The 47911-nt window shown below is 66.7% G+C and carries 48 protein-coding genes; 42 read left to right on the top strand and 6 right to left on the bottom strand.

Going from position 1 to position 47911, the window contains the following annotated elements; translation table 11 throughout:
* Window positions 1–204: 204 nt before the first annotated feature.
* The 30 genes from rpsJ (at window position 205) to bfr (ending at window position 16193) form a co-directional block, all read left to right on the top strand.
* Window positions 205–516: a 30S ribosomal protein S10 gene (gene rpsJ / locus LT948_RS31300; RefSeq protein ID WP_003103876.1), complete on the top strand. Its 312-nt coding sequence runs from the start codon at window positions 205–207 to the stop codon at window positions 514–516.
* Window positions 517–598: 82 nt separating this feature from the next.
* On the top strand, window positions 599–1234 hold the full coding sequence (gene rplC, locus LT948_RS31295) for a 50S ribosomal protein L3 (protein WP_003103877.1): 636 nt from the start codon (window positions 599–601) through the stop codon (window positions 1232–1234).
* Between the two features lie 13 nt (window positions 1235–1247).
* Entirely contained in the window at window positions 1248–1850 is a 603-nt protein-coding gene (gene rplD / locus LT948_RS31290) for a 50S ribosomal protein L4 (RefSeq protein ID WP_003093737.1), read from the top strand.
* Complete coding sequence (rplW, locus tag LT948_RS31285; protein WP_003093736.1) at window positions 1847–2146, top strand: 50S ribosomal protein L23; 300 nt, start codon at window positions 1847–1849, stop codon at window positions 2144–2146. Before rplD ends, rplW begins: the two co-directional genes overlap by 4 nt.
* A gap of 11 nt (window positions 2147–2157) precedes the next feature.
* Window positions 2158–2979 carry a 50S ribosomal protein L2 gene (gene rplB / locus LT948_RS31280; protein ID WP_003103878.1) on the top strand — a complete coding sequence of 274 codons (822 nt, stop codon included), beginning with the start codon at window positions 2158–2160 and terminating at the stop codon, window positions 2977–2979.
* A gap of 16 nt (window positions 2980–2995) precedes the next feature.
* Complete coding sequence (gene rpsS, locus LT948_RS31275) at window positions 2996–3271, top strand: 30S ribosomal protein S19 (protein WP_003093734.1); 276 nt, start codon at window positions 2996–2998, stop codon at window positions 3269–3271.
* 12 nt (window positions 3272–3283) lie between these two features.
* Complete coding sequence (gene rplV / locus LT948_RS31270) at window positions 3284–3616, top strand: 50S ribosomal protein L22 (protein WP_003103908.1); 333 nt, start codon at window positions 3284–3286, stop codon at window positions 3614–3616.
* 12 nt (window positions 3617–3628) lie between these two features.
* Window positions 3629–4315: a 30S ribosomal protein S3 gene (rpsC, locus tag LT948_RS31265; protein ID WP_003093727.1), complete on the top strand. Its 687-nt coding sequence runs from the start codon at window positions 3629–3631 to the stop codon at window positions 4313–4315.
* Between the two features lie 11 nt (window positions 4316–4326).
* Entirely contained in the window at window positions 4327–4740 is a 414-nt protein-coding gene (gene rplP, locus LT948_RS31260; RefSeq protein ID WP_003093723.1) for a 50S ribosomal protein L16, read from the top strand.
* Window positions 4740–4931, top strand: coding sequence for a 50S ribosomal protein L29 (rpmC, locus tag LT948_RS31255; protein WP_003093720.1), 192 nt, complete (start codon window positions 4740–4742; stop codon window positions 4929–4931). The genes rplP and rpmC overlap by 1 nt, the downstream gene beginning before the upstream one ends.
* 2 nt (window positions 4932–4933) lie before the next feature.
* Entirely contained in the window at window positions 4934–5200 is a 267-nt protein-coding gene (rpsQ, locus tag LT948_RS31250) for a 30S ribosomal protein S17 (protein WP_003093717.1), read from the top strand.
* 23 nt (window positions 5201–5223) lie between these two features.
* Entirely contained in the window at window positions 5224–5592 is a 369-nt protein-coding gene (rplN, locus tag LT948_RS31245; RefSeq protein WP_003093714.1) for a 50S ribosomal protein L14, read from the top strand.
* A 12-nt stretch (window positions 5593–5604) separates the two neighbouring features.
* Window positions 5605–5919, top strand: coding sequence for a 50S ribosomal protein L24 (rplX, locus tag LT948_RS31240; protein WP_003093711.1), 315 nt, complete (start codon window positions 5605–5607; stop codon window positions 5917–5919).
* A gap of 19 nt (window positions 5920–5938) precedes the next feature.
* Window positions 5939–6478, top strand: a complete 540-nt coding sequence (gene rplE / locus LT948_RS31235; protein WP_003093703.1) for a 50S ribosomal protein L5 — start codon at window positions 5939–5941, stop codon at window positions 6476–6478.
* A gap of 13 nt (window positions 6479–6491) precedes the next feature.
* Window positions 6492–6797: a 30S ribosomal protein S14 gene (rpsN, locus tag LT948_RS31230; RefSeq protein WP_003093701.1), complete on the top strand. Its 306-nt coding sequence runs from the start codon at window positions 6492–6494 to the stop codon at window positions 6795–6797.
* Window positions 6798–6986: 189 nt separating this feature from the next.
* Window positions 6987–7379, top strand: coding sequence for a 30S ribosomal protein S8 (gene rpsH, locus LT948_RS31225; RefSeq protein ID WP_003093700.1), 393 nt, complete (start codon window positions 6987–6989; stop codon window positions 7377–7379).
* A gap of 11 nt (window positions 7380–7390) precedes the next feature.
* Window positions 7391–7924 carry a 50S ribosomal protein L6 gene (gene rplF, locus LT948_RS31220; RefSeq protein WP_003093699.1) on the top strand — a complete coding sequence of 178 codons (534 nt, stop codon included), beginning with the start codon at window positions 7391–7393 and terminating at the stop codon, window positions 7922–7924.
* Between the two features lie 10 nt (window positions 7925–7934).
* The gene (gene rplR / locus LT948_RS31215; RefSeq protein WP_003093698.1) at window positions 7935–8285 is read left to right on the top strand and encodes a 50S ribosomal protein L18; all 351 of its coding nucleotides are present in this window, start codon (window positions 7935–7937) and stop codon (window positions 8283–8285) included.
* Between the two features lie 3 nt (window positions 8286–8288).
* Window positions 8289–8789 (top strand): 30S ribosomal protein S5, encoded by a 501-nt coding sequence (rpsE, locus tag LT948_RS31210; RefSeq protein ID WP_003093697.1) that lies wholly within the window; start codon window positions 8289–8291, stop codon window positions 8787–8789.
* Window positions 8790–8791: 2 nt separating this feature from the next.
* Entirely contained in the window at window positions 8792–8968 is a 177-nt protein-coding gene (gene rpmD, locus LT948_RS31205) for a 50S ribosomal protein L30 (RefSeq protein WP_003093696.1), read from the top strand.
* 3 nt (window positions 8969–8971) lie between these two features.
* A complete protein-coding gene (rplO, locus tag LT948_RS31200; RefSeq protein WP_003093695.1) occupies window positions 8972–9406 on the top strand; it encodes a 50S ribosomal protein L15 in 435 nt (144 codons plus the stop codon).
* Window positions 9407–10735, top strand: coding sequence for a preprotein translocase subunit SecY (gene secY, locus LT948_RS31195; RefSeq protein WP_003093694.1), 1329 nt, complete (start codon window positions 9407–9409; stop codon window positions 10733–10735).
* A 28-nt stretch (window positions 10736–10763) separates the two neighbouring features.
* On the top strand, window positions 10764–10880 hold the full coding sequence (rpmJ, locus tag LT948_RS31190; RefSeq protein ID WP_003093693.1) for a 50S ribosomal protein L36: 117 nt from the start codon (window positions 10764–10766) through the stop codon (window positions 10878–10880).
* 130 nt (window positions 10881–11010) lie between these two features.
* Window positions 11011–11367 carry a 30S ribosomal protein S13 gene (gene rpsM, locus LT948_RS31185; RefSeq protein WP_003093692.1) on the top strand — a complete coding sequence of 119 codons (357 nt, stop codon included), beginning with the start codon at window positions 11011–11013 and terminating at the stop codon, window positions 11365–11367.
* A gap of 18 nt (window positions 11368–11385) precedes the next feature.
* Window positions 11386–11775 carry a 30S ribosomal protein S11 gene (gene rpsK / locus LT948_RS31180; protein WP_003093689.1) on the top strand — a complete coding sequence of 130 codons (390 nt, stop codon included), beginning with the start codon at window positions 11386–11388 and terminating at the stop codon, window positions 11773–11775.
* Between the two features lie 16 nt (window positions 11776–11791).
* A complete protein-coding gene (rpsD, locus tag LT948_RS31175; protein WP_003093678.1) occupies window positions 11792–12412 on the top strand; it encodes a 30S ribosomal protein S4 in 621 nt (206 codons plus the stop codon).
* Between the two features lie 22 nt (window positions 12413–12434).
* Complete coding sequence (locus LT948_RS31170) at window positions 12435–13436, top strand: DNA-directed RNA polymerase subunit alpha (protein ID WP_003093675.1); 1002 nt, start codon at window positions 12435–12437, stop codon at window positions 13434–13436.
* A 43-nt stretch (window positions 13437–13479) separates the two neighbouring features.
* The gene (rplQ, locus tag LT948_RS31165) at window positions 13480–13869 is read left to right on the top strand and encodes a 50S ribosomal protein L17 (protein ID WP_003093672.1); all 390 of its coding nucleotides are present in this window, start codon (window positions 13480–13482) and stop codon (window positions 13867–13869) included.
* A 280-nt stretch (window positions 13870–14149) separates the two neighbouring features.
* Window positions 14150–15598 carry a catalase KatA gene (katA, locus tag LT948_RS31160; RefSeq protein WP_003103909.1) on the top strand — a complete coding sequence of 483 codons (1449 nt, stop codon included), beginning with the start codon at window positions 14150–14152 and terminating at the stop codon, window positions 15596–15598.
* Window positions 15599–15728: 130 nt separating this feature from the next.
* The gene (bfr, locus tag LT948_RS31155; protein WP_003093668.1) at window positions 15729–16193 is read left to right on the top strand and encodes a bacterioferritin; all 465 of its coding nucleotides are present in this window, start codon (window positions 15729–15731) and stop codon (window positions 16191–16193) included.
* Window positions 16194–16264: 71 nt separating this feature from the next.
* On the opposite strand, the gene uvrA is transcribed toward bfr, so the two are convergent.
* Window positions 16265–19102: an excinuclease ABC subunit UvrA gene (gene uvrA, locus LT948_RS31150; RefSeq protein WP_003093663.1), complete on the bottom strand. Its 2838-nt coding sequence runs from the start codon at window positions 19100–19102 to the stop codon at window positions 16265–16267.
* 213 nt (window positions 19103–19315) lie between these two features.
* Between uvrA and LT948_RS31145 the strand changes: the two genes are divergently transcribed.
* The gene (locus tag LT948_RS31145; RefSeq protein WP_003103910.1) at window positions 19316–20704 is read left to right on the top strand and encodes an MFS transporter; all 1389 of its coding nucleotides are present in this window, start codon (window positions 19316–19318) and stop codon (window positions 20702–20704) included.
* Between the two features lie 16 nt (window positions 20705–20720).
* Complete coding sequence (gene ssb / locus LT948_RS31140; protein ID WP_003114685.1) at window positions 20721–21218, top strand: single-stranded DNA-binding protein; 498 nt, start codon at window positions 20721–20723, stop codon at window positions 21216–21218.
* Between the two features lie 88 nt (window positions 21219–21306).
* On the opposite strand, the gene pchA is transcribed toward ssb, so the two are convergent.
* Genes pchA through pchD form a run of 4 tightly spaced genes read right to left on the bottom strand, consistent with a single transcriptional unit; the run spans window position 21307 to window position 25443 of the window.
* On the bottom strand, window positions 21307–22746 hold the full coding sequence (gene pchA / locus LT948_RS31135) for an isochorismate synthase (RefSeq protein ID WP_218816343.1): 1440 nt from the start codon (window positions 22744–22746) through the stop codon (window positions 21307–21309).
* Complete coding sequence (gene pchB / locus LT948_RS31130) at window positions 22743–23048, bottom strand: isochorismate lyase PchB (RefSeq protein WP_003106950.1); 306 nt, start codon at window positions 23046–23048, stop codon at window positions 22743–22745. The genes pchA and pchB overlap by 4 nt, the downstream gene beginning before the upstream one ends.
* The gene (gene pchC, locus LT948_RS31125; RefSeq protein ID WP_033996262.1) at window positions 23048–23803 is read right to left on the bottom strand and encodes a pyochelin biosynthesis editing thioesterase PchC; all 756 of its coding nucleotides are present in this window, start codon (window positions 23801–23803) and stop codon (window positions 23048–23050) included. The genes pchB and pchC overlap by 1 nt, the downstream gene beginning before the upstream one ends.
* Window positions 23800–25443 carry a pyochelin biosynthesis salicyl-AMP ligase PchD gene (gene pchD / locus LT948_RS31120; RefSeq protein WP_016852424.1) on the bottom strand — a complete coding sequence of 548 codons (1644 nt, stop codon included), beginning with the start codon at window positions 25441–25443 and terminating at the stop codon, window positions 23800–23802. The genes pchC and pchD overlap by 4 nt, the downstream gene beginning before the upstream one ends.
* Before the next feature lie 229 nt (window positions 25444–25672).
* Between pchD and pchR the strand changes: the two genes are divergently transcribed.
* From pchR to LT948_RS31070, 10 genes are all read left to right on the top strand, one after another.
* Window positions 25673–26563, top strand: coding sequence for a pyochelin biosynthesis transcriptional regulator PchR (gene pchR / locus LT948_RS31115; protein ID WP_003106955.1), 891 nt, complete (start codon window positions 25673–25675; stop codon window positions 26561–26563).
* Window positions 26564–26756: 193 nt separating this feature from the next.
* Entirely contained in the window at window positions 26757–31073 is a 4317-nt protein-coding gene (pchE, locus tag LT948_RS31110; RefSeq protein ID WP_073656891.1) for a pyochelin non-ribosomal peptide synthetase PchE, read from the top strand.
* Window positions 31070–36499: a pyochelin non-ribosomal peptide synthetase PchF gene (pchF, locus tag LT948_RS31105; RefSeq protein WP_096068205.1), complete on the top strand. Its 5430-nt coding sequence runs from the start codon at window positions 31070–31072 to the stop codon at window positions 36497–36499. Before pchE ends, pchF begins: the two co-directional genes overlap by 4 nt.
* Complete coding sequence (pchG, locus tag LT948_RS31100) at window positions 36496–37545, top strand: pyochelin biosynthesis thiazoline reductase PchG (RefSeq protein ID WP_003129320.1); 1050 nt, start codon at window positions 36496–36498, stop codon at window positions 37543–37545. The genes pchF and pchG overlap by 4 nt, the downstream gene beginning before the upstream one ends.
* Window positions 37542–39254, top strand: coding sequence for an ABC transporter ATP-binding protein PchH (gene pchH / locus LT948_RS31095; RefSeq protein WP_073657133.1), 1713 nt, complete (start codon window positions 37542–37544; stop codon window positions 39252–39254). The genes pchG and pchH overlap by 4 nt, the downstream gene beginning before the upstream one ends.
* A complete protein-coding gene (pchI, locus tag LT948_RS31090; RefSeq protein WP_073657134.1) occupies window positions 39251–40975 on the top strand; it encodes an ABC transporter ATP-binding protein PchI in 1725 nt (574 codons plus the stop codon). The genes pchH and pchI overlap by 4 nt, the downstream gene beginning before the upstream one ends.
* Window positions 40976–41066: 91 nt before the next feature.
* Window positions 41067–43229 carry a Fe(3+)-pyochelin receptor FptA gene (gene fptA / locus LT948_RS31085; protein WP_073657135.1) on the top strand — a complete coding sequence of 721 codons (2163 nt, stop codon included), beginning with the start codon at window positions 41067–41069 and terminating at the stop codon, window positions 43227–43229.
* Complete coding sequence (locus tag LT948_RS31080) at window positions 43229–43510, top strand: hypothetical protein (RefSeq protein WP_003129326.1); 282 nt, start codon at window positions 43229–43231, stop codon at window positions 43508–43510. Before fptA ends, LT948_RS31080 begins: the two co-directional genes overlap by 1 nt.
* 1 nt (window position 43511) lies before the next feature.
* Complete coding sequence (locus LT948_RS31075) at window positions 43512–45017, top strand: PepSY-associated TM helix domain-containing protein (protein WP_023111321.1); 1506 nt, start codon at window positions 43512–43514, stop codon at window positions 45015–45017.
* Window positions 45010–46254, top strand: coding sequence for a RhtX/FptX family siderophore transporter (locus tag LT948_RS31070; protein WP_003112118.1), 1245 nt, complete (start codon window positions 45010–45012; stop codon window positions 46252–46254). Before LT948_RS31075 ends, LT948_RS31070 begins: the two co-directional genes overlap by 8 nt.
* A 104-nt stretch (window positions 46255–46358) precedes the next feature.
* On the opposite strand, the gene phzM is transcribed toward LT948_RS31070, so the two are convergent.
* The gene (gene phzM / locus LT948_RS31065) at window positions 46359–47567 is read right to left on the bottom strand and encodes a pyocyanin biosynthetic protein PhzM (protein WP_003093633.1); all 1209 of its coding nucleotides are present in this window, start codon (window positions 47565–47567) and stop codon (window positions 46359–46361) included.
* Window positions 47568–47911 lie beyond the last annotated feature (344 nt).

Genomic DNA, 47911 nt, shown 5'->3' with positions numbered 1-47911 from the left:
AGGCGGCCGTACCGTTGGCGCCGGCGTGGTTGCCAAGATCATCGAGTAATCGCTGATCCTGCCATCAGAAAAGGGGCCCTTCGGGGCCCCTTTTTCGTTCGTTGGTTAAATATTGACACCCTGTGGGGGCATCCGTACAATTGCGCCTCCTTTTAACGGGCGTAGTCCGTCCGTTGGGAATGGTAAATTGGAGTCTGAGGTCAAATGCAAAACCAACAAATCCGGATTCGGTTGAAGGCTTTTGACCATCGCCTGATCGATCAATCAACCCAGGAAATCGTGGAAACCGCGAAACGTACTGGTGCTCAGGTGCGTGGTCCAATCCCTCTGCCGACCCGCAAGGAACGTTTCACCGTGCTGATCTCTCCGCACGTCAACAAAGATGCGCGTGATCAGTACGAAATTCGTACACATAAGCGTGTACTGGACATCGTCCAGCCGACGGATAAAACCGTCGATGCGCTGATGAAGCTCGATCTTGCTGCAGGCGTTGAAGTACAGATCAGCCTCGGCTAATGCCTTCGGCATTGGTCGTGTAACGCTCTGAAATGGGCGGCCATAGCGGGTGAAAGCCCCGTACACTCAAGAGGTTTACAACATGACAATTGGTGTTGTCGGTCGTAAATGCGGCATGACCCGCATTTTCACCGAGGAAGGTGTCTCTATTCCGGTTACGGTCATCGAGGTCGAGCCGAATCGCGTCACCCAGTTCAAGACTGAAGAAACCGATGGCTACCGTGCAGTGCAAGTCACCGCCGGCGAGCGTCGTGCTTCTCGCGTTACCAAAGCGCAAGCTGGTCACTTTGCCAAGGCGAATGTCGCCGCCGGTCGCGGCGTGTGGGAATTCCGTCTGGGCGAAGAGCAGTATGCCGCTGGTGACCAGATCACTGTCGATCTGTTCCAGGCAGGCCAGATGGTAGACGTTACCGGCGAGTCCAAGGGTAAGGGCTTCGCGGGCACCATCAAGCGCTGGAACTTCCGTGGTCAGGATAACACCCACGGTAACTCCGTTTCCCACCGCGTCCCGGGTTCCATCGGCCAGTGCCAGACTCCTGGTCGAGTGTTCAAGGGCAAGAAAATGTCCGGTCATCTGGGTGCGGAGCGGGTAACCGTTCAATCCCTGGAGATCGTGCGCGTCGATGCTGAACGCAATCTGCTGCTGGTCAAGGGTGCCGTTCCCGGCGCTACCGGCGGTGATGTGATCGTGCGTCCGGCAGCCAAGGCTCGCGGTTAAGGGGGAAGCTGAGATGCAATTGAATGTGAACGGCGCTCAGGCTATCGAAGTCTCCGAGCGTACCTTTGGTGGCGAATTCAACGAGACCCTGGTGCACCAGGCAGTCGTGGCCTACATGGCTGGCGGCCGTCAGGGCAGCAAGGCGCAGAAGACTCGCTCCGAAGTCTCTGGTGGTGGCAAGAAGCCGTGGCGTCAGAAGGGCACCGGTCGTGCTCGCGCTGGCACCATCCGTAGCCCCATCTGGCGTGGGGGCGGCACCACTTTCGCCGCTAAACCGCGTAGCCACGAACAGAAGCTGAACAAGAAGATGTACCGCGCAGCACTGCGCTCCATCCTTGCCGAGCTCGTTCGTCTGGACCGTCTGGTCGTCGTTGCCGACTTCGCTGTCGATGCACCGAAAACCAAGGGCCTGGTTGCCAAGCTGGACACCCTGGGTCTGAAAGACGTGCTGATCGTGACCGATGGTGTCGACGAGAACCTGTACCTCGCTGCGCGCAACCTGGCGCACGTCGATGTACGTGATGTCCAAGGTTCCGACCCCGTCAGCCTGATCGCCTACGACAAGGTGCTGGTCACCGTGTCCGCCGTGAAGAAGTTCGAGGAGCTGCTGGGATGAACCAGGAACGCGTATTCAAAGTGCTGCTTGGTCCGCACATCTCCGAGAAAGCCACGGGTCTCGCGGACGGCAAGAGCCAATTCGTTTTCAAGGTTGCCACCGATGCAACCAAGCTGGAAATCAAGAAGGCCGTAGAAAGCCTGTTCAGCGTGAAGGTACAGCGCGTCACTACCCTGAACGTCAAGGGTAAGACCAAGCGCACCGCTCGCGGTCTGGGCAAGCGTAACGACTGGAAAAAAGCGTACATCGCTCTCCAGCCGGGCCAAGATCTCGATTTCGCCACCAGCGCTGAGTAAAGGGGTGCATCATGGCAATCGTTAAGTGCAAACCGACTTCCGCTGGTCGTCGCTTTGTCGTCAAGGTGGTGAATCAGGAGCTGCACAAAGGCGCTCCCTACGCACCGCTGCTGGAAAAGAAATCCAAGTCTGGCGGCCGTAACAACAACGGTCGTATCACCACCCGTCATATCGGTGGTGGTCACAAGCAGCACTACCGTCTGGTCGACTTCCGTCGCAACAAGGATGGCATCCCTGCCATCGTTGAGCGCGTCGAATACGATCCGAACCGCACTGCACACATCGCTCTGCTGAAGTATGCAGACGGCGAGCGTCGCTACATCATCGCCCCCAAGGGCGTTGCTGCAGGTGACCAGCTGATCTCCGGTATCGGTGCGCCGATCAAGGCAGGCAACAGCATGCCTCTGCGCAACATCCCGGTGGGTAGCACTGTTCATGGTATCGAGCTGAAGCCGGGTAAAGGCGCTCAGATCGCTCGCTCCGCTGGCGCTTCCGCCCAGCTGGTCGCGCGTGAAGGTGCGTACGTAACCCTGCGTCTGCGCTCCGGTGAAATGCGTAAAGTCCTGGCTGAGTGCCGTGCGACCCTGGGCGAAGTCTCGAACTCCGAGCACAGCCTGCGTTCGCTGGGTAAAGCCGGTGCTACGCGCTGGCGTGGTGTTCGCCCGACCGTTCGCGGCGTGGCGATGAACCCGGTCGACCACCCGCATGGTGGTGGTGAAGGCCGTACCTCTGCTGGTCGTCATCCGGTATCGCCGTGGGGTCTTCAGACCAAGGGTAAGAAGACTCGCTCGAACAAGCGTACCGATAACATGATCGTCCGCCGCCGCAAGTAAATAGAGGGATACCACAGTGCCACGTTCACTGAAAAAAGGTCCGTTTATCGATCTTCACCTGTTGAAGAAGGTCGAAGTCGCGGTGGAAAAGAACGACCGCAAGCCGATCAAGACCTGGTCGCGTCGTTCGATGATTCTGCCGCATATGGTTGGTCTGACCATCGCCGTGCACAACGGCCGTCAACACGTACCGGTTCTCGTCAACGAGGACATGGTCGGCCACAAACTGGGCGAGTTCGCCGCTACCCGCACCTACCGCGGGCATGCTGCGGACAAGAAAGCCAAGCGTTAAGGGGTAAGGAAGATGGAAGTAGCCGCTAAGCTGTCGGGCGCTCGTATCTCCGCCCAGAAAGCCCGCTTGGTCGCCGACCAGATCCGCGGGAAGAAGGTGGGCGAAGCGCTCAACCTCCTGGCTTTCAGCAGTAAGAAAGCCGCCGAGATCATGAAGAAAGTGCTGGAGTCGGCCGTTGCCAACGCTGAGCACAACGAAGGCGCCGATGTGGATGACCTGAAGGTCTCCACCGTCTTCGTCAACGAAGGTCGTTCGCTCAAGCGCATCATGCCGCGTGCCAAAGGCCGTGCTGATCGCATCGTGAAGCGGTCTTGCCATATCACGGTCAAGGTTGCGGACAAGTAACGGAGTCGACAGATGGGTCAGAAAGTACATCCCAATGGCATTCGCCTGGGTATCGTCAAGGAGCACACCTCCGTTTGGTACGCAGACCGCAAGAACTATGCGGATTACCTGTTTGCCGATCTGAAGGTGCGTGAGTACCTCCAAGACAAACTAAAAAGCGCGTCCGTAAGCCGTATCGATATTCATCGTCCGGCTCAAACCGCACGCATCACCATCCACACCGCTCGTCCCGGCATCGTGATCGGCAAGAAAGGTGAAGATGTTGAGAAACTGCGCCAGGACCTGACCAAGCAAATGGGTGTGCCCGTGCACATCAACATCGAGGAAATCCGCAAGCCGGAACTCGATGCCATGCTGGTTGCGCAGAGCGTAGCCCAGCAGCTGGAGCGTCGCGTAATGTTCCGTCGCGCCATGAAGCGCGCCGTACAGAACGCCATGCGCATTGGTGCCAAGGGCATCAAGATTCAGGTCAGCGGTCGTCTGGGTGGGGCTGAAATCGCCCGTACCGAATGGTATCGCGAAGGTCGTGTGCCCCTGCACACCCTGCGCGCCGATATCGACTATGCCACCTACGAAGCGCACACCACTTACGGTGTGATCGGTGTCAAGGTTTGGATCTTCAAGGGCGAGGTCATCGGTGGCCGCCAGGAAGAGCTGAAGCCGGTAGCACCCGCTCCTCGTAAAAAAGCTGCTAGGTAAGGAGTACGCAAATGCTGCAACCCAAGCGTACGAAGTTCCGCAAACAAATGACCGGCCACAACCGTGGTCTGGCTCATCGTGGTAGTAAGGTCAGCTTCGGTGAGTACGCACTGAAGGCCACTAGCCGTGGCCGCCTTACTGCTCGTCAGATCGAGTCCGCGCGTCGTGCGCTGACCCGTCACGTGAAGCGTGGCGGCAAGATCTGGATCCGCGTATTCCCTGACAAGCCTGTCACCAAGAAGCCCCTCGAAGTTCGTATGGGTAAAGGTAAGGGTGGGGTCGAGTACTGGGTAGCCCAGATCCAGCCGGGCAAGGTCCTGTACGAGATCGAGGGTGTTTCCGAAGAGCTGGCGCGTGAGGCTTTCGCCCTGGCTGCTGCAAAGCTGCCCCTCGCCACCTCCTTTGTTAAGCGGACGGTGATGTGATGAAAGCGAATGAACTTCGTGAAAAATCCGTTGAGCAGCTGAACGAGCAACTGCTCGGCCTGCTGCGCGACCAGTTCAATCTGCGCATGCAGAAAGCAACTGGCCAGTTGGGGCAGTCTCACCTGCTCTCGCAGGTTAAGCGCGACATCGCTCGCGTTAAAACTGTGCTCAATCAGCAAGCAGGTAAGTGATCATGGCTGAAGCTCAGAAAACCGTCCGTACGCTGACCGGCCGCGTCGTCAGCGACAAAATGGACAAGACCGTCACCGTACTGATCGAGCGTCGCGTCAAGCACCCGATCTACGGCAAATACGTCAAGCGTTCGACCAAACTGCACGCACACGACGAATCCAATCAGTGCCGCATTGGTGACCTGGTCACCATTCGCGAAACCCGTCCGCTGGCCAAGACCAAGGCCTGGACCCTGGTTGATATCGTTGAACGCGCGGTGGAAGTCTAAGGACTAGGGGTCGGAGAAATTATATGATTCAGACTCAATCCATGCTCGATGTCGCTGACAACAGCGGCGCGCGTCGTGTGATGTGCATCAAGGTGCTCGGCGGTTCCCACCGCCGTTACGCCGGCATCGGCGACATCATCAAGGTCACCGTCAAGGAAGCGATTCCGCGCGGCAAAGTGAAGAAGGGCCAGGTCATGACTGCCGTGGTCGTTCGCACCAAGCACGGCGTACGTCGTACCGACGGTTCCATCATCCGCTTCGACGGCAACGCCGCCGTCCTGCTGAACAACAAGCAGGAGCCGATCGGCACCCGTATCTTTGGGCCAGTGACTCGTGAACTCCGTACCGAGAAGTTCATGAAGATCGTCTCGCTCGCCCCCGAAGTGCTGTAAGGAGTAGCCGTCATGCAAAAGATTCGTCGTGACGACGAAGTAATCGTCATTGCCGGCAAGGACAAGGGCAAGCGTGGCAAGGTGCTGAAGGTTCTCGCTGACGACCGTCTGGTCGTCGGCGGGGTGAACCTGATCAAGCGCCACACCAAGCCCAATCCGATGCTCGGCCAACAGGGCGGTATCGTCGAGAAGGAGGCGCCTCTGCACGTCTCCAACGTCGCCATCTTCAATACTGAAACCAGCAAGGCTGACCGCGTTGGCTTCAAGGTAGAAGACGGTAAGAAAATTCGTGTCTTCAAGTCGACCCAGAAACCGGTTCAGGCTTGAGGCTGCTAGGTAGATCACCATGGCACGATTGAAAGAAATTTATCGGAAGGAAATCGCGCCCAAGCTGAAAGAAGAGCTTCAGCTGGCGAACGTGATGGAAGTTCCGCGCGTTACCAAAATCACCCTGAACATGGGTCTTGGCGAGGCGGTCGGTGACAAGAAGATCATCGAGAACGCCGTAGCCGATCTGGAAAAGATCACTGGTCAGAAGCCGGTCGTGACTTACGCTCGTAAGTCCATCGCAGGCTTCAAGATCCGTGAAGGCTGGCCGATCGGCGTCAAGGTCACCCTGCGTAGCGACCGGATGTACGAGTTCCTGGATCGTCTGCTGTCCATCTCCCTGCCGCGCGTGCGTGACTTCCGCGGCCTGAATGCCAAGTCCTTCGATGGTCGCGGCAACTACAGCATGGGCGTGAAAGAGCAGATCATCTTCCCGGAAATCGATTACGACAAGATCGATGCGCTGCGTGGCCTGGACATCACCCTGACCACCACCGCTCGTACGGATGACGAAGGTCGCGCCCTGCTGCGTGCTTTCAAATTCCCGTTCCGTAACTGATTGGAGTAGGAACATGGCTAAAGAGAGCATGAAGAACCGCGAGCTGAAGCGTCAGCTGACGGTAGCCAAGTACGCCAAGAAGCGTGCCGAGCTGAAAGCGATCATCGCTAATCCGAACTCCTCTGCGGAAGAGCGTTGGAATGCCCAAGTCGCCCTGCAGAAGCAACCGCGTGACGCCAGCGCCAGCCGCCTGCGTAACCGTTGCCGCCTGACCGGTCGTCCGCACGGCTTCTACCGCAAGTTCGGCCTGAGCCGTAACAAGCTGCGCGAAGCCGCCATGCGCGGCGACGTACCGGGTCTGGTGAAAGCCAGCTGGTAATCGCAGCGAACGGTGTCGCCAGTCGGCACCGTTGATCGCGACATCGAATCAAGCCCCTCATGGGGCTTGATTCGTTTTGGCGCGATCTCTAGAATACCCGGCTCCCCTGAGCCTGGGTTTGTTTCGCCTGGCGTTTATGGGCGAATTGAAGTTGAAGGCTTATTCTTTTGTATCAGGAGCGTTAAGCCCATGAGTATGCAGGACCCGTTAGCAGACATGCTAACTCGCATCCGTAATGCCCAGATGGCTGAAAAGACCGTCGTAAGCATGCCGTCCTCGAAACTGAAAGCGGCGGTAGCCAAAGTCCTGAAGGACGAAGGCTATATTGCGGATTTCCAGATCAGCTCGGAAGTAAAACCCCAGCTGTCCATCGAACTGAAGTACTTCGAAGGCAAGCCTGTCATCGAAGAGGTCAAGCGCATCAGCCGTCCTGGCCTGCGTCAGTACAAATCCGTTGAGCAACTGCCGAAAGTTCGTGGCGGCCTCGGTGTGTCGATCGTCTCCACCAACAAAGGTGTGATGACCGATCGTGCTGCCCGTGCTGCTGGTGTTGGCGGCGAAGTGCTCTGCACTGTGTTCTAAGGGGAATCAGCATGTCTCGCGTTGCTAAGAACCCCGTCAAGCTGCCTGCCGGCGTTGAAATCAAACTGGCTGGTCAGCAACTGTCCATCAAGGGCGCCAAAGGTGCTCTGGAGCTCAAGGTCCATCCTTCGGTCGAAGTGATCCAGGACAGCGGTGAGCTGCGTTTTGCTGCGCGTAACGGCGACCAGCAGACTCGCGCCATGGCTGGTACCACCCGTGCTCTGGTGAACAACATGGTAGTCGGCGTCAGCCAGGGCTTCGAGCGCAAGCTCCAGCTGGTCGGCGTTGGTTACAAAGCGCAGGCCAAGGGCCAAGTGCTGTCCCTGTCCCTCGGCTTCTCCCATCCGGTTGATTACGAACTGCCGGCCGGCATCGTCGCTGAGACCCCCAGCCAGACCGATATCCTGATCAAGGGTATCGACAAGCAGCTGGTCGGTCAGGTTGCTGCCGAAATTCGCGACTTCCGTCCGCCGGAGCCTTACAAAGGCAAGGGCGTGCGTTACGCCGACGAAGTCGTCCGTCGTAAAGAAGCCAAGAAGAAGTAGGGCATAGCAAATGAGCGTCAAGAAAGAAACCCGTCTGCGTCGCGCTCGCAAGGCACGCCTGAAGATGCGCGAGCTGGAAACCGTACGCCTCTGCGTGTACCGCTCTTCCCAGCACATTTACGCCCAGGTCATTGCGGCCGACGGCGGCAAGGTCCTGGCCAGCGCCTCGACCCTGGACAAAGACCTGCGCGAAGGTGCCACCGGCAACATCGATGCAGCCAAGAAAGTTGGTCAACTGGTCGCCGAGCGCGCCAAAGCGGCCGGCGTCACCCAGGTGGCGTTCGATCGTTCTGGCTTCAAGTACCACGGCCGTGTGAAAGCGCTGGCTGATGCCGCTCGTGAAGGCGGACTGGAGTTCTAAGTTATGGCAAACAACGAGCAAAAGCGCGACGAAGGCTACATCGAGAAGCTGGTTCAGGTTAACCGCGTCGCCAAAACCGTAAAAGGTGGCCGTATCTTCGCTTTCACCGCACTGACCGTGGTGGGTGATGGCAAGGGTCGCGTTGGTTTCGGTCGTGGCAAGGCGCGTGAAGTGCCGGCCGCCATCCAGAAAGCAATGGAAGCCGCTCGCCGCAACATGATCCAAGTCGATCTGAACGGCACCACCCTGCAGTATCCGACCAAGTCCGCCCATGGCGCCTCCAAGGTGTACATGCAGCCGGCTTCGGAAGGTACCGGCATCATCGCCGGCGGCGCCATGCGTGCCGTTCTGGAAGTGGCTGGTGTGCAGAACGTCCTGGCCAAGTGCTATGGCTCCACCAATCCGGTGAACGTGGTTTACGCCACCTTCAAGGGCCTGAAGAACATGCAGGCTCCGGAAGCAGTAGCGGCCAAGCGTGGCAAGAGCGTCGAGGAGATTCTCTAACCATGGCAACTGTCAAAGTCACTCTGGTCAAGAGCCTGAACGGCCGTCTGGCCAACCACAAGGCTTGCGTCAAGGGTCTCGGCCTGCGTCGCATCAATCATACCGTCGAAGTTCAGGACACTCCTGAGAACCGCGGCATGATCAACAAGGCCTACTACCTGCTGCGTGTGGAGGGTTAATCCATGCAACTGAACGATCTGCGTTCCGCGCCGGGTGCCCGTCGCGAAAAGCACCGTCCGGGCCGTGGCATCGGTAGCGGTCTGGGCAAGACTGGTGGCCGTGGTCACAAAGGTCTGACCTCCCGCTCCGGTGGCAAGGTCGCTCCGGGCTTCGAGGGTGGTCAACAGCCTCTGCACCGTCGCCTGCCGAAGTTCGGCTTCGTTTCCCTGAAGGCCATGGATCGTGCTGAAGTACGCACCTCCGAACTGGCCAAGGTCGAAGGCGACGTCGTCAGCCTGCAGACCCTGAAGGATGCCAACCTGATCAACCAGCACGTACAGCGCGTCAAAGTCATGCTGTCCGGCGAAGTTGGTCGTGCGGTCACCCTGAAAGGTATCGCCGCCACCAAGGGTGCGCGTGCGGCTATCGAAGCAGCTGGCGGTAAATTCGAGGACTAAATGGCTAAGCAAGGTGCTCTCTCTGCGCTAAGCAACGGCGGTCTGTCCGAGCTCTGGGCACGTCTGCGTTTCCTGTTCCTGGCGATCATCGTCTATCGGATCGGCGCGCACATCCCAGTTCCGGGCATCAACCCCGATCGCTTGGCGGCACTGTTCCGGCAGAACGAGGGGACCATTCTTAGCCTCTTCAACATGTTTTCCGGCGGCGCGCTGGAGCGCATGAGTATCTTTGCACTGGGGATCATGCCGTACATCTCGGCATCGATCATCATGCAGCTCATGACCGCTATCAGCCCGCAGCTGGAGCAGTTGAAGAAAGAGGGTGAGTCTGGGCGTCGCAAGATCAGCCAGTACACCCGCTACGGTACTGTAGTCCTGGCACTGGTCCAGGCCATCGGCATGTCCGTTGGCCTGGGCAGCCAGGGCGTAGCCTTCTCCAACGACTTCGGCTTCTACTTCGTGGCTGTCACCACCTTCGTGGCTGGTGCCATGTTCATGATGTGGCTGGGCGAGCAGATCACCGAGCGCGGTGTCGGCAACGGCATCTCGATGTTGATCTTCGCTGGTATCGTTGCAGGCCTGCCGCGCGCCATCGGTCAGTCTTTCGAGTCTGCCCGTCAAGGTGACATCAACATCTTCGCCCTGATCGGCGTCGGCCTGCTGGCCGTGGCGATCATCGCGTTCGTGGTGTTCATCGAGCGTGGCCAGCGTCGCATCGCGGTGCATTACGCCAAGCGCCAGCAAGGCCGCAAGGTGTTTGCAGCGCAGACCAGCCATCTGCCGTTGAAGGTGAACATGGCGGGTGTGATTCCCGCGATTTTCGCCAGCAGTATCCTGCTGTTCCCGGCGTCCCTGGGCTCCTGGTTCGGTCAGTCGGAAGGCTTGGGTTGGTTGCAGGACGTCGCGCAAGCGATCGCTCCGGGGCAGCCGCTGAACATCTTGCTGTTCACTGCAGGGATCGTTTTCTTCTGCTTCTTCTATACAGCGCTGATGTTCAACCCGAAGGACGTGGCGGAGAACCTCAAGAAGTCCGGTGCATTTATTCCGGGCATCCGTCCGGGCGAACAGTCCGCTCGCTACATCGATGGCGTGCTGACCCGTTTGACCATGTTCGGTGCTCTGTACATGACGGCTGTCTGCCTGCTGCCCCAGTTCCTGGTGGTTGCGGCGCACGTGCCGTTCTATCTTGGCGGGACCTCGCTGTTGATCGTGGTCGTGGTTGTCATGGACTTTATGGCCCAGGTGCAATCTCACCTCGTTTCTCACCAGTATGAATCCCTGATGAAGAAAGCCAACCTGAAGGGCTACGGCAGCGGCATGCTGCGCTGATAGACCCGTAAGGTTCGAGGAGTTGGTGATGAAAGTTCGTGCATCGGTCAAGAAGCTGTGCCGTAACTGCAAAATCATCCGTCGCGATGGCATCGTGCGGGTGATCTGCAGCGCGGAACCGCGTCACAAGCAGCGCCAAGGCTGATTGTGATCCACGCGTGATAACCCGGCAGCTAGTGTGCTGCCGGGTTGATTATTTGCTATTACAGCGCTAATATCCGCGCCCTTTCTTGGCTTCCTGGGCGCAGGGTAGCTGTCAATTGGAGTTTTTCTGAATGGCCCGTATTGCAGGCGTCAACATTCCGGATAACAAGCACACTGTTATCTCGCTGACCTACATCTATGGTGTTGGTCGCACTACTGCTCAGAGCATCTGCGCAGCCACCGGCGTAAACCCGGCTGCCAAGATCAAGGACCTGAGCGACGAGCAGATCGATCAGCTGCGTAACGAAGTCGCGAAGATCACCACCGAAGGTGACCTGCGTCGCGAAATCAACATGAACATCAAGCGTCTGATGGACCTCGGTTGCTACCGCGGTCTGCGTCATCGTCGCGGTCTGCCGGTTCGCGGTCAGCGTACCAAGACCAACGCGCGTACCCGCAAGGGCCCGCGTAAGCCGATCCGCAAGTAATCGCGTAGGAATCTAGTCATGGCAAAACCTGCTGCTCGTCCCCGTAAGAAAGTCAAAAAGACAGTGGTCGATGGGATCGCCCACATCCACGCGTCTTTCAACAACACCATCGTGACCATCACCGACCGTCAGGGCAACGCACTGTCCTGGGCGACCTCCGGTGGTTCCGGTTTCCGCGGCTCGCGTAAGAGCACCCCGTTCGCTGCCCAGGTAGCGGCCGAGCGTGCCGGCCAGGCTGCCCTGGAATACGGTCTGAAGAACCTGGACGTCAACGTCAAGGGCCCGGGCCCGGGCCGCGAGTCCGCCGTTCGCGCTCTGAATGCTTGCGGCTACAAGATCGCCAGCATCACCGACGTAACCCCGATCCCGCATAACGGCTGCCGTCCGCCGAAAAAGCGTCGCGTGTAATAGGAGACAGTGAGAAATGGCTCGTTACATTGGTCCCAAGTGCAAACTGTCTCGCCGTGAAGGCACCGACCTGTTCCTGAAGAGCGGCGCCCGCGCCCTCGACTCGAAGTGCAAGGCTGAAAACGTTCCTGGCCAGCATGGCCAGCGTCGTGGCCGTCTGTCCGACTACGGTCTGCAGCTGCGTGAAAAGCAGAAAGTACGTCGCATCTACGGCGTGCTGGAGCGTCAGTTCCGCGGTTACTACCAGGAAGCTTCCCGTCGCAAGGGTTCTACCGGTGAGAACCTGCTGCAACTGCTCGAGTGCCGCCTGGACAACGTCGTATACCGCATGGGCTTCGGTTCCACTCGTTCGGAATCCCGCCAGCTGGTATCCCACAAGGCCATCACCGTCAACGGTCAGACCGTCAACATCCCTTCCTACCAAGTGAAGGCCGGTGACGTCGTAGCTGTTCGCGAAAAATCGAAGAACCAGCTGCGTATCGCTCAGGCTCTGGAACTCTGTGGCCAGCGCGGTCGCGTCGAGTGGGTCGAAGTCGACCTCGACAAGAAGGCTGGTACCTTCAAGAGTGCTCCGGCTCGCAGCGACCTGTCCGCTGATATCAACGAAAACCTGATTGTCGAGCTCTACTCCAAGTAAGGGCTAGAAAATAGGTGCATCCATGCAGAGTTCGGTAAATGAGTTCCTGACCCCCCGCCACATCGATGTGCAGGTGGTCAGTCAAACCCGCGCCAAGATCACGCTCGAGCCTCTCGAGCGTGGTTTTGGTCACACCCTGGGCAACGCGCTGCGTCGCATCCTGTTGTCCTCCATGCCTGGCTGCGCAGTGGTCGAGGCCGAGATCGACGGCGTACTCCACGAGTACTCGGCGATCGAAGGAGTGCAGGAAGATGTAATCGAGATCCTGCTGAACCTGAAAGGTCTGGCCATCAAGCTGCACGGTCGTGATGAAGTGACGCTGACCCTGGCTAAGAAGGGCTCGGGTGTTGTGACTGCTGCCGATATTCAGCTGGATCACGATGTTGAGATCATCAACGGTGACCACGTTATCGCCAACCTGGCAGACAACGGCGCGCTGAACATGAAGCTGAAGGTAGCTCGTGGCCGTGGCTACGAGCCTGCCGACGCACGTCAGAGCGATGAAGACGAAAGCCGCAGCATCGGCCGTCTGCAGCTCGACGCATCGTTCAGCCCGGTCCGTCGTGTCTCCTACGTGGTGGAAAACGCCCGTGTCGAGCAGCGCACCAACCTGGACAAACTGGTCCTGGACCTGGAAACCAACGGCACCCTGGATCCCGAAGAGGCTATCCGTCGCGCCGCTACCATCCTGCAACAGCAGCTGGCAGCGTTCGTGGACCTCAAGGGCGACAGCGAACCCGTCGTTGAAGAGCAGGAAGACGAGATCGATCCGATCCTCCTGCGCCCGGTCGATGACCTGGAACTGACCGTACGTTCGGCCAACTGCCTGAAGGCGGAAAACATCTACTACATCGGTGACCTAATCCAGCGCACCGAAGTGGAGCTGTTGAAAACGCCGAACCTGGGCAAGAAGTCCCTGACCGAAATCAAGGACGTTCTGGCTTCCCGTGGTCTGTCCCTCGGTATGCGCCTCGATAACTGGCCGCCGGCAAGTCTTAAGAAAGACGACAAGGCCACTGCCTGATCGTCGTAACTACCGAACGTAAAGTTTGGAAAGGAATTGAACCATGCGCCATCGTAAAAGTGGTCGTCACCTGAGCCGCACCAGCGCGCACCGCAAGGCTATGTTCCAGAACATGGCGGTGTCGCTGTTCGAACACGAACTGATCAAAACCACCCTGCCCAAGGCCAAGGAACTGCGTCGCGTTGCCGAGCCGCTGATCACCCTGGCCAAGGAAGACAGCGTCGCCAACCGTCGCCTGGCTTTCGACCGTACCCGTTCGAAAGCTGCCGTTGGCAAGCTGTTCAACGACCTGGGCAAGCGCTACGCCAACCGTCCGGGCGGCTACCTGCGCATCCTGAAGTGCGGTTTCCGCGCTGGCGACAACGCCCCCATGGCGTACGTCGAGCTGGTTGATCGTCCTGTCGGCGGTGAAGTCGTAGAAGCTGCCGAATAAGGCATCTGCTGCACAAGAAACCGGGCCTAGGCCCGGTTTTTTTATTACCTGCCTTAAAGTTTTTATCTATCGGATCGCTGTCTTTAATAAATTGGATTGCGGGAGGGCTGTCATTCATCCTTAACCTGCTTTTACGAAAAGCTACGTTCGGATAAGCGAGATCAATGCAAAGGCGCTTGGTTCAGCCGACAGGTTGTCCTCCGCCAATCCCTGGTCCACGCTGATGATTTCCGTGTAGCCGCTTCGCTTCATAGCACGTTAGCCGTTGAGGAGAGAGTAAATGGAAGAGAAGACCCGCCTGACCACTGCCGCTGGCGCACCGGTGGTCGATAACCAGAACGTGCAGACCGCCGGTCCGCGTGGCCCGATGTTGCTGCAGGACGTGTGGTTCCTCGAGAAGCTCGCCCACTTCGATCGCGAAGTGATCCCCGAGCGACGCATGCATGCGAAAGGCTCCGCGGCCTACGGCACCTTCACCGTCACCCATGACATCACCCCCTACACCCGGGCGAAGATCTTCTCCCAGGTCGGCAAGAAGACCGATATGTTCCTGCGCTTCTCCACCGTCGCCGGTGAGCGTGGCGCGGCGGATGCCGAGCGAGACATCCGCGGCTTCTCCATGCGTTTCTACACCGAGCAGGGCAACTGGGACCTGGTCGGCAACAACACCCCGGTGTTCTATCTGCGCGACCCGCTCAAGTTCCCCGATCTCAACCACGTGGTGAAGCGTGACCCGCGCACCAACCTGCGCAATGCGACCTTCAAGTGGGACTTTTTCTCTCACCTCCCCGAGTCGCTGCATCAGTTGACCATCGACTTCAGCGACCGCGGCCTGCCGAAGAGCTATCGGCACATCCATGGTTTCGGCAGCCATACCTTCAGCTTCATCAATGCGAACAACGAGCGCTTCTGGGTCAAGTTCCACTTCAAGACCCAACAGGGCATCGAGAACCTGACCAACGCCGAGGCCGCCGAAGTGATCGCCCAGGACCGCGAGAGTTCGCAGCGCGACTTGTACGAGAGCATCGAGAAAGGCGACTTCCCGCGCTGGAAGATGTACGTGCAGATCATGCCCGAGAAGGAAGCGGCCACCTATCGCTACAACCCGTTCGACCTGACCAAGGTCTGGCCCCACGGTGACTACCCGTTGATCGAAGTGGGCTTCTTCGAGCTGAACCGTAACCCGGACAACTACTTCGCCGAGGTCGAGCAGGCCGCTTTCACGCCGGCCAACGTGGTGCCCGGTATCGGTTTCTCGCCGGACAAGATGCTCCAGGGCCGTCTGTTCTCCTACGGCGACGCCCATCGCTATCGCCTGGGCGTCAACCACCACCAGATCCCGGTGAACGCCGCGCGTTGCCCGCACCAGGTCTACCACCGCGATGGCGGCATGCGGGTGGACGGCAACAACGCCCATCAGCGCGTCACCTACGAGCCGAACAGCTTCAACCAGTGGCAGGAGCAGCCTGACTTCTCCGAGCCGCCGCTGAGCCTGGAGGGCGCGGCGGACCACTGGAACCACCGGGTGGACGACGACTACTACAGCCAGCCCGCCGCGCTGTTCCATCTGTTCACCGACGAGCAGAAGCAGCGGCTGTTCGCCAACATCGCCGAAGACATCCGCGATGTACCGGAACAGATCCAGCGTCGCCAGATCGGCCTGTTCCTCAAGGTCGACCCGGCCTACGGCAAAGGCGTCGCCGACGCCCTCGGCCTGAAGCTGGACTGATGGCCTGATGAGGCCCCCGGCCCCCTTCCTAGGAAGGGGGCTTTTTTATCTGCATTGGCTTGACCCGGATCAGGCGGAGCCGGGAGCATATGCGGCTAGATTCCTAGTTTTCTCCAGGGAGAGCCCCCCGATGCAAGGCCATCCGGAAGTCATCGATTACCTCAACACGCTGCTGACCGGCGAGCTGGCCGCGCGCGACCAGTACTTCATCCACTCGCGCATGTACGAGGACTGGGGCTTCAGCAAGCTCTACGAGCGCCTCAACCACGAGATGGAGGAGGAGACCCAGCACGCCGACGCCCTGCTGCGCCGTATCCTCCTGCTCGAAGGTACGCCGCGCATGCGTCCCGACGATATCCACCCGGGCACCACGGTGCCGGAGATGCTCGAGGCCGACCTCAAGCTCGAGCGCCATGTCCGCGCCGCGCTGGCCAAGGGCATCGCCCTCTGCGAGCAGCACAAGGACTTCGTCAGCCGCGACATCCTCAAGGCCCAACTGGCCGACACCGAGGAAGACCACGCCTACTGGTTGGAGCAACAGCTTGGCCTGATCGCCAGGATGGGCCTGGAGAACTACCTGCAATCGCAGATCTGACCCTACCCCGCGGATACGAAAAAGCCCCTGCGCCTCACGGTCGCAGGGGCTTTTTCATGAGCGCCCGGCAATCAGGCGCGATCGCGTTCCAGCAGCGGCTTGAGGAAGTGGCCGGTGTGTGACTGGGGCATCTCGGCCACCTGCTCCGGCGTACCGTTGGCGATGATCTGGCCACCCTTGGAGCCGCCCTCGGGGCCGAGGTCGACCAGCCAGTCGGCGGTCTTGATCACGTCCAGGTTGTGCTCGATCACCACCACGGTGTTGCCGTGGTCGCGCAGGCGGTGGAGCACGTCGAGCAGTTGCTGGATGTCGGCGAAGTGCAGGCCGGTGGTCGGTTCGTCGAGGATGTACAGGGTCTTGCCGGTGTCGCGCTTGGACAGCTCGCGGGACAGCTTGACCCGCTGTGCCTCGCCGCCCGAGAGGGTGGTCGCGCTCTGGCCCAGCTTGATGTAGGACAGGCCGACGTCCATCAGTGTCTGCAGCTTGCGCGCCAGGGCGGGGACGGCGTCGAAGAACTCGCGGGCTTCCTCGATGGTCATCTCCAGCACCTCGTGGATGCTCTTGCCCTTGTAGCGGATCTCCAGGGTCTCGCGGTTGTAGCGCTTGCCCTTGCAGACGTCGCAGGGAACGTAGATGTCCGGCAGGAAGTGCATCTCCACCTTGATCACGCCGTCGCCCTGGCAGGCCTCGCAACGGCCGCCTTTGACGTTGAACGAGAAGCGGCCGGGACCGTAGCCGCGCGAGCGGGCCTCCGGCACGCCGGAGAACAGTTCGCGGATCGGCGTGAACAGGCCGGTATAGGTCGCCGGGTTGGAGCGCGGGGTACGACCGATCGGGCTCTGGTCGATGTCGACCACCTTGTCCAGGTGCTGCAGGCCGTCGAACGAGTCGTACGGCGCCACTTCCAGGGTAGTCGCGCCGTTCAGCGCGGTGGCGGTGATAGGGAACAGGGTGTTGTTGATCAGCGTCGACTTGCCGGAGCCCGAGACCCCGGTGATGCAGGTGAACAGGCCGACCGGGATTTCCAGGTTGACGTTCTGCAGGTTGTTGCCGCGGGCGCCTTTCAGCTTCAGCAGCTTCTTCTTGTCGCGCGGGGTGCGCTTGGCCGGAACCGCGATTTTCTTGCGCCCGGAAAGGTACTTGCCGGTCAGCGAGTCGGGGTGGTTCATCACCTGGTCGGGCGTACCTTCCGCCACTACCTGGCCGCCGTGCACGCCGGCCCCCGGACCGATGTCGACGACGTAGTCGGCGAGTCGGATCGCGTCCTCGTCGTGCTCGACCACGATCACCGTGTTGCCGAGGTTGCGTAGGTGGGTGAGGGTGCCGAGCAGGCGTTCGTTGTCGCGTTGGTGCAGGCCGATCGAGGGTTCATCGAGGATGTACATCACTCCCACCAGGCCGGCGCCGATCTGGCTGGCCAGGCGGATGCGCTGGGCTTCGCCGCCGGACAGGGTGTCGGCGCTGCGGTCGAGGGTCAGGTAGTCGAGGCCGACGTTGACCAGGAATTGCAGGCGGTCGCGGATTTCCTTGAGGATCTTCGCCGCGATCTCGCCACGGCGGCCGGTCAGGCTGAGTCCGGCGGCATACTCGCAGGCTTCGCCGACCGGCATCGCGGTGATCGCCGGCAGCGTCCGGTCGCCGACCCACACATGCCGCGCCTCGCGGCGCAGGCGGGTACCGTGGCAATCCGGGCAGGGCTGGGTGCTGAGGAACTTGGCCAGCTCCTCGCGGACCGTGGCCGACTCGGTCTCGCGGTAGCGCCGCTCAAGGTTCGGCAGGATGCCTTCGAAGGGATGCGAACGCTTGACGATGTCGCCGCGGTCGTTGAGATAGCGGAAGTCGACGTTTTCCCGGCCGGAGCCGTAGAGCACCACCTTCTGGTGCTCGGCGCCGAGTTCGTCGAAGGGTTCTTCCAGGCTGAAGCCGTAATGCTGGGCCAGCGAGCCGAGCATCTGGAAGTAATAGACGTTGCGCCGGTCCCAGCCGCGGATCGCGCCCTCGGCCAGGGTCAACTCGCCATTGACCACCCGGCGCGCGTCGAAGAATTGCTTCACGCCGAGGCCGTCGCAGGTCGGACAGGCGCCGGCCGGGTTGTTGAAGGAGAACAGCTTGGGTTCCAGCTCGCTGATCGAGTGGCCGCAGACCGGGCAGGCGAAGCGCGCCGAGAAGATGATCTCCTCGACATCCTCGTCCTCGTCCATCGGTGCTACCAGGGCGATACCGTCGGCCAGGGACAGGGCGGTCTCGAACGACTCGGCCAGGCGTTGCTGGAGGTCCGCGCGAACCTTGAAGCGGTCCACCACCACATCGATGCTGTGCTTCTTCTGCTTATCCAGCTTCGGCACTTCGTCGAGTTCGTAGAGCTTGCCGTCGACCCGGGCGCGGACGAAACCCTGCGCGCGCATCTCGTCGAACACCGCCAGGTGCTCGCCCTTGCGCTCGCGGATCACCGGCGCCAGCAGCATCAGCTTGCTGCCTTCCGGCAGGGCCAGGACCTGGTCGACCATCTGGCTGACGGTCTGCGCCTCCAGCGGGATGTCGTGGTCCGGGCAGCGCGGGGTACCGACGCGGGCATAAAGCAGGCGCAGGTAGTCGTAGATCTCGGTGATCGTACCCACGGTGGAGCGTGGGTTGTGGGAAGTGGACTTCTGTTCGATGGAAATCGCCGGCGACAGCCCTTCGATGGTGTCCACGTCCGGCTTCTCCATCATCGACAGGAACTGCCGGGCGTAGGCCGAGAGGGATTCCACGTAGCGCCGCTGGCCTTCCGCATAGAGCGTGTCGAAAGCCAGGGAAGACTTGCCGGAACCGGAAAGACCGGTGATCACGATCAGTTTGTCGCGTGGCAGTGTGAGGTCGACGTTCTTCAGGTTGTGGGTACGCGCCCCACGAATCAGGATCTTATCCACAGCGGCCTCGCATGGCGGGCGAAAACCGCTGATTATACGGCTGGCCGCTAGCGCGCGGCAAAGTGGCGCGCCTGTGCCGCGAGGGGGCGGACTGGTAGAATGCGCGGCATTTTTCCGGCGCGGGCATTGCCCCGGCCGCCCAGGAGCGGGCGGCGGCGCCATCGGCAGGGGCATGAGGCCTTGCCCTGCAGCGGTTTCTTCCATGAGGGTGTTATGCACGACTCACATACTGAGCGGATGAGCGGTACCGAAACGCGAGCGGCCGTCGGGCTGTCACTGGTATTCGCCTTCCGCATGCTCGGCATGTTCATGGTCCTGCCGGTGCTGGCCACCTACGGCCAGGACCTGGCCGGCGCGACCCCGGCGCTGATCGGCCTGGCCATCGGCGCCTATGGCCTGACCCAGGCGATCCTGCAGATTCCCTTCGGGACCATTTCCGACCGCATCGGCCGGCGCCCGGTGATCGTCGTCGGGCTGCTGATCTTTGCCGCCGGCGCGGCCCTCGCGGCCAATGCCGACTCCATCTGGGGGGTGATCGCCGGCCGCGTCCTGCAGGGCGCCGGGGCGATCTCGGCGGCGGTGATGGCACTGCTCTCCGACCTCACCCGCGAGCAGCACCGGACCAAGGCGATGGCGATGATCGGCATGAGCATCGGCGTCTCCTTCGCCGTGGCCATGGTGCTCGGCCCGGTGCTGACCCATCTGTTCGGCCTGCATGGGCTGTTCTGGTTCACCGCCGGGATGGCGCTGGTCGGCCTGCTGCTGATCCTGTTCTTCGTCCCGCAGCCCGACCACATGACCCAGCACCGCGAATCCAGCGTGGCGCGCCAGGCCCTGCTGCCGACCCTGAAGCACGGCGACCTGCTGCGCCTGGACGCCGGCATCCTGATCCTCCACGCCATCCTCATGGCCAGCTTCGTCGCCTTGCCGCTGGCGCTGGTGCACGAGGGCGGCCTGCCCAAGGAGCAGCACTGGTGGGTCTACCTGACCGCGCTGCTGGTCGGTTTCTTCGGCATGGTGCCGTTCATCATCTACGCCGAGAAGAAGCGTCGCATGAAGCGCGTGCTGACCGGCGCGGTGGCGACCCTGCTGGCCTGCGAACTGTTCTTCCTGGTCTTCGGTCACAGCCTGGCCATGCTGGTGGTCGGCACGGTGGTGTTCTTCACCGCCTTCAACCTGCTCGAAGCCTCGTTGCCGTCGCTGGTCAGCAAGGTCTCGCCGGCCGGCGGCAAGGGCACGGCAATGGGGGTGTATTCCACCAGCCAATTCCTCGGCGCGGCGCTGGGTGGCATCCTCGGCGGCTGGATGTTCCAGCACGGCGGGCTGAGCATGGTGTTCATCGGATGCGCGGTGCTCGCTGCCCTCTGGCTGGCGATTGCTGTTACCATGCGCGAACCGCCTTATGTGACCAGCATTCGCCTGCCGCTCGCGCCCGCCGCGCTGCAGGACGCGGTGCTGGTCCAGCGATTCAGGGCGTTGCCCGGTGTGGCAGACGCCGTGGTGGTGGCCGAGGAGGCCGCCGCCTATGTCAAAGTGGATACCCAACAAGTGGATCGCACCGCCCTCGAGCGCCTGGCCCAGGCCGCGCCGGGCGGATGCTGAACCTTAGGAGAACGTCATGGCCCGTGGGGTTAACAAAGTCATTCTGGTTGGTAACGTCGGTGGTGACCCGGAAACCCGCTACATGCCCAACGGCAATGCGGTGACCAACATCACCCTCGCCACCAGCGAGAGCTGGAAGGACAAGCAGACCGGCCAGCAACAGGAGCGCACCGAATGGCACCGCGTGGTGTTCTTCGGCCGCCTGGCGGAGATCGCCGGCGAGTACCTGCGCAAGGGTTCCCAGGTCTACGTCGAAGGCAGCCTGCGCACCCGCAAGTGGCAGGGCCAGGATGGTCAGGATCGCTACACCACCGAGATCGTGGTCGACATCAACGGCAACATGCAGTTGCTCGGCGGCCGCCCCTCCGGCGACGATTCGCAGCGCGCCCCGCGCGAGCCCATGCAGCGCCCGCAGCAGGCCCCGCAGCAACAGTCGCGTCCGGCCCCGCAGCAGCAACCGGCGCCGCAACCGGCCCAGGACTACGACAGCTTCGACGACGACATTCCGTTCTAAGCGACGCCCTTGCGGCGCGGCCCGTCCGCGCCACGGGCAGACCTTCGAAGACCCCCTGCCGCCCTCGGGCCGCAGGGGGTCTTCGTTTTCAGGCGACGCCGCGTTGCAAGGGCACTTCGTCCAGGCCGCCTATGGCGGACAGAGCGTCCCGCATGGCACTGAGCTTAAGGCAGGTTTCGCGATACTCGTGGGCCGGTTCCGAATCGCCTACCAGACCGCAGCCGGCGAACAGGTAGCCCCGGCCCGGCGTGAGCAGGGCCGAGCGCAGCGCCACCAGGAAATCGCCGTTGCCTTCGCCGTCGAGCCAGCCCAGCGGCGCGGCGTACCAGCCACGATCCATCCCTTCGTGCTGGCGGATGTAGTCCAGCGCCGCGCTGCGTGGGTAGCCGCCCACCGCGGGGGTCGGATGCAGCGCCTGCAGCAGCCGCAGGATGCCGCCTGCGTCGGCGAGGCGGGCGCGGATCGGCGTGTTCAGGTGCTGGACTCGCGCCAGTCGTTTCAGGCCAGGCGCATCGGGGATTTCCAGCGCCTCGCTGAAGGGTTCCAGGGCCGTACGGATCGCCTCCACCACCAACTGGTGTTCGTGCCTGTCCTTGGCGCTGTCCAGCAGGGCCTGTCCGAGCCACGCATCTTCCTGGGCGTCGCCGCCGCGGGCGATGGTCCCGGCCAGGGCATGGGTGAGTGCCTCGCCGGCGCGAATGCGGACCAGGCGTTCCGGGGAGGCGCCGAGGAAGCAGGCGTTGCCGCGGCGACAGGCGAACAGCTGGGCGTCGGCATGTTGCAGACGCAGGTGTTCGATGACCTGCCACGGCTCGATGTCGCCGAGAGGCCGGGCCTGGGTGCGGGCCAGCACGACCTTGCCGAAGCGTCCCTGGCGGACACTGCTTACCGCGTCGCTCACCTTGGCTTCCCATTGCCTGCGCTCCTGCGCCGAAGCGTCGCCCTGCGCGCCAGCGGTCGGCCCCGGGGGCCGGCGCCTGGCCGGCTGCCTCAGGCGCAGTAGCGCCGAGCAGTGGTAGGCGGCCAGGGCCAGGGCATCTTCGCCGGGCTTGGCCAGGTGTTGGCAGAGTACCCGGTAGCGTTCGCCCTCGCGCAGCACGGTGATGCCGGCGAGCATCAGGCTGGCATCGGCGAAGGCTTGCCAGTGTTCCTCGCGCGGGCCGCGCGGGCCGCGCGGATCGAAGCGGAATCCGCCGCACAGGCGCGGCGCCAGCGGGCCCTCGACCACGGCGTCGGCGCAGAGCAATTGCCAGTTTTCCTCGATCCGGGCGAAGCGCTGTTCGCCGTGGCCTTGCAGCTCCAGGGCGCAGCCCCAGGCGAAGAACGCCAGCTCGGGCTGTTCCCAGTACAGGCAGGGCGTTTGCCGGTCGTCCCAGGCACCGAATACCTGCAGCGGGTCCAATGGGTCGATCTCGAACGACGCCGCCACCAGCACCGGACGATCGAGCGCCTGCGCCTGGCCGATGGCGCGCTCGAAGGTGCCGCGCAAGGCGTGCAGGCACTGGCTCAGGGGCGCCAGCCGGCTCATGCGGCACCCCGTGTCTGGCGCCAGTACTTGATCTGCTCGGCGATGTACCAGTGGATGATCTGCGCGAACAGTCCCTCGACGAAGGGCGCGTCGAGTCCGTTTTCCTCGGCCCAGCGGGCGCGCTCGGGGAGCATCGCGGCGACCCGCTCGGGCGCCGGAATCGCCGCTTCGCTGGCCTTGAAGCGCGACGCCGCCTTGACGTAGTCCATGCGGCGGCCGAGGGCCTGGACGATATCCAGGTCGATCCGGTCGATGGCCTCGCGGATGTCCGCCAGGCCGGTGCAGTCTTCGGGAGTTTTCATCATGCAACCTCTCGGGAAAGGGCGTCGGGATGTGCGAGGCGGCGCAGCAGGTGCTCGATCACCGCGTCGCGCCTCTCGCTCAGGTAGAAGTGGCCGCCAGGAAAGCGCCGCAGCCTGGCGGGAGCCCGGCTGGCGTCGCTCCAGGCCTGCGCCTCGGCCGCGCTGACTTCCTCGTCGTGCTCGCCGAGGAGGACGTCGAGGGCGCAGGCCAGGGCGATGGGCTGCGCCCGTCGGTAGGTCTCGATTGCCTGGTAGTCGGCGCGCAGGATCGGCAGGAACAGCGCGCGCAGGTCGGCGTCCTCGAGTAGCTCGCTGGCGCCACCCTGGCGGCGGACGTCCTCCAGCAGCGCCGCCTCGTCGCCGCGGTGCAATGCGCCGCCGCGTTGCCGGTGCGGTGCCGGATGGGCGGAGACGAACAGGTTGCGCAGCGGCGCGCCGGCGCTTTCCAGGCGCAGGGCGGTTTCGTAGGCCAGCGCCGCGCCGAGACTGTGGCCGAACAGCGCCAGGGGCGCGTCGGCGAAATCGCGCAGGGCGAGGGCGGCGCCGTCGGCGAGGTCCTCCAGGCGGGTGGTCGGCGCCTCGTTGAAGCGGTCCTCGCGACCCGGGTACTGCAGGGCAAGCAGGTCGATGTCTGGTGGCAGGCGTTCGCTCCAGCTACGGAAGAAGCTGGCGCTGCCGCCTGCATGGGGGAAGCAGGCCAGGCGCAGGCGCGGCATCGGCGTCAGGCGGAACGGCCGGACCCAGGCGGCGCTCATGCGCGGGCCTCCAGCTCGCGGCGCAGGCGCTCGCGCAGGTCCTTCTTGCTGATCTTGCCGATGCCGGTCTGGGGGAAGGCCGGAACCAGCTCGATGCGGTCCGGCACCTTGAACGCGGCCAGCCCGCAGGCGTGCAGGTATTGCTTCAGCTTCAGCGCCGAGGGCGCCGGCTGGCGCGGGATGACGAAGGCGCAGGTGCGCTCGCCGAGCAGGCTGTCGGGCATCGCCACGACGGTGGCGTCGTGCACCTGCGGATGGGCGATCAGCAGGTTCTCCACCTCTTCCGCGGCGATCTTCTCGCCGCCGCGGTTGATCTGGTCCTTGTCGCGGCCCTCCACCACCAGGTAGCCGTCCTTGTCGCGGCTGACCCGGTCGCCGGTGCGGTAGAAGCCGTCCGCGCTGAAGGCCTTGGCGTTGTGTTCGGGCAGGCGGTAGTAGCCGCGGATGGTGTAGGGACCGCGCACGGTCAGTTCGCCGACCTCGCCGGGGCCGACCTCGCGGCCCTCGGCGTCGACCACCCGCACTTCGTCGTCCGGCGACAGCGGCCGGCCCTGGGTATGCAGCACGCGTTCGGGCGGATCGTCCAGGCGGGTGTAGCAGATCAGCCCCTCGGCCATTCCCAGCACCTGTTGCAACTGGCAGCCGAGCACCGGTGCGACGCGTTGCGCGGCACTGCTGCCGAGCCTGGAACCGCCGACCTGGAGCAGACGCAGGCTGGATAGATCGGCGCGGCGGCTTTCCTGGGCATCCAGCCAGAGCATCGCCAGCGGCGGTACCAGGGCGGTGTGGGTGACCCGTTCACGGGCGATCAGGGCGAAGCAATGCTCGGGATCGGCGCGCTGGCTGACCACCACGCGGCCGCCGGCCAGCAGCGTGCCGATCACTCCGGGGCAGCAGAGGGTGAAGTTGTGCGCCATCGGCAACCCGGTGAGGTACACCGTGTGCTCGTCGAAGCCGCAGACCTCGGCGCTGGCGCGGACGTTGTAGAGATACTCGCGATGACGCCGGGGAATCAGCTTCGGCGTGCCGGTGGTGCCGCCGGACAACTGGAAGCAGGCGATATCCTCGGCGCGGGCGGCGCATTCTTCCAGCGCGTCGGCCTGGTACAGCGGTGCCAGCGCTTGCAGCGGCGCCTCGGCCTCGCCGTGGATCAGCGCCATCCGGCAGGCGCCGCTGGCGAGCAGCTCACGGGCCATCGGCCGTGGGTCGAAGCCGTCGATCCGTTCGGCGCCGATGTAGGCCTTGGCCTCAGCGAAGCGGCAGAAACCGCTGATCTCATGCTGGCGATGGGCGGGGAGGGCGAGCACCGGGCGTACGCCGAGCTGGAACAGGGCGAAGCAGGTCTCGACGAAGGCGATGCCGTTGGGCAGGTGCAGCACTACCGTGTCGCCATGTGCGAGGCCGGCCTGGCGCAGTCCGGCTGCCAGGCGGCGGCAGCGCTGGAGCAGGTCGGCATAGCTGAGCCGCTGGTCGTCGTCGCAGAGCGCGATCCGCCGCGGATGGCGCGCGGCGCTGGCGGCCAGGGCTTCGGCGAAGTTCTGGTCCTGCCAGTGGCCGGCGTCGAGATAGCGGCGGACGAAGGCGGCGGGCCAGTCGGGGGCGTCGTCGACGGCCGATGGGGTGGCGGGCGAGGAAGTCATGCGATCTCCGTGGATGCGGTCGATTGCCATTGCTGGGAAATGAGATTTATTATCATTGGCGGGCGGCAGGGACCGCGCAAGCCCGCGCCTTTCGATTGCGGGGCTTTTTCATTCGCTGCAGGGGCGGAGTGCAGGGCGCTTTGTCCATCTCCGCTAAAAAGTCCCCCTGCCCCCACGTATCCAGGAAGGCGTCGCCGCGTCGGCAGCGCCCGGGCTACAGGAAAACCTGATGACCATCACCATCATTGCTCCGCCACAGGCCGATGCCGCCGCGCCGGCACCGGGCAACCGGCCCGGCGTCGCGCACATCGATCCGAACATGAAGCTGGTGACCGGAACCTTCTGTTCGGCCAGCGAGGACTGGTTCGAGGAACCGCTGGAGCGCGGCCTGCGCCTGATCCTCGTGCAGAGCGGCCAGTTGCGCTGCCGGATCCCCGGCCAGCCCGAGCACCTCATCGAGGGGCCGAGCCTGTGCACCATCGCCAACGACGGCGACTTCACCTCGGCGCAGATCTACGGCACCGACAAGCCGTTGCGCTACACCATCGTCCAGCTCGGCGTCGAAGCCCTGGACAGCCGCCTCGGCTGGCTGCCCGAGCAACTGATACGCCGCCCCGGCGGCGATCCGCGGATCATGAGCTGCCCGGCGCCGCGGGCGATGCAGGCGTTGGCCTCGCAGATCGCCACCTGCCAGATGCTCGGTCCGACCCGCGATCTCTACCTCGGCGGCAAGGCCCTGGAGTTGGCCGCGCTCAGCGCCCAGTTCCTTTCCGGCGAGGGGCGCCCCGTCGAGGAGCCGCGCATCACCTGCTCGGAGGTCGAGCGCATCCACGCCGCCCGCGACCTGCTGGTCGGCGCCTTGCAGGAGCCGCCGTCGCTGGACACGCTGGCCAGCCGCGTGGGCATGAACCCGCGCAAGCTGACCGCCGGCTTCCGCAAGGTATTCGGCGCCAGCGTATTCGGCTACCTGCAGGAGTACCGCCTGCGCGAGGCGCACCGGATGCTCTGCGACGAAGAGGCGAACGTCTCCACGGTGGCCTACCGGGTGGGCTACAGCCCGGCGCATTTCTCCATCGCTTTCCGCAAGCGCTACGGCATCTCCCCCAGCGAGATCCGCTGAGTCTCCGCGACGACCCCCGACCCGGCCACGGGAGGGGCGTCGCCGCTGCGGGATGACGCTGCATCTAACGAAACAGTCCGGCTGTCTAAAGCATTGCCGGCCAGGCCTCCCAGGCAAGTGAGATAAGGTCGCATTTGATAATCGTTGCCAGGAACTGGCAACCGACTTCAGATGCTTGCCCTAGGGAGCCCCCATGGATCTGCCCCCCGATTCCCGTACCGCCCTGCGCGACTGGCTGACCGAGCAGCTCGCCGACCTGCTCGGCGAACCGCTTGCCGACGTGCGCGCCCTGGCGGACGACGACGACCTGCTGGGCTGCGGCCTCGACTCGATCCGCCTGATGTACCTGCAGGAACGCCTGCGCGCGCGTGGCTCGACGCTGGACTTCGCCCAGTTGACGCAGCGCCCCTGCCTGGGGGCCTGGCTCGACCTGCTGGCCTGCGCGGACCGGCTGTCCGCCCCGACAACGGTCGCGCTGCCGGCGGCGCAGGATCGCGACCAGCCGTTCGAGCTGTCTTCCGTGCAGCAGGCCTACTGGCTGGGACGTGGCGCCGGCGAGGTGCTGGGCAACGTCAGCTGCCATGCCTTCCTGGAATTCCGCGCGCGGGATGTCGACCCGCAGCGCCTGGCCGCGGCGGCGGAGTGCGTGCGTCAACGCCACCCGATGCTGCGGGCGCGCTTCTTCGACGGTCGCCAGCAGATCCTTCCGACGCCGCCGCTGTCCTGCTTCGACCTGCAGGACTGGCGCACTTTGCAGGTGGACGAGGCCGAGCGCGACTGGCAGGCGCTGCGCGACTGGCGCGCCCATGAATGCCTGGCGGTGGAGCGTGGCCAGGTGTTCCTGCTCGGGCTGGTGCGCATGCCGGGCGGCGAGGATCGCCTCTGGCTGAGTCTCGACCTGCTTGCCGCCGATGTCGAAAGCCTGCGCCTGCTGCTGGCCGAACTGGGCGTTGCCTACCTGGCGCCGGAGTGCCTGGCGGAGCCGCCGGCGCTGCATTTCGCCGACTACCTGGCGCGCCGTGCGGCGCAACGCGCCGAGGCCGCGGCGCGGGCCCGCGACTACTGGCTGGAACGCCTGCCGCGCTTGCCGGACGCGCCGGCCCTGCCATTGGCCTGCGCGCCGGAAAGCATCCGCCAGCCGCGCACCCGGCGCCTGGCATTCCAGCTTTCCGCCGGCGAGAGCCGGCGCCTGGAGCGTCTTGCCGCGCAGCATGGCGTGACCTTGTCCAGCGTGTTCGGCTGCACCTTCGCGCTGGTCCTGGCGCGCTGGAGCGAAAGCGCGGAATTTCTCCTCAACGTGCCGTTGTTCGATCGGCATGCCGACGACCCGCGTATCGGCGAAGTGATCGCCGACTTCACCACCCTCTTGCTGCTGGAGTGCCGGATGCAGGCCGGGGTGTCCTTCGCCGAGGCGGTGAAGAGCTTCCAGCGCAACCTCCACGGAGCCATCGACCACGCCGCATTCCCCGCCCTGGAGGTGCTCCGCGAGGCGCGCCGGCGGGGCCAGCCGCGCTCGGCGCCGGTGGTGTTCGCCAGCAACCTGGGCGAGGAGGGCTTCGTCCCGGCGGCCTTCCGCGACGCTTTCGGCGATCTCCACGACATGCTCTCGCAGACCCCGCAGGTCTGGCTCGACCACCAGCTCTACCGGGTGGGCGACGGTATCCTGCTGGCCTGGGACAGCGTCGTCGGCCTGTTCCCCGAAGGTCTGCCGGAAACCATGTTCGAAGCCTACGTGGGGCTGCTCCAGCGTCTCTGCGACAGCGCCTGGGAGCAGCCCGCCGATCTGCCGTTGCCCTGGGCGCAGCAGGCGCGCCGGGCCCTGCTCAACGGCCAGCCGGCATGCGCCACGGCGCGCACCCTGCATCGCGACTTCTTCCTTCGCGCCGCCGAGGCGCCGGATGCTGACGCGCTGCTCTATCGCGACCAACGTGTCACCCGCGGCGAACTGGCCGAGCGTGCGCTGCGCATCGCCGGCGGCCTGCGCGAAGCCGGGGTGCGCCCCGGCGACGCGGTCGAGGTCAGCCTGCCGCGCGGACCGCAGCAGGTCGCGGCGGTATTCGGTGTGCTCGCCGCAGGCGCCTGCTACGTGCCGCTGGACATCGACCAGCCGCCCGCACGGCGGCGCCTGATCGAAGAGGCCGCCGGGGTATGCCTGGCGATCACCGAGGAGGACGATCCGCAGGCCTTGCCGCCGCGCCTGGATGTCCAGCGCCTGCTGCGCGGCCCGGCGCTGTCCGCCCCCGTGCCGCTGGCGCCGCAGGCGAGTGCCTATGTGATCTACACCTCGGGCTCCACCGGGGTGCCCAAGGGCGTCGAGGTCAGCCACGCGGCGGCGATCAATACCATCGACGCGCTGCTCGACCTGCTGCGGGTGGACGCATCGGATCGCTTGCTGGCGGTCTCCGCACTGGACTTCGATCTGTCGGTCTTCGACCTGTTCGGCGGCCTCGGCGCCGGTGCCAGCCTGGTCCTGCCGGCCCAGGAACAGGCGCGCGATGCCGCCGCCTGGGCGGAGGCTATCCAGCGGCATGCGGTGAGCCTGTGGAACTCGGCGCCGGCCTTGCTGGAGATGGCCCTCAGCCTGCCGGCGAGCCAGGCCGACTATCGCAGTCTGCGGGCGGTGCTGCTGTCCGGCGACTGGGTGGCCCTGGACCTGCCCGGCCGCCTGCGCCCACGTTGTGCCGAAGGCTGCCGCCTGCATGTGCTGGGTGGCGCTACCGAAGCGGGCATCTGGTCGAACCTGCAGAGCGTCGATACGGTGCCGCCGCACTGGCGTTCGATTCCCTACGGCCGGCCATTGCCGGGACAGGCCTACCGGGTGGTCGACGCCCACGGGCGCGACGTGCCGGACCTGGTGGTCGGCGAGCTGTGGATCGGCGGCGCCAGCCTGGCCCGCGGCTATCGCAACGATCCCGAACTCAGCGCCCGGCGCTTCGTCCACGATGCTCAGGGCCGCTGGTATCGCACCGGCGATCGCGGTCGCTACTGGGGCGACGGTACCCTGGAATTCCTCGGTCGGGTCGACCAGCAGGTGAAAGTGCGCGGCCAGCGCATCGAGTTGGGCGAGGTGGAGGCCGCGCTGTGCGCCCAGGTTGGCGTGGAGAGCGCCTGCGCGGCGGTGCTCGGCGGTGGCGTGGCGAGCCTCGGCGCGGTGCTGGTACCGCGCCTGGCGCCACGGGCCGAAGGCTCCATGGAACTACCGGCCGCACAGCCCTTTGCCGGCCTGGCAGAGGCCGAGGCGGTACTCACCCGGGAAATCCTCGGCGCGCTGCTGGAGGCGCCGCTGGAGCTAGACGACGGTTTGCGCCGGCGCTGGCTGGACTGGCTAGCGGACTCCGCCGCCAGCGCGCTGCCGCCGCTCGACGAGGCGTTGCGCCGGCTCGGCTGGCAGGCCGCGGGGCTGACCGCGATGGGCAACGCTCTGCGCGGCCTGCTCGCCGGCGAACAGGTGCCGGCCGCGCTGCTCCTCGATCCCTGGCTGGCGCCGCAGGCGGTGGCCGCGCGCCTGCCGGACGGCCGCGAGGCCCTGGCGCGCCTGCTCGAAGCGCTGCCGACTCCGGCTGCCGGCGAACGCCTGCGGGTGGCGGTGTTGGATACCCGCGCCGGGCTCTGGCTCGACCAGGGCATGGCCTCGCTGTTGCGCCCGGGGCTGGAACTGACCCTCTTCGAACGCAGCCGCGTCCTCCTCGACGCCGCCGCCACCCGCTTGCCGGAACGGATCGTGGTGCAGGCGCTGGATGACGGCCTGCTACCTGCCGAGCACCTCGGTCGCTACGACCGGGTGATCAGCTTCGCCGCGCTGCACGCCTACGAGGCCAGCCGCGAAGGCCTGGCGCTGGCGGCGGCGCTGCTGCGCCCGCAGGGCCGCCTGTTGCTGGTGGACCTGCTATGCGAGTCGCCACTGGCGCTGCTCGGTGCGGCCTTGCTCGACGACCGGCCGCTGCGCCTGGCGGAGCTGCCGAGCCTGTTGGCCGATCTCGCCGCTGCGGGACTGGCGCCGCGTTGCCTGTGGCGCAGCGAACGGATCGCCCTGGTCGAGGCGCTGGCGCCGGGGCTCGGGCTCGACGCCGCCGCGCTCCAGGCCGGCCTGGAGCAACGCCTGCCCCAGGCGATGCGGCCCGAACGCCTGTGGTGCCTGCCAAGCCTGCCGTTGAACGGCAATGGCAAGGTCGATCGTCGCCGCCTGGCCGAGAGCATGACCCGCGCACTCGGCGAGTGTCGTCACGAGCCCTCGGCGGAGGAGCCGCTGGAAGCCCATGAGCAGGCGCTGGCCGAGTGCTGGGAAGCGGTCCTCAAACGCCCGGTGCGTCGTCGCGAGGCGAGCTTCTTCAGCCTCGGCGGCGACAGCCTGCTGGCGACCCGCCTGCTGGCCGGCATACGTGAGCGTTTCGGCGTACGCCTGGGCATGGCCGACTTCTATCGCCAGCCGACCCTGGCCGGTCTTGCCCGCCACTTGCAGGCGCAGACCGTCGAAATCGAGGAAACCCAACTGGAAGAGGGCGTGCTATGAGCCTCGGCGAACTGCTGGAAACCTGCCGCAGCCGGCGCATCGAACTCTGGAGCGAGGCGGGCCGCCTGCGCTATCGCGCCCCCCAGGGCGCCCTCGACGCCGGCCTCGCCGAGCGCCTGCGGGCCGAGCGCGAGGCTCTGCTGGAACACCTGGAGGGCGGCCCTGGCTGGCGCGCCGAACCCGACCTGGCCCACCAGCGCTTCCCGCTGACCCCGGTGCAGGCCGCCTACGTGCTGGGCCGCCAGGCGGCCTTCGACTACGGCGGTAACGCCTGCCAGCTGTACGCCGAGTACGACTGGCCGGCCGACACCGATCCGGCGCGCCTGGAGGCGGCCTGGAACGCCATGGTCGAGCGCCACCCGATGCTGCGCGCGGTGATCGAGGACAACGCCTGGCAGCGCGTGCTGCCCGAGGTGCCCTGGCAGCGGCTGACCGTACATGCCTGCGCGGGGCTCGACGAGGCCGCTTTCCAGGCGCACCTGGAGCGGGTCCGCGAACGCCTCGACCACGCCTGCGCGGCGCTCGACCAGTGGCCGGTCCTGCGCCCCGAGCTGAGTATCGGCCAGGATGCCTGCGTGCTGCACTGCTCGGTGGATTTCACCCTGGTCGACTACGCCAGCCTGCAATTGCTGCTTGGCGAATGGCGCCGCCGCTATCTCGATCCGCAATGGACGGCGGAACCGCTGGAGGCGACCTTCCGCGACTATGTCGGCGTCGAGCAGCGTCGACGCCAGTCGCCGGCCTGGCAGCGCGACCGCGACTGGTGGCTGGCGCGCCTCGACGCGCTGCCGGGGCGTCCCGACCTGCCGCTGCGGGCGCAGCCGGACACCCGGTCCACGCGCTTCCGGCACTTCCACGCGCGCCTCGACGAGGCCGCCTGGCAGGCGCTCGGCGCGCGCGCCGGCGAACACGGCCTGAGCGCTGCCGGCGTGGCCCTGGCAGCCTTCGCCGAGACCATCGGTCGCTGGAGCCAGGCACCGGCGTTCTGTCTCAACCTGACGGTACTCAACCGGCCGCCGCTGCATCCGCAGCTGGCGCAGGTGCTCGGTGACTTCACCGCGCTCAGCCTGCTGGCGGTGGACAGCCGCCACGGCGACAGTTTCGTCGAGCGTGCCCGACGCATCGGCGAGCAGATGTTCGACGATCTCGACCACCCGACCTTCAGCGGCGTCGACCTGCTGCGCGAACTGGCGCGCCGGCGCGGTCGCGGCGCCGACCTGATGCCGGTGGTGTTCACCAGTGGCATCGGCAGCGTGCAGCGCCTGCTCGGCGATGGCGAGGCGCCGCGCGCGCCACGCTACATGATCAGCCAGACCCCGCAGGTCTGGCTGGACTGCCAGGTCACCGACCAGTTCGGCGGCCTGGAGATCGGCTGGGACATACGCCTCGGGTTGTTCCCCGAGGGCCAGGCGGAAGCCATGTTCGACGACTTCGTCGGGCTGCTCCGGCGCCTGGCGCAGAGCCCGCGCGCCTGGACCGACGGTGATGCCACGGAACCCGTCGAGGCGCCGCCGCAGGCGTTGCCCGGTAGTGCCCGGAGCATCGCCGCCGGTTTCGCCGAGCGTGCCCTGCTGTCCCCCGACGCCACGGTGATCCACGATGCCGTCGGCAGCTACAGCTATCGCCAGGTCGCCCAGCACGCCAGCGCCCTGCGCCGCGTCCTGGAAGCGCACGGCGCGGGCCGTGGCCGGCGGGTCGCGGTGATGCTGCCGAAAAGCGCCGCGCAACTGATCGCGGTGATCGGCATCCTCCAGGCCGGTGCCGCCTATGTGCCGGTGGACATCCGCCAGCCGTTGCTGCGGCGCCAGGCGATCCTCGCCAGCGCCGAAGTGGTCGCGCTGGTCTGCCTGGAAAGCGATGTCCCGGACGCCGGCTGCGCCTGCGTGGCTATCGACCGGCTGGCCGCCGACAGCGACTGGCCGCCACCGCCCGCGGCGGAGGTGGCGGCGGACGACCTCGCCTACGTGATCTACACCTCCGGCTCCACCGGCACGCCCAAGGGCGTGATGCTCAGCCATGCGGCGGTGAGCAACACGCTGCTCGACATCAACCAGCGCTACGGCGTCGACGCCAACGACCGCGTCCTCGGCCTCGCCGAGCTGAGCTTCGACCTCTCGGTCTACGACTTCTTCGGCGCCACCGCGGCGGGGGCCCAGGTGGTCCTGCCGGACCCGGCGCGCGGCAGCGATCCTTCGCATTGGGCGGAACTGCTGGAACGCCACGCCATCACCCTGTGGAACTCGGTGCCGGCCCAGGGCCAGATGCTCATCGATTACCTGGAGAGCGAGCCGCAACGCCACCTGCCGGGACCGCGCTGCGTGCTCTGGTCCGGTGACTGGATTCCGGTCAGCCTGCCGACCCGCTGGTGGCGGCGCTGGCCGGACAGCGCGCTGTTCAGCCTGGGCGGCGCCACCGAGGCGGCGATCTGGTCGATCGAGCAGCCGATCCGCCCGCAGCACACCGAGCTGGCCAGCATCCCTTATGGCCGCGCCCTGCGCGGGCAGAGCGTGGAAGTCCTGGATGCCCGCGGGCGGCGCTGCCCGCCGGGCGTGCGCGGCGAGATCCATATCGGCGGGGTGGGCCTGGCGCTCGGCTACGCCGGCGATCCGCAGCGCACCGCCGAACGCTTCGTCCGTCACCCCGATGGCCGTCGCCTGTATCGCACCGGCGACCTCGGCCGCTACCTGGCCGACGGCAGCATCGAGTTCCTCGGTCGCGAGGACGACCAGGTGAAGATTCGCGGCCACCGCATCGAACTGGCCGAGCTGGACGCCGCGCTGTGCGCCCATCCGCAGGTCAACCTGGCGGCCACCGTGGTGCTCGGCGAGACCCACGAGCGCAGCCTGGCCAGCTTCGTCACCCTGCATGCGCCGGCGGAGGCTGGCGAGGACCCGTGCACGGCGCTCGACACGGTGCGCCAGCGGGCGGCCCAGGCCTTGCGCCGCGACTGGGGCAGCGAGGAGGGCATCGCCGCGGCGGTGGCCGCACTCGACCGTGCCTGCCTCGCCTCGTTGGCCGCCTGGCTGGCCGGCAGCAGTCTGTTCGCCAGTGCGACGCCGCTGGACTTCGCCACCCTGTGCCAGCGCCTGGGTATCGCCGAGGCGCGCCAGCGCCTGCTGCGCCACTGGTTGCGCCAGCTGGAGGAGGGCGGCTACCTGCGCGCCGAGGGCGAGGGCTGGCTGGGCTGCGCCGAGCGTCCCGCGCAGAGTCCGGAGGACGCCTGGACGGCGTTCGCCGGCTGCGCGCCGGCGGCGCTCTGGCCGGCCGAGCTGGTCGCCTACCTGCGTGACAGCGCGCAATCCCTCGGCGAGCAACTGGCCGGGCGGATCAGCCCGGCGGCGCTGATGTTCCCGCAGGGCTCGGCGCGCATCGCCGAGGCCATGTACAGCCAGGGCCTGCATGCCCAGGCGCTGCACGAGGCGATGGCCGAGGCCATCGCCGCCATCGTCGAGCGCCAGCCGCAACGGCGCTGGCGCCTGCTGGAGCTTGGCGCCGGCACCGCCGCCGCCAGCCGCGCGGTGATCGCCCGGTTGGCGCCGCTGGTGCAGCGAGGGGCGGAGGTGGACTACCTGTTCACCGACGTTTCCAGCTACTTCCTCGCCGCCGCCCGCGAGCGCTTCGCCGACCAGCCGTGGGTACGCTTCGGCCGCTTCGACATGAACGGCGATCTTCTCGACCAGGGCGTGGCGCCGCACTCGGTGGATATCCTGCTCAGCTCCGGGGCCTTGAACAACGCGCTGGACACCCCGGCGCTGCTGGCCGGCCTGCGCGAGCTGCTGAGCGCCGACGCCTGGCTGGTGATCCAGGAACTGACGCGCGAGCACAACGAGATCAGCGTCAGCCAGAGCCTGATGATGGAAAACCCGCGCGACCTCCGCGACGAGCGCCGCCAACTGTTCGTCCACACCGGGCAATGGCTGGAGTGGCTGGCGGCACAGGGTGGCGACCTGGCTTGCGGGGTGGTGCCGCCGGGCAGCGCTCTCGACCTGCTTGGCTACGATGTCCTGCTGGCTCGCTGCAAGACCGACCGCGCCCGCCTGGAGCCGGCCGAGCTGCTGGCCTTCGTCGAAGCGCGGGTGCCGCGCTACATGCTCCCGGCGCAGTTGCGCGTGCTCGAACGCCTGCCGGTCACCGGCAACGGCAAGATCGACCGCAAGGCCCTGACCGGCTTTGCCCGCCAGCCCCAGGCGGACCTTCGGCATGGCGTCGCGCAGGCACCGGCCGACGAACTGGAGAATGCGCTGCTGGCACTCTGGCGGGAGGTGCTGGACAACCCGTCGCTGGGCGTCGAGCAAGACTTCTTCGGGGCTGGCGGCGACTCGCTGTTGATCGCCCAGTTGATCGCCCGTTTGCGCGAACGACTGGAAAGCGCCCGCCGGCATCCGTTCGATCGCCTGCTACGCTGGGCGCTCAGCCAGCCGACGCCGCGCGGCCTGGCCGAACGCCTGCGCAGCGCGCCGGAAGAGGGCCGTGGGCCAGCCCTGGCCGCGGCGCGCGGCGTCGCCCCGGCGCAGACCGGCATGTCGCGCGCACCGCTCGCCGAGGGCGCGGTGGCGCTCGACCCGCTGGTGCGCCTGGTGCCCGGCGAGGGCGTGCCGAGGGTGCTGGTCCACGAAGGCCTCGGCACGCTGCTGCCGTACCGCCCGCTGCTTCGCGCCCTGGGTGAGGGGCGGCCGTTGCTGGGCCTGGCCGTGCATGACAGCGACGCCTACCTGGCGATCCCCGCCGAGCATCTCAACGCCTGCCTCGGCCGCCGCTACGCTGAGGCGCTCCATGGCGCCGGGCTGCGTGAGGTTGACCTGCTCGGCTACTGCTCCGGCGGGCTGGTCGCCCTGGAGACCGCCAAGTCCCTGGTCCAGCGCGGGGTGCGCGTGCGCCAGCTGGATATCGTCTCCAGCTACCGGATTCCCTACCGGGTGGACGACGAGCGCCTACTGTTGTTCAGCTTCGCCGCGACCCTCGGACTGGATACCGCGGCGCTCGGCTTCCCCGCGCCGGAACGTCTCGGCCAGGCGGTGCAGGCGGCGCTCGCGCAGACACCGGAGCGCCTGGGCGCCGAGGCGCTGGCGGAGCTACCGGGCCTGGCCGATCTCGTCGCCCTGCGCGGCCGCGTGCTACAGGCGGCCAGCGGTAGCGCCGACGCCGCCAGCGTCGAACGCGACACCCTCTACCGACTGTTCTGCCACTCGGTGCGTGCCAGCCAGGCCGAGGCGCCGGAGCCCTACGTCGGCGCGCTGCGGCTGTTCGTGCCGGACGCCGGCAACCCATTGGTGCCGTGTTACGCCGAGGCCCTGGAGACCCAATGGCGGGCCGCCGCGCTCGGCGCGTGCGGCATCCACGAGGTGCCCGGCGGGCACTTCGACTGCCTGGGCGAAGCCCTGGCGCAATCCCTGTCGAAACCCATGCCAGAGGAGGCGAGCCGATGAGCGACGTCCGTTCCGTGGTGGTCGCCGGTTCCCGGTTCGGCCAGTTCTATGCCGCCGGCGTCGCCGCCGATCCGCGCTTCGTCCTGCGCGGGATCCTTGGCCAGGGCAGCCGGCGTTCGCGGGCGTTGGCCGAGCGCCTCGGGGTGGAGACCTGGTGCGAGGTCGAGGCGTTGCCTGACGATGTCCGCCTGGCCTGCGTCGCGGTCGGCGGCGCGGCACGCGGCGAGCAGGGCCCGGCGCTGGCCGAGGCGCTGATGGCGCGTGGCATCGACGTGCTGATCGAGCATCCGTTGCTGCCGCGCGAATGGCAGGACCTGCTGCGCAGCGCCGAGCGCCTGGGCCGGCGCTGCCTGCTCAACACCTTCTATCCGCAGTTGCCGGCGGTGGCGCGTTTCATCGAACTGGGCCGCCAGTTGCACCACCGGCGCGGCATCCGCCACCTGGACGCGGCCTGCGGGGTGCAGGTCGGTTTCGCCACCCTGGACATCCTCGCCGCGTTGCTGGAGGGCGTCGGCCCCTGGTCGCTGGAGTCGCCCTCGAACGACCTGTCGGCGATGCGCGGGCTATCCCTGGTGTTGGCGGAAGTGCCGTTGAGCCTGCACGTGCTCAACGAACTGGCGGCCGCCGACGATGGGCGCATGACCTTGTTGCAGCGCGTCAGCCTGACCACCGATCGCGGCACGCTGAGCCTGCTCAGCCCCCATGGCCCGTTGTTGTGGACGCCTGCGGTGGCGGTACCGGCAGAGGATGACGACGGCCTGTTCGCGTTGTTCGACGAGATAGCCGGCGAACCGCTGCCCAGCGCCCAGCTCTGGTATGCCGAACCGTGCAGCTGGGCCCAGGTGCACCAGCGCCTGTGGCCGGCGGCGGCGGCCGAGGCGCTGGCGCTGCTCGCCGACGGCGACGAGGTGCGCCGGCGCAACCAGCGCAGCCTGGAGGTCGCCGCCCTGTGGCAGCGGATCGGCGAGCGCCTTGGCTTCCCCGAGGCGCCGCCGGCGTCGCTGGCGCCGGCGAGCCTGGAACAGGTGCTGGAGCAAGCCTCGTGACCCCGGTGCTGTGGCGCCTGCTGCGCACCTATCGCTGGCGGCTGGCGGCGGCCATGGGGTTGCAGGCCCTGGCCGGGCTCTGCTCGCTGTTGCCCTGGATGCTTCTCGCCTGGCTCGCCGAGCCGCTGGCGCGCGGCCAGGCGCAGCCGGCCCTGCTGGCCCTGGTGCTGCTGGCGGTGCTGGCCTGGCTGGGCTGCCAGGCGCTGGCCGCGCACCTGGCCCACCGGGTCGACGCGGACCTCTGCAACGACCTGCGCCTGCGCCTGCTGGCGCACCTGCAACGGCTGCCGCTGGACTGGTTCGGTCGCCAGGGCCCGGACGGCGTGGCGCGCCTCGTGGAGCAGGACGTGCGGGCCCTGCACCAACTGATCGCGCACGCTCCCAACGATCTCAGCAACCTGTTGGTGGTGCCGCTCGTCGCGTTGCTCTGGCTGGCCTGGCTGCACCCCTGGCTGCTGCTGTTCTGCCTGCTGCCGCTGGTGCTGGCCGCCGCCGGCTTCCTGCTGCTGCGCTCGGTGCGCTACCGCGACCAGGTGCTGCGGCGCAACGCTGCGCTGGAAAGGCTCTCGGCGGACTATGGCGAATTCGCCCACAACCTGCTGCTGGCCCGACAGTACCCCGGCGCCGGCATACAACAGGGCGCCGAGGCGTCGGCGGCGGCCTTCGGCGAAGCGTTCGGCGCCTGGGTGAAGCGGGTCGGCCACCTCGCCGCGCTGGTCTACGTGCAGTTGTCGACGCCCTGGCTGCTGGCCTGGGTCCTGCTCGGCGCGCTGGTCCTGGATGCCCTCGGCGTGCCGCTGGCGCTCGGCCAGGCCTGTGCCTTCCTGCTCCTGCTGCGGGCCCTGGCCGCCCCGGTGCAGGCGCTCGGCCACGGCGGCGACGCGCTGCTGGGCGCGCGCGCCGCCGCCGAGCGCCTGCAGCAGGCATTCGACCAGGCGCCGTTGGCCGAGGGCCGCTCGACCCGCGAGCCGGTCGATGGCGCGGTGGCGCTGCACGGCCTGGGCCATGCCTACGAGGGCGTGGAGGTCCTGGCCGATATCGATCTGGAGCTGAAGGATGGCAGCCTGGTGGCCCTGGTCGGCCCCTCGGGCTCCGGCAAGAGCACCCTGCTGCACCTGCTGGCGCGCTACATGGACGCGCAGCGCGGCGAACTGGAGGTTGGCGGCCTGGCACTGAAGGACATGCCCGATGCCGTGCGCCACCGGCATATCGCGCTGGTCGGCCAGCAGGCGGCGGCGCTGGAGATATCCCTGGCCGACAACATCGCCCTGTTCCGCCCCGATGCCGATCTCCAGGAGATTCGCCAGGCGGCCCGTGACGCCTGCCTCGACGAGCGCATCATGGCCCTGCCGCGTGGCTACGACAGCGTGCCGGGACGCGACCTGCAACTGTCCGGCGGCGAACTGCAACGACTGGCCCTGGCCCGTGCGCTGTTATCGCCGGCGCGCCTGTTGCTGCTCGACGAGCCGACCTCGGCGCTGGATCCGCAGACCGCCCGGCAGGTCCTGCGCAACCTGCGCGAGCGTGGCGGCGGCCGGACCCGGGTGATCGTCGCCCATCGTCTGGCCGAAGTCAGCGATGCCGACCTGATCCTGGTGCTGGTCGCTGGCCGTCTGGTCGAACGCGGCGAGCACGCGGCGCTGTTGGCGGCGGACGGCGCCTATGCGCGCTTGTGGCGTGAACAGAACGGCGCGGAGGTGGCGGCATGACCCTGTTCGAACGAATGCGTGGGCTGCCCGAAGACTGCCGTGCCGCGTTGCGCCGGGCGAGCGCCTGGGCGGTCCTGGCGGCGCTGCTGGACGCCGCTTGCGGCGTATTGCTGGTGCCGCTGGTCGAGGCCTGGTTCGCCGAAGGCGCGTTGCCCTGGCGCTGGGTCGCCGCGTTGCTCGGCTTGAGCCTGGCGCAGGCGCTGTTGCAGTACCTGGCCCTGCGTCGCGGTTTCGCCGCCGGCGGCTCGCTGGCGGCTGGACTGGTGCGCAGCCTGGTGGCGCGCTTGCCGCGCCTGGCGCCGCCGGCGCTGCGCCGGGTCGCGCCGGCCGAAGGCCTGCTGCGCGGCCCGGTGATGCAGGCGATGGGCATTCCGGCGCACCTGCTGGGGCCGCTGATCGCCGCGATGGTGACGCCGCTCGGGGTGATCCTCGGGCTGTTCCTGATCGACCCGTCCATCGCCCTCGGCCTGCTCCTTGCCGGTGCCGTCCTCGCCGCGCTGTTGCGCTGGAGCGGGCGGCGCAATCTGGCGGCGGAGGATGCCCGGCTGGCCGCCGAGCGCGACGCCGCACGGCAGTTGCAGGCGTTCGCCGAACGCCAGCCGCTGCTGCGCGCGGCGCAGCGCGAAAGCGTCGCCCGCCAGGGGCTGGAAGAGGCCTTGCGCAGTCTCCACCGCAGCACCCTGGATCTGTTGCGGCGCAGCCTGCCCAGCGGCCTCGGCTTCGCCCTGGCGGTGCAGGCGGCGTTCGCCTTCGCCCTGCTCGGCGGCGCCTGGGCGGTGGAGCGGCAATGGCTGGACGGCGCTCGGCTGGTGGCCGTGCTGGTGCTGCTGGTGCGCTTCATCGAGCCGCTGGCCCAGCTCACCCATCTCGACCAGGCGTTGCGCGGCGCCTGGCAGGCGCTGGATACCCTGCTGCGGGTTTTCGCCCTGGCTCCGCTGCGCAGTCCCGAGCCGGGCGAGCGGCCGCACGACGCCAGCCTGGCGGCCGAGGCCGTGGAATTGCGTCTGGAAGATGGCCGCGCCTTGCTCGAGGACATTTCCCTGAGGCTGGAGCCGGGTTCGCTGAACGTCCTCGTCGGACCCTCCGGGGCCGGCAAGAGCAGCCTGCTGGCGCTGCTCGGGCGGCTCTACGACGTCGATGCCGGGCGTGTCCTGCTGGGTGGCGTGGATATCCGCCGGTTGAGCGAAACGACCCTCGCCGCCAGTCGCAACCTGGTGTTCCAGGACAACGGCCTGTTCCGCGGCAGCGTTGCCTGGAACCTGCGCATGGCGCGAGCGGACGCCGATCTCGAAGCGCTGCGCGAGGCGGCGCGGGCGGTTGGCCTGCTGGAAGAGATCGAGGCCTGGCCGCAGGGCTGGGACAGCGATGTCGGCCCCGGCGGCGCGCTGCTGTCCGGCGGCCAGCGGCAACGCCTGTGCCTGGCTCGCGGGCTGCTCTCGGCAGCGCCGTTGCTGCTGCTCGACGAGCCCACCGCCAGCCTCGATGCCGCCAGCGAGGCGCAGGTGCTGCGCAGCCTGCTCGGGTTGCGCGGCCGGCGCACCCTGCTGGTAGTGACCCACCGCCCGGCGCTGGCGCGTCAGGCCGACCAGGTACTGCTGCTGGAGAAGGGGCGGCTGCGCCTGAGTGGACGTCACGCCGATCTGCTCGTCCGGGACGACTGGTATGCCGGTTTCGTCGGGCTGGCGGGCGAGGAAAGTTCCGCGACGGTCGTGGATCGATAGAGAAAGACCGGCAATCGAAAAAGCCCCGGAGACGATTTCTTCATAATGATAAGCATTATCAAATCGTATATCCCCCGAGGCTGTTCGAACGATGAAAACGGAGACGAAGGTGATCAAGGGACGCCAGGGCATCGCCCGCAATCGGCACACCCCGTTGTGCCTGGGGCTGCTGCTGGCGCTGAGTCCGCTGGCGGCGGCCGTGGCCGACGCGCGCAAGAACGGCGAGACGGAACTGCCGGACATGGTGATCAGCGGAGAAAGCACGTCTGCCACCCAGCCGCCGGGGGTGACTACCCTGGGCAAGGTGCCGCTCAAGCCGCGCGAGCTGCCGCAGTCCGCCAGCGTCATCGACCATGAGCGCCTCGAACAGCAGAATCTGTTCAGCCTCGACGAAGCCATGCAGCAGGCCACCGGGGTCACCGTGCAGCCGTTCCAGCTGCTGACCACCGCCTACTACGTGCGCGGCTTCAAGGTCGACTCCTTCGAGCTGGACGGGGTGCCGGCGCTGCTTGGCAATACTGCCAGTTCGCCGCAGGACATGGCGATCTACGAGCGGGTCGAGATCCTTCGCGGCTCCAACGGACTGCTGCATGGCACCGGCAACCCGGCGGCCACCGTCAACCTGGTGCGCAAGCGGCCGCAGCGCGAATTCGCCGCCAGCACTACCCTCAGCGCCGGGCGCTGGGACCGCTACCGCGCCGAGGTCGACGTCGGCGGCCCGCTGAGCGCCAGCGGCAACGTGCGCGGCCGAGCGGTGGCCGCCTACGAGGACCGCGACTACTTCTACGACGTGGCCGACCAGGGCACCCGCCTGCTCTACGGGGTGACCGAGTTCGACCTGAGCCCCGACACCCTGCTCACGGTCGGTGCGCAATACCAGCACATCGACTCGATCACCAACATGGCCGGGGTACCGATGGCCAAGGATGGGTCCAATCTCGGGCTGTCCCGCGACACCTACCTCGATGTCGACTGGGACCGCTTCAAGTGGGACACCTACCGCGCCTTCGGCTCCCTCGAACAGCAACTGGGCGGCGGCTGGAAAGGCAAGGTCAGCGCCGAATACCAGGAAGCCGATTCGCGCCTGCGTTACGCCGGCTCCTTCGGCGCCATCGACCCGCAGACCGGCGACGGCGGCCAACTGATGGGCGCCGCTTACAAGTTCAAGAGCATCCAGCGCAGCCTCGACGCCAACCTCAACGGGCCGGTGCGACTGTTCGGCCTGACCCACGAACTGCTCGGCGGGGTCACCTACGCCCAGGGCGAGACCCGCCAGGACACCGCACGCTTCCTCAACCTGCCGAACACCCCGGTCAATGTCTACCGCTGGGACCCGCACGGCGTGCCGCGCCCGCAGATCGGCCAGTACACTTCGCCGGGCACCACCACCACCACCCAGAAAGGCCTCTATGCCCTGGGTCGGATCAAGCTCGCCGAGCCGCTGACCCTGGTGGTCGGCGGCCGCGAAAGCTGGTGGGACCAGGACACCCCGGCCACTCGCTTCAAGCTCGGTCGCCAGTTCACGCCCTACGGCGGGCTGATCTGGGACTTCGCCAGGGACTGGTCGTGGTATGTCAGCTACGCCGAGGTCTACCAGCCGCAGGCGGATCGCCAGACCTGGAACAGCGAGCCGTTGAGCCCGGTGGAAGGCAAGACCTACGAAACCGGGATCAAGGGCGAACTGGCCGACGGCCGCCTGAACCTGTCGCTGGCGGCGTTCCGCATCGACCTGGAGAACAATCCGCAGGAAGACCCGGACCATCCGGGGCCGCCCAACAATCCGTTCTACATCAGCGGCGGCAAGGTGCGCAGCCAGGGCTTCGAGCTGGAAGGCACCGGCTACCTGACGCCCTACTGGAGTCTCTCGGCCGGCTACACCTACACCAGCACCGAGTACCTCAAGGACAGCCAGAACGACTCGGGGACGCGCTACTCCACCTTCACCCCGAGGCACCTGCTGCGCCTGTGGAGCAACTACGACCTGCCCTGGCAGGATCGGCGCTGGAGCGTCGGCGGCGGACTCCAGGCGCAGAGCGACTACAGCGTCGACTACCGTGGCGTGAGCATGCGCCAGGGCGGCTACGCACTGGTCAACATGCGCCTGGGCTACAAGATCGACGAGCACTGGACGGCGGCGGTCAACGTCAACAACCTGTTCGACCGGACCTACTACCAGAGCCTGTCCAACCCCAACTGGAACAACCGCTACGGCGAACCGCGCAGCTTCAACGTCAGCCTGCGGGGCGCGTTCTGATGCCGCGCCGGTCGGGCTTCGGCTGGGCCTGGCGGGTTCCGCTGGCGCTCGCCGGCAGCCTGGCGGCGGCGACCGCCAGCGGCTATCTGTTGACTCGCGGGCTGCCCCTGGACGACCCGCTCGAGCGTCTCTACGCCGGGCTCTTCGGCGCGCTCGGGGTGGGCTTGTTGCTGCTTGTCGGCGGGTTGCTGGCGCGTGATCCGGGCAACTTCGCCTGGCGCCTGGGCGGTAGCCTGCTGGCACTGGGCCTGGCGTTGTGGCTGTTGGCGGGGCGCGGTTGAAGTGGCGGCGCGTCCTCTCCTGCTCTCGCTGCACGGTGGCGCCGGCGCGCTGTTCGGCGTGCTGCTGTTCGTGGTGCTGTTCAGTGGCGCCTGGAGCCTTGGCCACGACGACCTGCGCGAGTGGCTGCGGGCCCCGGCGCAGGCGGGAGGAGAGGCCCTTGCGCTGGAGCGCCTGCTCGAGCGGGCGGGCGAGGAAGGCGTCGACATCGGCGATGCGACCCTGCTGCTGCCCGCTCCCGGCCATGCCGCCTTCAGCGTCTGCGATGCGCGCCTGGACTGCCGGCTGGACCTCGACCCGGCCAGCGGCCGGGTGCTGCCACCGACGCCGGCGCTGGACCTCCTGCTGAACCTGCACAAGAGCCTGTTCGTCGGCTTCCCCGGGCGGGTGCTGGTCAGCCTGTTCGGCGTATCGCTGTTGCTGCTGTGCCTGGCCGGCGTGCTGCTGCACAGCCGCCGCTGGCGCGACCTGCGGCGTTGGCGGCGGGATCGCGGGCTGCGCCTGGCGCTGTTCGACCTGCATGGCCTGATCGGCATCTGGGGACTGCCCTGGCTGCTGTTGTTCGGTTTCACCGGCGCGCTCAGCGGGCTGGGCGCTCTCGGGACCCTGCTGCTGGCGCCGGTGGCCTACCCGCAGGAACCGAACCGGGTGTTTGTCGAGTTGATGGGACCGCCGCCGCCCGCCGCCGAGGGGCGGCCGTTGGCGACCCGCATCGATCTCGACCGCCTGCTTGCCGGCGATGCCGTGCGGGCGCCCGGCTTCGTCGCCCAGCGTTTGAGCCTCAGTCATGCCGGGGATGTCGCCGGCAGCGTGGAGATCGCCGGTATCCGGCGTGGCCTGCCGAGCACCGCGAACTTCGAGCGGCACCGCTATCGGCTGGCCGACGGCACCCTACTCGGCGAGCGCAGCTCGGCGCAGCGCGGTTTCTGGCTGCGCGCCTTCATCGCCGTGCAGCCGTTGCATTTCGCCCAGTACCAGTGGCTCGGGCCGGGCTGGTCCGCCGCGTTGCGCGGCCTGCACCTGGCGATGGGCCTCGGCGCCTGCCTGCTCTGCGTCAGCGGCCTGTACCTGTGGCTGCAACGACGCGCCTCGGCGCCGGACGCCCGCGTACGGCTCTTGCAGCGCCTGAGCCAGGGTTTCTGCGCCGGCCTGGTGGCGGCGGCCGCGTTGCTCCTGCTGGGGCTGCAACTTGCGCCCTTGGAGTTGCTCGCCGGACCCTGGCCGGGGCGGCTGTTCCTTGTCCTGTGGGGCGTCGCTGGTCTGGCGGCGTTGCTGCTGCCGGGCGACTGGCCGCTGGCGCGCGGATTGCTCGGCGTCGCCGGGCTGGCCTGCCTGGCGGCCGCCGTCGCGCACCTGGCGCCCTGGCTCATGCGCGGCCGGCTGCCGGCCCTGGGCCCCGACCTCACCCTGATCCTCTGCGGCGCGCTGCTCATCCGGTACGCCTGGATGCAGGCGCGCGCCGCCGCGCCACCCGCCCACCCCCGTGTCACCGGAGACCACCATGCTTGAGCTGTATCGCCACCGCCGCCTGGTCATCACCCTGGCGTTGCTCTACCTGTCCCAGGGCATTCCCATCGGCCTGGCCATGGACGCCCTGCCCACCCTCCTGCGCCAGGATGGCGCGCCATTGCAGGCGCTGGCCTTCCTGCCCCTGGTGGGGCTGCCCTGGGTGGTCAAGTTCCTCTGGGCGCCCTGGGTCGACAACCATTGGTCGCGCCGTCTCGGCCGGCGGCGTAGCTGGATCCTGCCGATGCAATGCATCGTCCTCGCCTGCCTGCTCGGCCTGGCGACGCTCGGCCTCGGCGTGGCCAGTGCCGGTTGGGCGGTCGGCCTGCTGGCGCTGGCTTCGCTGGCCAGCGCGACCCAGGACATCGCCACCGACGGCATGGCGGCGGAGCACTTCAGCGGCGAGCTGCTGGCCAAGGTCAACGCGGTACAGATCGCCGGGGTGATGATCGGCTTCTTCGGCGGCGGCGCCGGCAGCCTGATCCTCGCCGGGCATTTCGGCCAGCGCACGGCGTTCCTGGTCATGGCCTGCGTGCCGCTGGCAAGCCTGTGCTGCGTGCTCGCCCTGGGGCGCGGCGACCCCCACGAACTCCCCCCGGCACCGGCCGCCAAGGCCAGCCTGCTGCGCTTCCTGCGTCGGCCGCTGGCGCCTTCGCTGCTGGCGCTGGCGCTGCTGTCGGCGATGACCGCGGTGTCCGGCTTCGGCCTGTCCAAGCTGTACCTCAGCGATGCCGGCTGGGCCTTGCAGGACATCGGCCGGCTGGGCATGAGCGGTGGCCTGGTCACGGTATTCCTCGGCTGCGGCGGCGGCGCCTGGCTGGTCAGGCGGATCGGCCTGTGGCGCGGTTTCGCCCTTGGCGTGGTGCTCGCCGGCTGTTCGGCGCTGCTCTGGTATCTGCAGGCCGGTCGCTGGTTGGCACTGAGCGAAGGGTTGGCGTGGACCTGCGTGCTGATCGGCTCGCTGGCTACCGGCATCACCTCGGTGGCGATCCTCACCGCGGCGATGCGCTTCGCCGGCCAGGGCGGCCAGGCCGGCACCGATGTCACCGCGGTGCAGAGCACCCGAGACCTCGGCGAGATGCTGGCGTCTTCGTTCCTGGTCAGCCTCACCGCGCAGATCGGCTATGCCGGCGGTTTCCTCACCGGCAGCGCCCTGGCGGTGCTGGCCCTGCTGCTCGCCCTGCGCCTGCAGGCCGGCGAGGGGCGCGGGGAGTGGAAGGGGCGGGCGGAAGAGGCCTGAGGCGCTGCCGATAGGCGCGCAGCGCCCGGCACCCGCACGGATGCCGCCTCTCCCGCGGACGGGAGAGGCGGGAGAGGGCAGGCGCGGTGGCCTGCCCGGTGTTGCTAGCGTGGCCGTTCCACCTGGTTGCGGTAGCTGCCGGTGATCGCTTCCAGCGCCGCGCTCTTCTCGGTCTTCGGTCGCGAAGCCGCGGCCCATTCCTCTTTTTCCCGTTCGCGGTTGGCCAGGATGATCTTGTTGGCGGTCGGCCGCCGCGCTTCTTCGTATTCGCGCAGGGCTGCGGCCACGTCGGCGTTGCGCGCCAGCGCGGCGGCCAGCTCGATGCCGTCGAGGATCGCCTGCGAAGCGCCGTTGGCGCCCATCGGATACATCAGGTGGGCGGCGTCGCCGAGCAGCGTGATGCGTCCCCGGCCCCAGTGCGGCAGCGGATCGCGGTCGACCATCGGGTACTGCAGGATCAACTGGTTGCGGGTCAGCAGGTCGCGGATGTCGAACCAGCCCAGGTCCCAGTCGGCGAAGAACGGCAACACGTCTTCCAGGCGTCCGTTGCGGTTCCAGTCGGCCTCGTTGTCGAGCTGGCCGACGGCGGCGCTCGGCACCATGCACACCCAGTTCACCAGCGACTTGCCTTCGGCCGCGTGGCGCGCCGAGATCGGATAGGCGACCAGGCGCGACCAGTGCTCGTCGTTGGCGACGATCATGGTCTTGCCGTCGAGGAAGCGGTCGAACTCGGTGACGCCGCGCCACATGGTGATCCCACCGTGGGACAGCGGCCCCTGGTCGGGATGCAGGTGCGCGCGGACCGCCGAATGGATGCCGTCGGCGCCGACCAGCACATCGGCACCGAGCGCCAGGGGCTTGCCGTGTCCGTCGCGGGCGCCGATCAGTACGCGGCCGTCGCGCTCTTCGATGCGCTCCACGCCGAGACCGGTGCGTACCGCCTGTTGGCCGAGACGCTCGCGCACCGCGGCGAGCAGGATCATCTGCAGTTCGCCGCGATGGATCGAGTACTGCGGATAGGCGTTGCCGGCTTCCACCCCGCGCGGCTCGGACCATACCGTGGCGCCGCTCTGGTCGATGTAGCGCAGCTCATGGGTGGGGATGGCGGTGGCCGCCAGCGCCGGGCCGAGGCCCAGTTCGGCGAGGGCCTCGACCGCCGCCGGCTGGATATTGATGCCGACGCCAAGGGGGCGTATCTCGCTGCTGCTTTCCAGCAGCGTGACCTTGCCGATGCCGGCCTGGTGCAGGGCCAGGGCGCAACTGAGGCCGCCGATGCCGGCGCCGGCAATGAGGATATCGATGGGTTCGCTCATGGGTGCTTCCTTTTCTCGAGTGTTCGAATCGATGGGGGTTCGGCTGGGACGGATGACCGTTTACCGCGNAGGCCGCCGATGCCGGCGCCGGCAATGAGGATATCGATGGGTTCGCTCATGGGTGCTTCCTTTTCTCGAGTGTTCGAATCGATGGGGGTTCGGCTGGGACGGATGACCGTTTACCGCGATGAAACGTCGGCGCAGCGGCGGATAACGCCGGTGGCGTTATTCGCCCTACGGCCCGGCTCCGGGGCCGTGTGGGATGAATAACCGCGTGCGGTTACCCACCGTGAAACGGGTGGGCTCCAAGGCCGCGTAGGGCGAATAACCGCTTGCGGTTATCC

This window comes from Pseudomonas sp. CP-1 (assembly GCF_021213715.1).
Taxonomy (GTDB): domain Bacteria; phylum Pseudomonadota; class Gammaproteobacteria; order Pseudomonadales; family Pseudomonadaceae; genus Pseudomonas; species Pseudomonas aeruginosa.
This window is presented reverse-complemented; position numbering and strand designations above follow the sequence as displayed.

Bases quoted from the DNA above. Each gene is read 5' to 3' on its own strand.
- rpmJ (WP_003093693.1), top strand. From the start codon at position 10,764: ATGAAAGTTCGTGCATCGGTCAAGAAGCTGTGCCGTAACTGCAAAATC.
- rpsH (WP_003093700.1), top strand. From the start codon at position 6,987: ATGAGTATGCAGGACCCGTTAGCAGACATGCTAACTCGCATCCGTAAT.
- rplW (WP_003093736.1), top strand. From the start codon at position 1,847: ATGAACCAGGAACGCGTATTCAAAGTGCTGCTTGGTCCGCACATCTCC.
- LT948_RS31170 (WP_003093675.1), top strand. From the start codon at position 12,435: ATGCAGAGTTCGGTAAATGAGTTCCTGACCCCCCGCCACATCGATGTG.
- LT948_RS31080 (WP_003129326.1), top strand. From the start codon at position 43,229: ATGCCGCGCCGGTCGGGCTTCGGCTGGGCCTGGCGGGTTCCGCTGGCG.
- rplD (WP_003093737.1), top strand. From the start codon at position 1,248: ATGCAATTGAATGTGAACGGCGCTCAGGCTATCGAAGTCTCCGAGCGT.
- rplN (WP_003093714.1), top strand. From the start codon at position 5,224: ATGATTCAGACTCAATCCATGCTCGATGTCGCTGACAACAGCGGCGCG.
- rplV (WP_003103908.1), top strand. From the start codon at position 3,284: ATGGAAGTAGCCGCTAAGCTGTCGGGCGCTCGTATCTCCGCCCAGAAA.
- rplX (WP_003093711.1), top strand. From the start codon at position 5,605: ATGCAAAAGATTCGTCGTGACGACGAAGTAATCGTCATTGCCGGCAAG.
- pchI (WP_073657134.1), top strand. From the start codon at position 39,251: ATGACCCTGTTCGAACGAATGCGTGGGCTGCCCGAAGACTGCCGTGCC.
- rplE (WP_003093703.1), top strand. From the start codon at position 5,939: ATGGCACGATTGAAAGAAATTTATCGGAAGGAAATCGCGCCCAAGCTG.
- rplP (WP_003093723.1), top strand. From the start codon at position 4,327: ATGCTGCAACCCAAGCGTACGAAGTTCCGCAAACAAATGACCGGCCAC.
- pchG (WP_003129320.1), top strand. From the start codon at position 36,496: ATGAGCGACGTCCGTTCCGTGGTGGTCGCCGGTTCCCGGTTCGGCCAG.
- rplB (WP_003103878.1), top strand. From the start codon at position 2,158: ATGGCAATCGTTAAGTGCAAACCGACTTCCGCTGGTCGTCGCTTTGTC.
- rpsJ (WP_003103876.1), top strand. From the start codon at position 205: ATGCAAAACCAACAAATCCGGATTCGGTTGAAGGCTTTTGACCATCGC.
- rpmD (WP_003093696.1), top strand. From the start codon at position 8,792: ATGGCAACTGTCAAAGTCACTCTGGTCAAGAGCCTGAACGGCCGTCTG.
- rpsK (WP_003093689.1), top strand. From the start codon at position 11,386: ATGGCAAAACCTGCTGCTCGTCCCCGTAAGAAAGTCAAAAAGACAGTG.
- phzM (WP_003093633.1), bottom strand. From the start codon at position 47,567: ATGAGCGAACCCATCGATATCCTCATTGCCGGCGCCGGCATCGGCGGC.
- rplR (WP_003093698.1), top strand. From the start codon at position 7,935: ATGAGCGTCAAGAAAGAAACCCGTCTGCGTCGCGCTCGCAAGGCACGC.
- rplC (WP_003103877.1), top strand. From the start codon at position 599: ATGACAATTGGTGTTGTCGGTCGTAAATGCGGCATGACCCGCATTTTC.
- rplO (WP_003093695.1), top strand. From the start codon at position 8,972: ATGCAACTGAACGATCTGCGTTCCGCGCCGGGTGCCCGTCGCGAAAAG.
- bfr (WP_003093668.1), top strand. From the start codon at position 15,729: ATGCAAGGCCATCCGGAAGTCATCGATTACCTCAACACGCTGCTGACC.
- LT948_RS31145 (WP_003103910.1), top strand. From the start codon at position 19,316: ATGCACGACTCACATACTGAGCGGATGAGCGGTACCGAAACGCGAGCG.
- pchE (WP_073656891.1), top strand. From the start codon at position 26,757: ATGGATCTGCCCCCCGATTCCCGTACCGCCCTGCGCGACTGGCTGACC.
- rpsC (WP_003093727.1), top strand. From the start codon at position 3,629: ATGGGTCAGAAAGTACATCCCAATGGCATTCGCCTGGGTATCGTCAAG.
- rpsD (WP_003093678.1), top strand. From the start codon at position 11,792: ATGGCTCGTTACATTGGTCCCAAGTGCAAACTGTCTCGCCGTGAAGGC.
- rplQ (WP_003093672.1), top strand. From the start codon at position 13,480: ATGCGCCATCGTAAAAGTGGTCGTCACCTGAGCCGCACCAGCGCGCAC.
- ssb (WP_003114685.1), top strand. From the start codon at position 20,721: ATGGCCCGTGGGGTTAACAAAGTCATTCTGGTTGGTAACGTCGGTGGT.
- rpsM (WP_003093692.1), top strand. From the start codon at position 11,011: ATGGCCCGTATTGCAGGCGTCAACATTCCGGATAACAAGCACACTGTT.
- fptA (WP_073657135.1), top strand. From the start codon at position 41,067: ATGAAAACGGAGACGAAGGTGATCAAGGGACGCCAGGGCATCGCCCGC.
- pchD (WP_016852424.1), bottom strand. From the start codon at position 25,443: ATGACTTCCTCGCCCGCCACCCCATCGGCCGTCGACGACGCCCCCGAC.
- pchR (WP_003106955.1), top strand. From the start codon at position 25,673: ATGACCATCACCATCATTGCTCCGCCACAGGCCGATGCCGCCGCGCCG.
- rplF (WP_003093699.1), top strand. From the start codon at position 7,391: ATGTCTCGCGTTGCTAAGAACCCCGTCAAGCTGCCTGCCGGCGTTGAA.
- rpsN (WP_003093701.1), top strand. From the start codon at position 6,492: ATGGCTAAAGAGAGCATGAAGAACCGCGAGCTGAAGCGTCAGCTGACG.
- rpsE (WP_003093697.1), top strand. From the start codon at position 8,289: ATGGCAAACAACGAGCAAAAGCGCGACGAAGGCTACATCGAGAAGCTG.
- LT948_RS31070 (WP_003112118.1), top strand. From the start codon at position 45,010: ATGCTTGAGCTGTATCGCCACCGCCGCCTGGTCATCACCCTGGCGTTG.
- pchB (WP_003106950.1), bottom strand. From the start codon at position 23,048: ATGAAAACTCCCGAAGACTGCACCGGCCTGGCGGACATCCGCGAGGCC.
- pchC (WP_033996262.1), bottom strand. From the start codon at position 23,803: ATGAGCGCCGCCTGGGTCCGGCCGTTCCGCCTGACGCCGATGCCGCGC.
- pchF (WP_096068205.1), top strand. From the start codon at position 31,070: ATGAGCCTCGGCGAACTGCTGGAAACCTGCCGCAGCCGGCGCATCGAA.
- secY (WP_003093694.1), top strand. From the start codon at position 9,407: ATGGCTAAGCAAGGTGCTCTCTCTGCGCTAAGCAACGGCGGTCTGTCC.
- rpmC (WP_003093720.1), top strand. From the start codon at position 4,740: ATGAAAGCGAATGAACTTCGTGAAAAATCCGTTGAGCAGCTGAACGAG.
- rpsQ (WP_003093717.1), top strand. From the start codon at position 4,934: ATGGCTGAAGCTCAGAAAACCGTCCGTACGCTGACCGGCCGCGTCGTC.
- katA (WP_003103909.1), top strand. From the start codon at position 14,150: ATGGAAGAGAAGACCCGCCTGACCACTGCCGCTGGCGCACCGGTGGTC.
- pchA (WP_218816343.1), bottom strand. From the start codon at position 22,746: ATGAGCCGGCTGGCGCCCCTGAGCCAGTGCCTGCACGCCTTGCGCGGC.